52 protein-coding genes and 1 pseudogene (2 of these 53 running past the window's edge) are annotated in these 56,746 nt (G+C 61.2%); 28 read left to right on the top strand and 25 right to left on the bottom strand.

What is annotated here, in order from left to right:
• From ACQKEN_RS10725 to ACQKEN_RS10690, 8 genes are all read left to right on the top strand, one after another.
• Positions 1-752, top strand: the 3' portion of a protein-coding gene (locus tag ACQKEN_RS10725) for a helix-turn-helix domain-containing protein (protein ID WP_427685437.1). The gene continues 4 nt to the left of window position 1, outside the view; 752 of the gene's 756 nt are visible here — the last part of the coding sequence; the start codon falls outside the window, past its left edge; the stop codon is at positions 750-752.
• Between the two features lie 416 nt (positions 753-1,168).
• Positions 1,169-1,981, top strand: a complete 813-nt coding sequence (locus ACQKEN_RS10720; protein WP_192172921.1) for a transporter substrate-binding domain-containing protein — start codon at positions 1,169-1,171, stop codon at positions 1,979-1,981.
• Positions 1,982-2,321: 340 nt separating this feature from the next.
• The gene (locus ACQKEN_RS10715; protein WP_427685436.1) at positions 2,322-4,094 is read left to right on the top strand and encodes an aconitase X; all 1,773 of its coding nucleotides are present in this window, start codon (positions 2,322-2,324) and stop codon (positions 4,092-4,094) included.
• Positions 4,087-4,752, top strand: coding sequence for an amino acid ABC transporter permease (locus ACQKEN_RS10710; protein WP_065992814.1), 666 nt, complete (start codon positions 4,087-4,089; stop codon positions 4,750-4,752). Before ACQKEN_RS10715 ends, ACQKEN_RS10710 begins: the two co-directional genes overlap by 8 nt.
• Before the next feature lie 10 nt (positions 4,753-4,762).
• A complete protein-coding gene (locus ACQKEN_RS10705; protein WP_108120509.1) occupies positions 4,763-5,413 on the top strand; it encodes an amino acid ABC transporter permease in 651 nt (216 codons plus the stop codon).
• On the top strand, positions 5,406-6,128 hold the full coding sequence (locus ACQKEN_RS10700) for an amino acid ABC transporter ATP-binding protein (protein ID WP_074892335.1): 723 nt from the start codon (positions 5,406-5,408) through the stop codon (positions 6,126-6,128). Before ACQKEN_RS10705 ends, ACQKEN_RS10700 begins: the two co-directional genes overlap by 8 nt.
• Positions 6,129-6,326: 198 nt before the next feature.
• Positions 6,327-7,364: a trans-3-hydroxy-L-proline dehydratase gene (locus ACQKEN_RS10695; protein ID WP_427685435.1), complete on the top strand. Its 1,038-nt coding sequence runs from the start codon at positions 6,327-6,329 to the stop codon at positions 7,362-7,364.
• 251 nt (positions 7,365-7,615) lie between these two features.
• Complete coding sequence (locus tag ACQKEN_RS10690; RefSeq protein ID WP_427685434.1) at positions 7,616-8,533, top strand: dihydrodipicolinate synthase family protein; 918 nt, start codon at positions 7,616-7,618, stop codon at positions 8,531-8,533.
• A 214-nt stretch (positions 8,534-8,747) separates the two neighbouring features.
• Here ACQKEN_RS10690 and ttcA read toward each other — a convergent pair whose 3' ends face one another.
• Positions 8,748-9,572, bottom strand: a complete 825-nt coding sequence (gene ttcA / locus ACQKEN_RS10685) for a tRNA 2-thiocytidine(32) synthetase TtcA (protein WP_427685433.1) — start codon at positions 9,570-9,572, stop codon at positions 8,748-8,750.
• A gap of 430 nt (positions 9,573-10,002) precedes the next feature.
• Here ttcA and ACQKEN_RS10680 point away from each other — a divergent pair, with 430 nt between their 5' ends.
• Both ACQKEN_RS10680 and ACQKEN_RS10675 read left to right on the top strand, forming a co-directional pair.
• The gene (locus ACQKEN_RS10680; protein WP_427685432.1) at positions 10,003-10,605 is read left to right on the top strand and encodes a Yip1 family protein; all 603 of its coding nucleotides are present in this window, start codon (positions 10,003-10,005) and stop codon (positions 10,603-10,605) included.
• Between the two features lie 308 nt (positions 10,606-10,913).
• Positions 10,914-11,408 (top strand): SprT family zinc-dependent metalloprotease, encoded by a 495-nt coding sequence (locus ACQKEN_RS10675; RefSeq protein WP_265388771.1) that lies wholly within the window; start codon positions 10,914-10,916, stop codon positions 11,406-11,408.
• A 9-nt stretch (positions 11,409-11,417) separates the two neighbouring features.
• On the opposite strand, the gene ACQKEN_RS10670 is transcribed toward ACQKEN_RS10675, so the two are convergent.
• The 5 genes from ACQKEN_RS10670 to ACQKEN_RS10650 all read right to left on the bottom strand — a co-directional run bounded on the left by ACQKEN_RS10670 (position 11,418) and on the right by ACQKEN_RS10650 (position 17,107).
• Positions 11,418-12,599, bottom strand: coding sequence for a CaiB/BaiF CoA transferase family protein (locus tag ACQKEN_RS10670; RefSeq protein ID WP_427685431.1), 1,182 nt, complete (start codon positions 12,597-12,599; stop codon positions 11,418-11,420).
• Between the two features lie 253 nt (positions 12,600-12,852).
• Complete coding sequence (locus ACQKEN_RS10665; RefSeq protein WP_427685430.1) at positions 12,853-14,190, bottom strand: dicarboxylate/amino acid:cation symporter; 1,338 nt, start codon at positions 14,188-14,190, stop codon at positions 12,853-12,855.
• A gap of 298 nt (positions 14,191-14,488) precedes the next feature.
• Positions 14,489-15,832: an ATP-binding protein gene (locus ACQKEN_RS10660; RefSeq protein WP_427685429.1), complete on the bottom strand. Its 1,344-nt coding sequence runs from the start codon at positions 15,830-15,832 to the stop codon at positions 14,489-14,491.
• The gene (locus tag ACQKEN_RS10655; protein ID WP_133777011.1) at positions 15,829-16,506 is read right to left on the bottom strand and encodes a response regulator transcription factor; all 678 of its coding nucleotides are present in this window, start codon (positions 16,504-16,506) and stop codon (positions 15,829-15,831) included. Before ACQKEN_RS10655 ends, ACQKEN_RS10660 begins: the two co-directional genes overlap by 4 nt.
• A gap of 172 nt (positions 16,507-16,678) precedes the next feature.
• On the bottom strand, positions 16,679-17,107 hold the full coding sequence (locus ACQKEN_RS10650; RefSeq protein WP_427685428.1) for a hypothetical protein: 429 nt from the start codon (positions 17,105-17,107) through the stop codon (positions 16,679-16,681).
• A 1,282-nt stretch (positions 17,108-18,389) separates the two neighbouring features.
• Here ACQKEN_RS10650 and ACQKEN_RS10645 point away from each other — a divergent pair.
• Positions 18,390-19,115 (top strand): 4'-phosphopantetheinyl transferase family protein, encoded by a 726-nt coding sequence (locus tag ACQKEN_RS10645; protein ID WP_427685427.1) that lies wholly within the window; start codon positions 18,390-18,392, stop codon positions 19,113-19,115.
• Here the strand turns inward: ACQKEN_RS10645 and fhuF are convergent.
• The 3 genes from fhuF to ACQKEN_RS10630 are packed head-to-tail and all read right to left on the bottom strand — an operon-like array spanning position 19,066 to position 22,190.
• Positions 19,066-19,839 carry a siderophore-iron reductase FhuF gene (gene fhuF, locus ACQKEN_RS10640; RefSeq protein ID WP_427685426.1) on the bottom strand — a complete coding sequence of 258 codons (774 nt, stop codon included), beginning with the start codon at positions 19,837-19,839 and terminating at the stop codon, positions 19,066-19,068. The genes ACQKEN_RS10645 and fhuF overlap by 50 nt on opposite strands.
• Positions 19,797-21,449, bottom strand: coding sequence for an ATP-binding protein (locus ACQKEN_RS10635; RefSeq protein WP_427685425.1), 1,653 nt, complete (start codon positions 21,447-21,449; stop codon positions 19,797-19,799). Before ACQKEN_RS10635 ends, fhuF begins: the two co-directional genes overlap by 43 nt.
• A 3-nt stretch (positions 21,450-21,452) precedes the next feature.
• Entirely contained in the window at positions 21,453-22,190 is a 738-nt protein-coding gene (locus ACQKEN_RS10630; RefSeq protein WP_427685424.1) for a response regulator, read from the bottom strand.
• Positions 22,191-22,821: 631 nt separating this feature from the next.
• Here ACQKEN_RS10630 and ACQKEN_RS10625 point away from each other — a divergent pair.
• The 7 genes and pseudogenes from ACQKEN_RS10625 to ACQKEN_RS10595 all read left to right on the top strand — a co-directional run bounded on the left by ACQKEN_RS10625 (position 22,822) and on the right by ACQKEN_RS10595 (position 31,421).
• Positions 22,822-25,737, top strand: a complete 2,916-nt coding sequence (locus tag ACQKEN_RS10625; RefSeq protein ID WP_172609336.1) for a ribonucleoside-diphosphate reductase subunit alpha — start codon at positions 22,822-22,824, stop codon at positions 25,735-25,737.
• Positions 25,738-25,929: 192 nt separating this feature from the next.
• Positions 25,930-26,100, top strand: a complete 171-nt coding sequence (locus ACQKEN_RS10620; protein ID WP_139214569.1) for a YhfG family protein — start codon at positions 25,930-25,932, stop codon at positions 26,098-26,100.
• Positions 26,100-26,683 (top strand): annotated as a pseudogene (locus ACQKEN_RS10615) (Fic/DOC family protein). The gene ACQKEN_RS10620 and the pseudogene ACQKEN_RS10615 overlap by 1 nt, the downstream one beginning before the upstream one ends.
• A 640-nt stretch (positions 26,684-27,323) precedes the next feature.
• Positions 27,324-28,571, top strand: a complete 1,248-nt coding sequence (locus ACQKEN_RS10610; protein ID WP_037012114.1) for a ribonucleotide-diphosphate reductase subunit beta — start codon at positions 27,324-27,326, stop codon at positions 28,569-28,571.
• Positions 28,572-28,840: 269 nt separating this feature from the next.
• The gene (locus ACQKEN_RS10605) at positions 28,841-29,374 is read left to right on the top strand and encodes an REP-associated tyrosine transposase (protein WP_427685423.1); all 534 of its coding nucleotides are present in this window, start codon (positions 28,841-28,843) and stop codon (positions 29,372-29,374) included.
• A gap of 150 nt (positions 29,375-29,524) precedes the next feature.
• Positions 29,525-30,244: an HNH endonuclease gene (locus ACQKEN_RS10600; protein WP_427685422.1), complete on the top strand. Its 720-nt coding sequence runs from the start codon at positions 29,525-29,527 to the stop codon at positions 30,242-30,244.
• 202 nt (positions 30,245-30,446) lie between these two features.
• A complete protein-coding gene (locus ACQKEN_RS10595) occupies positions 30,447-31,421 on the top strand; it encodes a restriction endonuclease (RefSeq protein ID WP_427685421.1) in 975 nt (324 codons plus the stop codon).
• A 487-nt stretch (positions 31,422-31,908) separates the two neighbouring features.
• On the opposite strand, the gene ACQKEN_RS10590 is transcribed toward ACQKEN_RS10595, so the two are convergent.
• Both ACQKEN_RS10590 and ACQKEN_RS10585 read right to left on the bottom strand, forming a co-directional pair.
• Entirely contained in the window at positions 31,909-33,162 is a 1,254-nt protein-coding gene (locus tag ACQKEN_RS10590; protein ID WP_427685420.1) for a glycine hydroxymethyltransferase, read from the bottom strand.
• Between the two features lie 25 nt (positions 33,163-33,187).
• Positions 33,188-33,925 (bottom strand): GntR family transcriptional regulator, encoded by a 738-nt coding sequence (locus tag ACQKEN_RS10585; protein WP_427685419.1) that lies wholly within the window; start codon positions 33,923-33,925, stop codon positions 33,188-33,190.
• Between the two features lie 161 nt (positions 33,926-34,086).
• On the opposite strand from ACQKEN_RS10585, the gene ACQKEN_RS10580 reads away from it, so the two are divergent.
• The 5 genes from ACQKEN_RS10580 (at position 34,087) to ACQKEN_RS10560 (ending at position 37,555) form a co-directional block, all read left to right on the top strand.
• Positions 34,087-35,298 carry a pyridoxal-phosphate-dependent aminotransferase family protein gene (locus tag ACQKEN_RS10580; protein WP_427685418.1) on the top strand — a complete coding sequence of 404 codons (1,212 nt, stop codon included), beginning with the start codon at positions 34,087-34,089 and terminating at the stop codon, positions 35,296-35,298.
• A gap of 101 nt (positions 35,299-35,399) precedes the next feature.
• A complete protein-coding gene (locus tag ACQKEN_RS10575; RefSeq protein ID WP_427685417.1) occupies positions 35,400-35,945 on the top strand; it encodes an MFS transporter in 546 nt (181 codons plus the stop codon).
• Positions 35,946-36,116 carry a hypothetical protein gene (locus ACQKEN_RS10570; protein ID WP_427685416.1) on the top strand — a complete coding sequence of 57 codons (171 nt, stop codon included), beginning with the start codon at positions 35,946-35,948 and terminating at the stop codon, positions 36,114-36,116.
• A 21-nt stretch (positions 36,117-36,137) separates the two neighbouring features.
• On the top strand, positions 36,138-36,698 hold the full coding sequence (locus ACQKEN_RS10565) for an MFS transporter (protein ID WP_427685415.1): 561 nt from the start codon (positions 36,138-36,140) through the stop codon (positions 36,696-36,698).
• 92 nt (positions 36,699-36,790) lie between these two features.
• Positions 36,791-37,555, top strand: coding sequence for a 2-keto-4-pentenoate hydratase (locus ACQKEN_RS10560; RefSeq protein ID WP_427685414.1), 765 nt, complete (start codon positions 36,791-36,793; stop codon positions 37,553-37,555).
• A 77-nt stretch (positions 37,556-37,632) separates the two neighbouring features.
• On the opposite strand, the gene ACQKEN_RS10555 is transcribed toward ACQKEN_RS10560, so the two are convergent.
• The gene (locus tag ACQKEN_RS10555; RefSeq protein ID WP_427685413.1) at positions 37,633-39,309 is read right to left on the bottom strand and encodes an NAD-dependent malic enzyme; all 1,677 of its coding nucleotides are present in this window, start codon (positions 39,307-39,309) and stop codon (positions 37,633-37,635) included.
• Between the two features lie 394 nt (positions 39,310-39,703).
• On the opposite strand from ACQKEN_RS10555, the gene ACQKEN_RS10550 reads away from it, so the two are divergent.
• Positions 39,704-40,288 carry a polyribonucleotide nucleotidyltransferase gene (locus ACQKEN_RS10550; RefSeq protein WP_427685412.1) on the top strand — a complete coding sequence of 195 codons (585 nt, stop codon included), beginning with the start codon at positions 39,704-39,706 and terminating at the stop codon, positions 40,286-40,288.
• Positions 40,289-40,365: 77 nt separating this feature from the next.
• On the opposite strand, the gene ACQKEN_RS10545 is transcribed toward ACQKEN_RS10550, so the two are convergent.
• Both ACQKEN_RS10545 and ACQKEN_RS10540 read right to left on the bottom strand, forming a co-directional pair.
• Complete coding sequence (locus ACQKEN_RS10545) at positions 40,366-41,535, bottom strand: RsiV family protein (RefSeq protein WP_427685411.1); 1,170 nt, start codon at positions 41,533-41,535, stop codon at positions 40,366-40,368.
• Positions 41,536-41,640: 105 nt separating this feature from the next.
• Entirely contained in the window at positions 41,641-42,276 is a 636-nt protein-coding gene (locus ACQKEN_RS10540) for a LysE family translocator (RefSeq protein ID WP_427685410.1), read from the bottom strand.
• A 304-nt stretch (positions 42,277-42,580) separates the two neighbouring features.
• Here ACQKEN_RS10540 and ACQKEN_RS10535 point away from each other — a divergent pair, with 304 nt between their 5' ends.
• Positions 42,581-43,660 carry a diguanylate cyclase gene (locus ACQKEN_RS10535; protein WP_427685409.1) on the top strand — a complete coding sequence of 360 codons (1,080 nt, stop codon included), beginning with the start codon at positions 42,581-42,583 and terminating at the stop codon, positions 43,658-43,660.
• 32 nt (positions 43,661-43,692) lie between these two features.
• Here the strand turns inward: ACQKEN_RS10535 and ACQKEN_RS10530 are convergent, their stop codons facing one another.
• The 8 genes from ACQKEN_RS10530 to ACQKEN_RS10495 all read right to left on the bottom strand — a co-directional run bounded on the left by ACQKEN_RS10530 (position 43,693) and on the right by ACQKEN_RS10495 (position 52,357).
• Positions 43,693-44,412 carry a hypothetical protein gene (locus tag ACQKEN_RS10530; protein WP_427685408.1) on the bottom strand — a complete coding sequence of 240 codons (720 nt, stop codon included), beginning with the start codon at positions 44,410-44,412 and terminating at the stop codon, positions 43,693-43,695.
• Between the two features lie 175 nt (positions 44,413-44,587).
• On the bottom strand, positions 44,588-44,872 hold the full coding sequence (locus ACQKEN_RS10525; RefSeq protein WP_427685407.1) for a LuxR C-terminal-related transcriptional regulator: 285 nt from the start codon (positions 44,870-44,872) through the stop codon (positions 44,588-44,590).
• Positions 44,873-45,264: 392 nt separating this feature from the next.
• Positions 45,265-46,584, bottom strand: coding sequence for an MFS transporter (locus tag ACQKEN_RS10520; RefSeq protein WP_427685406.1), 1,320 nt, complete (start codon positions 46,582-46,584; stop codon positions 45,265-45,267).
• Positions 46,585-46,699: 115 nt separating this feature from the next.
• The gene (locus ACQKEN_RS10515; RefSeq protein ID WP_427685405.1) at positions 46,700-48,871 is read right to left on the bottom strand and encodes a TonB-dependent siderophore receptor; all 2,172 of its coding nucleotides are present in this window, start codon (positions 48,869-48,871) and stop codon (positions 46,700-46,702) included.
• Positions 48,872-49,023: 152 nt separating this feature from the next.
• Positions 49,024-50,289, bottom strand: coding sequence for a type II toxin-antitoxin system HipA family toxin (locus ACQKEN_RS10510; protein ID WP_427685404.1), 1,266 nt, complete (start codon positions 50,287-50,289; stop codon positions 49,024-49,026).
• Entirely contained in the window at positions 50,289-50,624 is a 336-nt protein-coding gene (locus tag ACQKEN_RS10505) for a helix-turn-helix transcriptional regulator (RefSeq protein WP_427685403.1), read from the bottom strand. The genes ACQKEN_RS10510 and ACQKEN_RS10505 overlap by 1 nt, the downstream gene beginning before the upstream one ends.
• A 168-nt stretch (positions 50,625-50,792) precedes the next feature.
• Positions 50,793-51,974, bottom strand: coding sequence for a PQQ-dependent sugar dehydrogenase (locus ACQKEN_RS10500; RefSeq protein WP_427685402.1), 1,182 nt, complete (start codon positions 51,972-51,974; stop codon positions 50,793-50,795).
• 41 nt (positions 51,975-52,015) lie between these two features.
• Complete coding sequence (locus tag ACQKEN_RS10495) at positions 52,016-52,357, bottom strand: hypothetical protein (RefSeq protein WP_427685468.1); 342 nt, start codon at positions 52,355-52,357, stop codon at positions 52,016-52,018.
• Between the two features lie 425 nt (positions 52,358-52,782).
• Here ACQKEN_RS10495 and ACQKEN_RS10490 point away from each other — a divergent pair, with 425 nt between their 5' ends.
• The 3 genes from ACQKEN_RS10490 to ACQKEN_RS10480 all read left to right on the top strand — a co-directional run bounded on the left by ACQKEN_RS10490 (position 52,783) and on the right by ACQKEN_RS10480 (position 55,344).
• Positions 52,783-53,619, top strand: coding sequence for an AraC family ligand binding domain-containing protein (locus tag ACQKEN_RS10490; RefSeq protein ID WP_427685401.1), 837 nt, complete (start codon positions 52,783-52,785; stop codon positions 53,617-53,619).
• Positions 53,620-53,673: 54 nt separating this feature from the next.
• The gene (locus tag ACQKEN_RS10485; RefSeq protein WP_427685400.1) at positions 53,674-54,276 is read left to right on the top strand and encodes a LysE family translocator; all 603 of its coding nucleotides are present in this window, start codon (positions 53,674-53,676) and stop codon (positions 54,274-54,276) included.
• 66 nt (positions 54,277-54,342) lie between these two features.
• Complete coding sequence (locus ACQKEN_RS10480; RefSeq protein WP_427685399.1) at positions 54,343-55,344, top strand: diaminopimelate epimerase; 1,002 nt, start codon at positions 54,343-54,345, stop codon at positions 55,342-55,344.
• A 6-nt stretch (positions 55,345-55,350) separates the two neighbouring features.
• On the opposite strand, the gene ACQKEN_RS10475 is transcribed toward ACQKEN_RS10480, so the two are convergent.
• From ACQKEN_RS10475 to ACQKEN_RS10465, 3 genes are all read right to left on the bottom strand, one after another.
• A complete protein-coding gene (locus ACQKEN_RS10475) occupies positions 55,351-55,788 on the bottom strand; it encodes a nucleoside deaminase (RefSeq protein ID WP_427685398.1) in 438 nt (145 codons plus the stop codon).
• Between the two features lie 62 nt (positions 55,789-55,850).
• Positions 55,851-56,369, bottom strand: coding sequence for a hypothetical protein (locus tag ACQKEN_RS10470; protein ID WP_427685397.1), 519 nt, complete (start codon positions 56,367-56,369; stop codon positions 55,851-55,853).
• A 264-nt stretch (positions 56,370-56,633) separates the two neighbouring features.
• Positions 56,634-56,746, bottom strand: the end of a protein-coding gene (locus ACQKEN_RS10465; RefSeq protein ID WP_427685396.1) for a GNAT family N-acetyltransferase. It continues 439 nt past the right edge of the window; the window shows 113 of its 552 coding nt (coding positions 440-552); the start codon falls outside the window, past its right edge; the stop codon is at positions 56,634-56,636.

Genomic DNA, 56,746 nt, shown 5'->3' with positions numbered 1-56,746 from the left:
TTGACCTCATCCCCACCGCCCCCTTGCACGACCTCGATCAACTGCTCGCCAGCCTGGAATTGGTCGCGCCGCTGTTCGATGCCATTCCCGGGGTGGTGTTTTTCGTCAAGGACGCCCAGGCCCGCTATGCGCTGGTCAACCAGACGCTGGTGCAGCGCTGCGGTTTCAAGGAGAAAAGCCAGATCGTCGGGCTGACCGCCGAAGAAGTCTTCCCCGCGCGCTTCGGCCCGTTGTACACCGCCCAGGACCGCCGGGTGCTGGCCGATGGCAGGCAACTCAGCGATCAGCTGGAGCTGCACCTGTATTACGGCAATCAGCCGATCTGGTGCCTGACCCACAAGATCGCCCTGCGCGACCGGCACGGCGCGATCATCGGGCTGGCGGGCATTTCCCGGGACCTGCAGATCCTGCAGACGACCCATCCGGCGTATCAGAAGCTGGTCGAGGTGGACGCGTACATTCGCGAGCACTTCGCGCGGCCCATCACCCTTGAGCAACTGACGGCCATTGCCGGGCTGTCCATCGCCCAGCTGGAGCGGCACTGCAAACGCATCTTCCAGTTGACCCCACGGCAGATGATTCACAAGGCGCGGCTGGGTGAAGCGTCGCGGTTGTTGCAGGAAGACCTGTCGATCACCGAGATCGCCCTGCGCTGCGGGTACACCGATCACAGCGCGTTCAGCCGCCAGTTCAAGGCGCTGACCGGGGCTTCGCCGAGTGAGTATCGGGGTTCGCGGAAAATAGCTGAGTGAACGCGGTTTCGTAGGACCGGCTTTATCCAATGCCACTGGATAATCGCGGTGCCTTTGCAGGACTGGCTTTAGCCGGGAAGAGGCCCTTGTGTGCACCGTTGATTTTGCAGTGTGCCGATTGACGCTTTCCCGGCTGAAGCCGGTCCTACGATGATTGCAGTCCCGCTGGATGATTGCGGTGCGGCGCAGTCTGCGTCTTTCCCGCACCGCAACGTGCATCAATGAAGCACGCCCCACATTCCTGCTCCTTTATGTAACACCCCTCTCCTCTCCCAAACCACGCCGCTCTCCACGAGCCCGCTGATCCAGAGCCCTGCACGGCGTACCGGCAAAACGGGCACGCTGCATGCATATCAAATATCGTATACGAAATTACTTATCCGACCGTTCTTCCATCTGCACGCACCGAGGCTTCTATGAAAAACCAAGCTGTCGCCGTCGCCCTCCTCGCCGTCATGAGCTCGTCTTTTATCAATACCGCGCTGGCCGACAAGCTCGATGACATCATCGATTCCGGCAAGCTGCGCTGCGCCGTCACCCTGGACTTCCCGCCCATGGGCTCCCGTGACGACAAGAACAACCCGGTCGGATTTGACGTTGATTACTGCAACGATCTGGCGAAGGTGCTGGGCGTCACCGCAGAGGTAGTGGAAACGCCGTTTCCGGACCGCATTCCTGCGCTGGTTTCAGGCCGCGCGGACGTGATCGTGGCGTCGACCTCGGACACTCTGGAGCGAGCAAAAACGGTGGCGATGACCATCCCGTATTTCGCCTTCCAGATGGTGGTGCTGACCCGCGACGACGCCGGCATCAACAGCTACGACGACCTCAAGGGCAAGGACGTCGGCAACACCAGCGGCACGTTCGAAGCGATCGCCCTGGAGAAGGATCAGAAGAAATGGGGCAGCGGCAGTTTCCGCGCCTACCAGACCCAGAACGACACCATCCTCGCCGTCGCCCAGGGCCACATCAAAGCGTCCGTGGTCACCAACACCGTTGCCGCCGCCTCGATCAAATCCGGTAAGTACAAAGGCCTGAAGATTGCCGGTAACGCGCCCTACACCATCGACTATGTTTCCCTTGCGGCCAAGCGTAACGAGTACGGGCTGATTCATTACCTGAACCTGTTCGTGAACCAGCAAGTGCGCTCGGGTCGCTATGCCGAGCTGTATGAAAAGTGGGTGGGCGGCAAGCCGGTCGACCTGACGGTGCCGGGCGTCTATTACTGAGGGGACCGATCAGAGGGAGCGGACCGCGTAGGAGCGTGGCTTGTCCCGCGATCGGCGGGGAACCCGTCGTGAAACCCGGCAACCGGCTGGATCTGACACACCGCGTTTTCCGGTCCGCTGCCGGTTCCCGGCAGATCGCGGGACAAGCCACGCTCCTACGAGGTGATCGTCCCGCGCCCTGCTGATCGTTCCCACGCTCTGCGTGGTAATGCAGGGCCTGACGCTCTGCGTCAGAAAAGCGCAACGCGGAGCGTTGAAAGCGGCATTACCACGCGGAGCGTGGGAGCGATCAAACAGGTTGCAGTGCAAATTGGTTCGGTTCATTACTCAGGAGCCCACGATGTCTGAAGCCTCGTTGAACGGGCGCTGTCTTGTCTCCGGCAGCGCCCAGGGCGAATTGCTGTATGCCGACGTGGGCCTGAGTTTCTGGGGCGGGGTCGAGCCGTTTACCGGTGAAGTCATTGATCGGCATCACCCCCTCAGCGGCCAGTTCATCAACGGCCGGGTGCTGGCGATTCCCAGCGGCCGCGGTTCGTGTACCGGCAGCAGCGTGTTGCTCGAACTGATCCTCAACGGCCACGCGCCGGCCGCACTGGTCTTCGAGCGCGTGGAAGACATCCTCACCCTCGGCGTGCTGATCGCCGAGCAGATGTTCGGCCATTCGATCCCGGTGATCAGCCTCGGCGAAGCGGGTTTTGCGGCGCTGCGGGACGTCGCGTTCGTGCGGGTCGAGGATGACCGTGTGAACGGCTTTGCTTCCCTGCCGCCGCCCCTGCCTCGCGATCAAACAAACCAGACAAGTCATCGCCCGATCAGTCAGATTTCTCTCACCGAAACAGACCAGGGTTTTCTCGACGGCGCCTACGGCAAAGCCGCGCAAGTGGCGATGGGCATCATCCTGCGCATGGCCGAACTGCAAGGCGCAACCGAACTGCTGGACATCACCCAGGCGCACATCGACGGCTGCATCTACACCGGGCCGGCCAGCCTGCGTTTCGCCCGGCAACTGGTGGCCTGGGGCGGCAAAGTCCGCGTGCCCACCACCCTCAATTCCATCTCCGTGGACAAGCGTCGCTGGCGCGACCTGGGTGTTGACCCTGCCCTCGGCGAGCCGGCCAGCCAACTGGGCGATGCCTATCTGGACATGGGCGCGCGGGTGAGTTTTACCTGCGCGCCGTACCTGCTGGACAGCGCACCGGAGCTGGGCGAGCAGATCGTCTGGGCCGAGTCCAATGCGGTGGTCTACGCCAACAGCGTGATCGGCGCGCGCAGCCTGAAGTACCCGGACTACCTCGACATCTGCATCGCCCTCACCGGCCGCGCGCCGAAGATCGGCTGCCACCTGACCCAACAACGGCTGGCGACCCTGCGCATCGACGTCCCGGCACTGGACGGCCTCGACGACAGTTTCTACCCGCTGCTCGGCTATCACGTCGGGCTGCTGTGCGGCGCCACGATCCCGGTGATCTGCGGGCTGGAAAACAAGGCGCCGACGCTGGATGACCTGAAAGCGTTCGGCGCTGCGTTCGCCACCACGTCCGCTGCGCCGATGTTTCATATCGCCGGCGTGACACCCGAAGCCACCACCGCCGAACTCGCATTGGGCGGGCACGCGCCGGAGAAAACCCTGAGCGTCAGCCCGGCGGGCTTGCTGCACAGCTGGCGCGAACTGAACAGCGCGCAGACGCCGGAAGTGGACGCGGTGACGTTGGGCAACCCGCATTTCTCCCTGAGCGAATGCGCGACCCTGGCGCACCTGTGTGGCAGCCAGCGCAAGCATGAAAATGTGGCGATCGTGATCACCTGCGGCCGCGCCACCCTGGAGCGCGCGCGACAGGCCGGCTATGTCGCCACGCTGGAAGGCTTCGGCGTGCAGTTCGTCACCGACACCTGCTGGTGCATGCTCGGCGAGCCGGTGATTCCGCCGACCGCGCGCAACCTGATGACCAACTCCGGCAAGTACGCCCACTACGCTCCGGGGCTGGTGGGGCGCCGCGTGCATTTCGCCAGCCTGGCCGAGTGCGTACACAGCGCGATCACCGGGGTTGCCAGCGGGCGCCTGCCGGTCTGGTTGATGGCGGCGCACCAAGCGGAGGTCAGCGCAGATGTTTGATTACAACTTCCACTGGCGCGCGGCGTTCAAGGCCCTGCCCGATATGCTCAACGGCGCCTGGGTGACCTTCGAAACCGCCGCGCTGTCGATGATCCTCGGCGTCACCATCGCGCTGTTTCTGGTGTTCATGCGCCAAGGCAAAAACCGCCTGTTCCGGGGCTTCGCCGCCACCTGGATTTCCATCGCGCGCAACACGCCGTCCCTGTTCCAGGTGTACATCCTGTATTTCGGCCTGGGCTCGTTCGGCCTGCACATCAGCTCGTGGGCCGCGTTGCTCGCCGGCATCACCATCAACAACGCGGGCTATCTGGCGGAGAACTTTCGCGGCGGTCTGAAGGCCGTGCCCGACACCCAGTTGCGCGCCGCCCGTTCGCTGGGCATGAGCGCGCCTCAGGCCTACCGGCTGATCGTCATTCCGCAGTTGCTGCGCATCGTTTTCTATCCGCTGACCAACCAGATGGTCTGGGCCGTGCTGATGACCTCGATGGGGGTGATCGTCGGCCTCAACAACGACCTCACCGGCGTGACCCAGGATTACAACGTCAAGACCTTCCGCACCTTCGAATTTTTCGCCATTGCGGCGGTGCTCTATTACCTGATCGCCAAGCTGATCGTGGCCGTTGCCCGGCTGCTGTCCTGGCGGCTGTTCCGGTACTGAGGAGATGGGCATGTTCGAGAGCACGTTCACCTGGAACGACCTGCAATTCATGCTTCAGGGCGCCTGGGTCACGATTTTGCTTACCGTGGTGTCGATGTTCATCGGCACGCTGGCCGGGGTGGTCTGCGGCATGGCCCGCGCCCTGCTGCCACGCAGCACGATTCCGCTGGCGTGGGTGCTGGACGTGTTTCGCAGCGTGCCATTGCTGATTCAGTTCGTGCTGTTCAACGCGCTGAAAAGCATTGTCGGCCTGAACTGGAGCGCCTTCGCCGTGGCCTGCGTGGTGTTGGGCCTGTACGTCACCGCGTATTGCACGGAGATTGTGCGCAGCGGCGTGTTGTCGGTGCCGCTCACGTTACGCCGCGCCAGCCGTTCGCTGGGCCTGACGTACTGGCAGGACCTGCGCCAGATCGTCATGCCGATGGCCACCCGCGTGGCGTTTCCCGGCTGGATCAACCTGCTGCTGGGGGTGATGAAAGACACGGCGCTGGTGATGTGGATCGGCATCGTCGAACTGCTGCGCGCCTCGCAAACCATCGTCACGCGCATTCAGGAGCCGCTGTTGGTGCTGTGCATCGCCGGCCTGATTTATTACGTCATGAGTCTGGTGGTCGCTCGCCTGGGCGCCCGGCTGGAAACGAGGTGGCAGGAAAATGATTGAGATCGACAACGTGCACAAGTCATTCGGCGAGCTTGAGGTCATCAAGGGCGTGAGCCTGCAGGTGAACAAGGGCGAAGTGGTGTCGATCATCGGCGGTTCGGGCTCGGGCAAGTCGACGCTGCTGATGTGCATCAACGGGCTGGAATCGATCAAGAGCGGCAGCATTCGCGTCGACGGCACCGAGGTTCACGCCCGGGGCACGGACATCAACAAGCTGCGGCAGAAGATCGGCATCGTCTTTCAGCAGTGGAACGCGTTCCCCCATCTGACGGTGCTGGAAAACGTGATGCTGGCCCCACGCACGGTGCTGGGCAAAAGCAAGGCCGAAGCCGAGGCGCTGGCGGTCAAGCAACTGACCCATGTCGGCCTGGGCGACAAGCTCAAGGTGTTTCCCGGCAAGCTCTCGGGCGGTCAGCAACAGCGCATGGCGATTGCCCGGGCGTTGGCGATGTCGCCCGATTACATGCTGTTTGACGAGGCGACCTCGGCCCTTGATCCGCAGCTGGTGGGCGAGGTGCTGGACACCATGCGCATGCTGGCCGAGGACGGCATGACGATGATTCTGGTGACCCATGAGATTCGCTTCGCCCGGGACGTCTCCGACCGCGTGGCGTTTTTCCGCAACGGGCTGGTGCACGAGATTGGCACGCCGGATCAGGTGATCGGCCACCCGCAGCGTCCGGAGACGGCGGATTTTTTGAGATCGATCAATTAAGTAAATGAGGATTCAGCAGGAGGTCAATCCACGTTGTGGTGTTTGACATAACACATTTGTAGGAGCCGGCTTGCTGGCGAAAGCGTCCGTTCAGTCACCAGGGCGGTGAATGACACCACGTGTTCGCCAGCAAGCCGGCTCCTACAGGTCGATCTCCTTTATCAGTTCAACCGTGTCCGACAGAAGGGCCTCAAGGTCATGCGCTCATCGAAAGTGATTCACGTGGTCAGTTGTCACGCCGAGGGTGAGGTGGGCGATGTGATTGTTGGCGGGGTTGCGCCGCCGCCGGGGGACACGATCTGGGAGCAGTCGCGCTGGATCGAGAAGGACAATGTGCTGCGCAATTTCATGCTCAACGAGCCCCGCGGCGGCGTCTTTCGCCACGTCAATCTGCTGGTGCCGCCCAAGCACCCGAAAGCGCAGATGGGCTGGATCATCATGGAACCGGCCGACGTGCCGCCGATGTCCGGCTCCAACTCCCTGTGCGTGGCGACAGTGCTGCTGGACAGCGGAGTCCTGCCGATGACCGAGCCGGAAACCCGCCTGATCCTGGAGGCGCCGGGCGGGTTGATCGAGGCGATCGCCCAGTGTCGTGACGGCAAGGTGACGAGCGTCGAGGTGCACAACCACCCGTCTTTCGCCGATCAGTTGGACGTATGGATCGAGGTGCCGGGGCTGGGTTCGATTCAGGTCGACACCGCCTATGGCGGCGACAGTTTCGCCATCGTCGATTCGGTGAAGCTGGGCTTTTCCCTGACCGCCGATGAAGCGAAGGATCTGGTGGAAACCGGCCTGAAAATCACCAAGGCCGCCAATGAGCAATTGGGTTTCAGCCATCCGTTGAACAAGGACTGGAATCACATTTCGTTTTGCCAGATCGCCGCGCCGGTCAGCTTTGACGGCGGTGTGGCCCATGCGGCGAACGCGGTGGTGATTCGCCCGGGCAAGATCGACCGCTCGCCGTGCGGCACCGGCTGTTCGGCGCGGCTGGCGGTGTTGCATGCGAAGGGCCAACTGAAGGTGGGCGACCGGTTTATCGGGCGTTCGATCATTGGCTCGGAGTTTCACTGCAAGATCCAGAGCGAGACCGAAGTGGCCGGGCGCAAGGCAATCATCCCGAGCCTGTCCGGGCGGGCGTGGATCACCGGGACGCACCAGCACATGCTCGACCCGAGCGACCCGTGGCCGGAGGGGTACAAGTTGAGTGATACGTGGCCGGTGGGGTTGAAGCTGTAAATGCTGCGGCTGCTTTCAATAAATGCGAAACCGATTTTTCTGAATGAATGCAAAACCCTGTAGGAGTGAGCTTGCTCGCGATGCGTTGTGTCAGTCACCGCATCCGTCGCAGACACACCGCATCGCGAGCAAGCTCACTCCTACAGGGTATCGGGGCGGCCTGAAGTACTGATTAAACGCAGCAATCGTTGGGCGTGATTCGTCCGAAATTAAACGTATACGAAATACCTTTACTCAATCAGGAGTCAATCATGAGCCAGTCTGTATCCTGGAGCGGGGTCTTCCCTGCCGTTACCACGCAATTCAACGACGATTTCTCCCTCAATCTGGAGGCGACCCACAAGGTCATTTCCAACCTGGTGCGCGATGGCGTGTCGGGCCTGGTGATCTGCGGGACGGTGGGCGAGAACACCTCGCTGAGCGTCGCTGAAAAGATCAGCCTGGTGGAAGCGGCCAAAGATGCCTCGGCCGGGCGCGTGCCGGTGATTTCCGGCATTGCCGAGTTCACCAGCGCCAACGCCAGCGCTGTCGCCAAGGAAGTGCAGAAAGCCGGCGCTGACGGGATCATGCTGATGCCGGCGCTGGTGTACTCGGCCAAGCCCTTCGAAACCGCCACGCACTTCCGCACCGTGGCCGCCGCCACCGACCTGCCGATGATGGTTTACAACAACCCGCCGATCTACAAGAACGACGTGACGCCGGACATCCTCATCTCCCTGGCGGACTGCGACACCATCGTGTGTTTCAAGGATTCGTCGGGCAACACCAACCGCTTTATCGACGTGCGCAACGAAGTCGGTGATCGCTTCGTGCTGTTTGCCGGGCTGGATGATGTGTTGGTGGAAAGCGTCGCGGTGGGCGCGGTGGGCTGGGTGTCGGGGATGTCCAACGCCTTCCCGAAAGAGGGCGAGACGTTGTTCCGTCTGGCCAAGGCCGGGCGTTTTGCCGAGGCGATGGCGCTGTATGAGTGGTTCATGCCGCTGCTGCACCTGGATGCGCGTCCTGACCTGGTGCAGTGCATCAAGCTGTGCGAAGCGATCATGGAACGCGGCAGCGCCCTCACCCGCCCACCGCGCCTGGCGCTGCCGGACAGTGATCGGGAATATGTCGAGAAACTGATGAAGACCGCGTTGGCGAACAAGCCGGTGTTGCCGGATGTGGCGTTGTAACACGCGCTTTGATGGGGTGAACGAATACGTGAGCCCCGCACCATCTACGGTAGGAGCGTGGCTTGTCCCGCGATCTGGCGCGAAGCGGCAGCAAACTGACAACTGCGGGGAGTCAGGTGCCCCGCGTTTGCAGGTTTCACGACGACTGCGTCGCCGATCGCGGGACAAGCCACGCTCCTACGGTTTTGCGGCGGATGAGCCGGCGCATTCGCCCTTACACATTCACCACATTCACAAACCGCGAGGCGGCGGTTTCGTCGATGCGCAGGTGGGTGAAGTCGAACAGGTTGCGGTCCGCCAGTTGCGACGGCTGGACGTTCTGCAGGCTGCGGAAAATCATGTCGGAGCGGCCCGGGGTTTTGCGGTCCCAGTCCTGCAGCATGTCCTTGACCACCTGACGCTGCAGGTTTTCCTGGGAACCGCACAGGTTGCACGGGATGATCGGGAACTGCTTGAAGTCCGAATACGCCTGAATGTCCTTCTCGGCGCAATACGCCAGCGGACGGATCACCACGTTGCGGCCATCGTCGGCGCGCAGCTTGGGCGGCATGGCCTTGATGCTGCCCTGGAAGAACATGTTCAGGAAAAACGTCTCGACGATGTCGTCTCGGTGGTGCCCCAAAGCCATCTTGGTCGCGCCGATTTCATCGGCAAACGTGTACAGCGTGCCGCGACGCAAACGCGAACAGAGGGAGCAGGTGGTCCGACCCTCCGGGATCAATTCCTTGACCACCGAATAGGTGTCTTTCTCGACGATGTGGTACTCGACGCCCAATTGCTCCAGGTACGCCGGCAGGACGTGCTCGGGGAAACCCGGCTGCTTCTGATCCATGTTCACCGCGACGATGTCGAAGTGGATCGGCGCGACTTTCTGCAAATGCAGCAGCACGTCCAGCAGCGTGTAGCTGTCTTTGCCGCCGGACAGGCAGACCATCACCTTGTCGCCCTCTTCAATCATGTTGTAGTCCGCCACCGCTTCGCCCGCGAGGCGACGCAGACGTTTCTGCAGTTTGTTCTGATTGACTGAAAGGGTGCCCATGGCGCTGGTATCCGCTCGCTGTGGTGGGAAGAGACGTGGGGAAAGGGTCGGCATTTTACGCAAAAAGCCCCGGTTGGGTAATGCACAGCCATCGTGAAGCTCCCCCTGCTGTGGGAGCCGGCTTGCTGGCGAATTCCCGCGTCCAGTCGACAACGAAGTGTCCGCCGTGCCAGGTTCGCCAGCAAGCGGGCTCCTCCAAAAGCCCTACTCGTGCATCGGTTTGAATGGGCGGCTGATTACCACCCGGTATTAGCAGAGCCCTTGAACACCTCAATCGCTCTAAGCCCGCCGGTTTTCGGGTGCTCAGGTTTCTATACTGACCTGAGAGGTCGCAGCCATTTCCCTTGATCGATTGTGGCCTTGTCCTGACGGCATCTGGCGGTCGGGCGCTTCGTCGCAAGCGCTGGCATACATCACGGGAGTAACGGACATGATCCATCACGTCTTGGGGCTGTTCACCCACCCCGATCAGGAATGGCAACAGATACGTGGCGAAGATGAAGAAAGCATCGGCCATATGTACCTCACCCATACGCTGATCCTCGCGGCGATCCCGGCGGTGTCGGCGTACATCGGCACGACGCAGGTGGGCTGGCAGATCGGCGACCGGGCGCCGGTCATGCTGACCAGCGGCAGCGCAGTATGGATGGCGTTGATGTCGTACGCCGCCATGCTCGCCGGGGTGGGCGTCATGGGCGGTTTCATCCACTGGATGGCCCGCACCTACGACGCCACGCCCAGCCTGGCGCGCTGCGTGGCGTTCGCCACCTACACGGCGACGCCGCTGTTCCTCGGCGGGCTGGCCGCGCTGTACCCGCACATGTGGCTGGGGATGATGGTCGGGTTCGCGGCGGTCTGCTACACGGTGTATCTGCTGTACGTCGGTTTGCCGGTGTTCATGGGCGTACACCCGGACGAAGGCTTCATGTTCTCAAGCTCGGTGCTTGCGGTCGGGCTGGTGGTGTTGGTGGCGATCATGGCGTTTACGGTGGTGCTGTGGGGCGTCGGGCTCGGGCCGGAGTATACGAACTGATCAGGCCCCGATCCGCCGGAACACTGCATCATGTCGGCAATACCCCGCCCCGGTAGGAGTGAGCTTGCTCGCGATAGCGGTTCGACGGTTACGTGGTTTTACCTGACAGATCGCTATCGCGAGCAAGCTCACTCCTACAGAGGGTGCGCGGTGCCAGGCCAGGCCAGGTTGTCTCGTGCCGGATCATGTCGGGCCGGACGTTTTCGGTGCGAGCGCGCGCCTTCCATTCCAGCAGACCATTCGGCGCTTTGGGTTTTGGCGGTGCAGAAGCTTGCGGCATACTCGCCTCCTCTGGAGACCGATGAAGCATGCTCGAACCACTCAACACCCGCGTCGAATCCTGCTACCAACAAGCCGAAGACTTCTTCAAACGCCCCTTCAAGCGGCCGGTCGTGAGCGTCAAACTGCGCGGCCAGAAAGCTGGTGTGGCGCACCTGCACGAGAACATGCTGCGCTTCAATCCGCAGCTGTACCTCGAAAACAGCGAAGACTTTCTGCGCCAGACCGTCCCCCACGAGGTGGCGCATCTGGTCGCTCATCAATTGTTCGGCGACACCATCCAGCCCCATGGCGAGGAATGGCAGCTGATCATGCGCGGCGTCTACGAGCTGCCGCCGAACCGCTGCCACACCTACGAAATCCAGCGCCGCAGCGTGACCCGCTACATCTACCGCTGCCCGTGTCCGGAAAGCGATTTCCCATTCACCGCCCAGCGCCACAAGCTGGTGCGCAAGGGCCGCCGCTATCTGTGCAAACGCTGCCGGGAGATTCTGGTGTTCAGCGGCGAGACGCGGGTGGAGTGATTGCCCGCTTCAACCAAACACCCCCGCCTCCCCCATCGATTCAATCTCCTGCGCGGAGAACCCCGCTTCGGCCAGCACCTCGGCGGATTGCGCGCCGGCGGCCACGCCGATGTGCCGGGGCGCGGGCAGTCCTTCTGAAAACTTCACCGGGCAGGCCATCTGCACTTGAGTGCTGCCATCGCCCAGGGGCACCTGCGTCAGCATATCTCGCGCCTGAATGTGCGGGTGCAGGGTCGCTTCGGAGAAGCTGAGCACCGGCTCGACACAGGCATCGATCCCGGCGAACAGCGCTTCTAGCTCATCAGAACTGCGGCGCTCGAACTCGATTTCCAGCTCTCGCTTGAGGGAGGCCTGTTCGTCGGGCACCCACGACAGACCCAGCCGCGCCAGCTCCGGTCGCCCCAGCGCGGCGCACATCCCGTGGAGAAACGCCGGTTCCAGGCCTCCCACCGAAAACCATCGGCCGTCGCGGCTGCGGTAGTAATCGTAGAAACTGCCGCCGTTGAGCATCTGCGCCTCCCGCTCGGGCTCGACGCCGGCCGCCAGATACCCCGCGCCGGCCAGGGCGTTCAAGCTGAACGCGCAATCGGTCATGCTGACGTCGACGTACTGACCCTGCCCGGTCTGATGACGGGCGACCACCGCCGCGAGCAAACCGATCACCCCATGCAGCGAACCACCGGCGACGTCCGCGACCTGCACGCCCAAGGGCAACGGCCCGCTGTCCCTGCGCCCGGTGTGGCTGGCCAGCCCGGCCACGGCCATGTAGTTTATGTCGTGGCCGGCGCGATTGCGATACGGCCCGGTCTGGCCGTAACCGGTGATCGCGACGTAGATCAGCCGCGAATTGATCGCCTTCAACGCCTCATACCCGATCCCCAGCCGGTCCATTACGCCCGGCCGAAACTGCTCCAGGACGATGTCGTAATCCGCCACCAGTCGCTTGACCACCTCAAGGGCCTGGGCCTGCTTGAGGTCCAGGGCCAAGCTGCGTTTGTTGCGGTTGAGGTAGGCGTGACTGGCGGAGACGCCGTGGTCATGGGGCGGCAATTCCCGCAGCAGGTCCGGCCGGGTGGGTGATTCGATGCGCAACACTTCGGCGCCCATGTCCGCCAGCAACAGCGAAGCGAATGGCCCGGGCAGCAATGTCGAGAAATCGAGGACTTTGAGCGATGACAGCGGACCGTGCATGGGGCGTTCTCGGATAGCCAACGGGTGGCTCAGAGTAGGTGCACGCACGGCGAGGGGCAATACGCTGGATGAACCGAAGTACCCACTGTGGGAGCCGGCTTGCTGGCGAATGCAGTGTGTCAGCCAACATCCGAGGCTCTGACCCACCGCTTCCGACAGCAAGCCGGCTCCCACAAAGAATCGCATCGCGTTAACCCATAAAAAAGCCTGTCCGAAGACAGGCTTTTTCAACAACGTTTACCGCTAGTGCAGCTTACGAACGTACAACAGGGGTTGGCGCGGTTTCGGCCACACCCAGGTCGTCGGTCGGCGCGGTGTTGTCGATGGCACGACCACCAGACGCCAGCTCAGCCTGCATTTGCGGAACGTCCAGCTCGCCGACCCACTTGGCGACAACCAGGGTTGCCACGGCGTTACCGCACAGGTTGGTCAGGGCGCGGGCTTCGGACATGAAGCGGTCGATGCCCAGAATCAGCGCCAGACCGGCCACCGGCAGATGGCCCACGGCGGACAGCGTCGCGGCCAGTACGATGAAGCCCGAACCGGTCACGCCTGCCGCACCTTTGGACGACAGCAGCAGCACCAGCAACAGGGTGACCTGATGGGTGATGTCCATGTGGGTGTTGGTGGCCTGAGCGATGAACACTGCGGCCATGGTCAGGTAGATCGAGGTACCGTCGAGGTTGAACGAGTAACCAGTCGGGATCACCAGACCGACGACGGATTTCTTCGCGCCCAGACGCTCCATCTTGATCAGCATGCGTGGCAGCGCCGACTCGGACGACGAGGTACCCAGCACGATCAACAGCTCTTCACGGATGTACTTGATCAGCTTGAGGATGCTGAAGCCGTGAGCTTTTGCGATGGAGCCCAGCACCAGCAGCACGAACAGCAGACAAGTGATGTAGAAGCACAGCATCAGCTGACCCAGTTGCACCAGCGAGCTGACGCCGTAGGCACCGATGGTGAACGCCATGGCACCCAGCGCGCCCAGCGGGGCGAGCTTCATGATCATGTTGATGATGTTGAACATGATGTGGGCGAAGCGATCGATGAAATCCAGGATCGGCTTGCCGTACGCGCCCAGGCGATGCAGGGCGAAACCGAAGATCACCGAGAACATCAGCACTTGCAGGATGTCGCCGTTGGCGAATGCGCCGACGATGGTGTTCGGGATGACGTTGAGGATGAAGCCGACGATGCTCTGGTCTTTACCGGCGGTCACGTAGGCCGCGACTTTGGACGCGTCGAGGGTGGACACGTCGATGTTCATGCCGGCGCCCGGCTGGACGACGTTGACCACGATCAGGCCGATGATCAGCGAGATGGTCGAGACGATTTCGAAGTAGAGCAGCGCGTAGCCGCCGGTCTTGCCCACGGATTTCATGCTCTGCATGCCAGCGATGCCGCTGACGACGGTGCAGAAGATGATCGGTGCGATGACCATTTTGATCAGTTTGATGAACCCGTCACCCAGCGGTTTGAGCGTTACGGCAGTTTCGGGGTACCAGTGGCCAAGGGCGATACCGACGATGATCGCGACGATCACCTGGGCGTACAGGGATTTATAGATGGGCTGACGAGTCGTCATTGCAGTTTCCTCAAGAGCATCGGTCTGCAGCATTCCTGTTGCAGAGACGCCTAAAGTGCGAACCCTCCTGCTCGGAGGGATTTGTTTTTGTCGAGCTGCGCGCGGCAGACCTCTGCCCAGTGCATCGCAAGCACCGTGCCATAGTTGTTAAATCGTGTGACAGGCCCGGATTCCGTAAACCGCGTGGTTAACAGTAGACCTACTGGAGGGAAGGCAGTGGCGGTTTTCCGCCGTTTGCCGGCAAATCACCCGCCACACTGGCGGGTATCCGCCTCGAACGCAGTGCTCTTGGTGAGGATTAGATCGCGAACTGAATGCGGAAGGCCGCGCCGCCGAGTTCCGAATCGCCGAGGGTCAGCTGCGCGCCGTAGCTTTCGATGATGTCCTTGACCACCGCCAGACCAATGCCCTGCCCCGGGTTTTGCGTGTCCAGCCGCTCGCCGCGTTCGAGAATCCGTGCGCGCTGGCTTTCCGGAACACCCGGCCCGTCGTCTTCGATGCACAGCTCGTCGCCCATCATCGAAGACCGCCAGCTCACGCGCACCTCGCCGAGACACAGGCGGTAGGCGTTTTCCAGCAGGTTGCCGAGCATCTCCAGCAAAGCGCCCTCTTCCATCTGCACCTGGCCGTTGTCCGGCAGGTCGAGCACGACGTTGACGCGCTTGTCGCGGTAGACCTTTTCCAGCGTGTTGCACAGGCTTTGCACCACGGGTTTCAGCGCAACGTGATAACGCACCAGCCCGCTTTTGCGCAGGCTGGCGCGCTGCAATTGGTAGCTGATTTGCTGGCTCATGCGCTCGATCTGCGATTGCAGAATCCGCGCTTGCTCCAGGTCTTCCGGCCGTTTGGCAAACTGTTCGCTGACGCCCTGCAACACCGCGAGCGGGGTTTTCAGGCTGTGGGCAAGATCGTCGAGGGAGTCGCGGTAACGAATACGTTGCTCACGTTCGCTGCGCAACAGGCGGTTGAGGGAATCGGTCAGGCGCAGCAGTTCGCTGGGGTGTTCTTCGCTGAGGCTTTCCCGCGAGCCGGCCTCGACCTGATCCAGTTCCTGACTCATGCCGCGCAGCGCGCGCAACCCCCAGGTCAGCCCGCCCCACAGCAGAATCAGCAGGACCAGCAGCGCGCCGCCGAAACCCAGATAGAGTTTTTCGCGCAGGCCGGAGATGGTTTCCTGGTATTCACGCACCGGTTGCAGGGCGACGATGCTGAAGGCGGCATTGCGCCCGCCGAGCAGTTTGATTTCGACGTCGTAGACGAAGAACTCTTCGCCGTTGGGTTGGCGGATCTTGGCGAATTCATTGCCGCGGCCGTCGTAACGGGGCTGGTAGTCGATGGCTTCGTCTTCGGTGGCCCGGGAGCGCCACACCAGTTTGCCGGCGCGGTTATAGATATAACCGAGCAAGCGGCTGTCGGGCAGGCTGAATTGTTCGCCGGGCAGTAACGACGGCATCAGCAGGTGGTCGTCTTCGACGCGGGCTGCGGAGATCAGCGTGGTGACGTCCGACGCCAGACGCTTTTCGATGGAGCTTTCCAGCGCCAGGCTGAAAGCACTCTGCAGCGCCGGCAGCATGAGGAGCATGAAGATGACGGCCAAGGTCGCGGCGCCCAGCATCAGACGCAGGCGCAGCGAACGAATCATGTACAGCGCTCGGTGAACAGGTAGCCCAGGCCACGCACGGTGTCGATCGGTTTGAAGCCGGCAGGCCCTTCGAGCTTGCGCCGCAGTCGCCCGACCAGCACTTCGATCACATTCGGATCGCGCTCGTCGTCATCGGGGTACAGCTGTTCCATCAGGCGTTCCTTGGGCACCACTTGCTGGTGATGACGCATGAGGTATTCGAGAATCCGGTATTCATAAGCGGTCAGCGCCAGCGGCTGTTCGTCCAGAGAAGCCTGCTTGCGGTTGAGGTCCAGGCTCAGCGGGCCGGCAACGATGGTCGAGTGGGTGAAACCGCTGGAGCGGCGCAGCAGGGCGTTGAGGCGCGCTTCGAGCTCTTCGAACTGGAACGGTTTGACCACGTAGTCGTCGGCGCCGGCAGCCAGGCCTTCGACCTTGTCCTGCCAGTTGCCGCGCGCGGTCAGGATGAGGATTGGGAAGGCCTTGTTCTGCACGCGCAGTTGACGGATCAGATCGAGACCGCCCACACCCGGCAGGCCCAGGTCGATGACCGCCAGGTCGTGGTTGAACTGACCTGCCTGATACAACGCTTCCTCGGCGTTGCCCACCGCTTCGACGACGTGACCGCTTTCGGTCAGGCGGGTCTGCAGGTGGTGACGCAGCAGGGCTTCATCTTCGACAACCAGCAATTTCATGACGCTCTCCCAGGCAAAGGCATACCCCTTGTTTCATGATTCTCTTGCTTAAAGAGTCTCTCGTTTCAAGAGTTCTCAACGACGCTGCCGAGCGCGTGCAGTGTGACGAGCCCGGCAGCGATTGTGCAATCAAGACACCGCGAAAAACAGGCTGGCGGCTTATAAAACCGGCTTATAAAACGTAGTGGACGGGTAAATAGGTGTGCTGACTCTCGCTCAGGCTCAGCGAGGGCGGCTGCTGCACGGTGCGGACCGGTAAGCGGGTGTCGAACAGTCTAGTCGTACTCGGCACGGGGATTTGCGCGACGTAAGCGGTCGGAAGATTGCCCGTTGGCAGGCTCACGCCGTTGACGCGGGCGGTGAGATTTCCGTAGCCGGCGGCGTAGGGATGATCCACAGGCTGCTGGGCGAAGGTCTGGCTCCAACTGCCGACTTGAGTGCTGCTGGCAAGGCTGCGGCGCAGGCCATTGAGGCGGTCGGCGCGTTCGGTGTTCTTGCCGAAATCGGTGCGAGACAGGTCCGCGTTGCCATCAGCCGCTTGCGCCGCCGCGCTGCTGCCAAGAAACGCCAGCGCCAGAAAGAGCTTGTTGAACGTCAGCATGAGCAGGTCCTCCGGCGCCAGGCGCCTTGTTGGGTACGGTGTGGAGCATACCCAGCCAGCGCTGAACCCCTCCTGAACATGTACTGAACCACCGCATTCGTCAGCGAGCTGACTCCCACAGGTTTTGCGCAGGCCGTTGGATTTTGCGGTCGCCGCCCATCGATTTGCCCGCAACCGCGATTTCCTGATCCGACGCCGATCCACTGTAGGAGCGTGGCTTGTCCCGCGATCTGGCGCGCAGCGGCAGCAACACAATGAATGCGGTGTGTCAGCAGGCATGGCGTCGTGAGGTTTACAACTGCTTCGCAGCCGATCGCGGGACAAGCCACGCTCCTACAGGTTTGCGTGTGCCTGCGCCTTGCGTTCGCCGCAAACCGGTGTTGCGGATGCCCACGATCTCGCGGTCGACGCAGCTCTACTGTAGGAGCGCGCTCGCTCGCGAAGGCGGTCTGCCTGTGCCATCAATGTCGCCTGACCCACCGCATTCGCCAGCAAGCCGGCTCCCACAGGTTCTGCCCAGCCGTTGGATTTTGCGTTCGCCACCAATCGATTTGCCCGCAACCGCGATTTCCTGATCCGACGCCGATCCACTGTAGGAGCGTGGCTTGCCCCGCGAATGCAATTTGCCTGTGCCATCAATGTCGCCTGACCCACCGCATTCGCCAGCAAGCCGGCTCCCGCAGGTTCTGCCCAGCCGTTGGCTTTTGCGTTCGCCGCCAATCGATTTGCCCGCAACCGCGATTTCCTGATCCGACGCAGATCCACTGTAGGAGCGTGGCTTGCCCCGCGAATGCAATTTGCCTGTGCCATCAATGTCGCCTGACCCGCCGCATTCGCCAGCAAGCCGGCTCCCACAGGTTCTGCCCAGCCGTTGGATTTTGCGTTCGCCACCAATCGATTTGCCCGCAACCGCGATTTCCTGATCCGACGCAGATCCACTGTAGGAGCGTGGCTTGTCCCGCGAATGCAATTTTCCTGTGCCATCAATGTCGCCTGACCCACCGCGTTCGCCAGCAAGCCGGCTCCCACAGGTTCTGTGCATGACGCCGAAATCCCGGCCAACACCGATCTACTGTAGGAGTGAGCTTGCTCGCGAAGGCGGTGGGTCTGCCACATGGATTTCGTCTGACACACCGCGTTCGCGGGCAAGCGCGCTCTTACAGGTTGTGCGCTGGCCGTGGATTAGCGTTCGCCACAAACCGGTGTTGCGGGTCCTACGCCTTTGCGTTCGGCGGCAAACCGGTTTTGCGCACGATGCCGCGGTTCCGGCAGAATGCCGGGCATGACCCGATCCCCGACACTCCCCGACTGTTGCCCTGCCCTGACCGCTCACTGGCCGCTGCCCCACGGGCTGGCGGATGTGGTGTTGGTGAGCAGTCGGTTCGATCCGCAAAAGCTCGTCGACGGCGATTTTCAGCGCTGTCTCATCGAGCCGCCCGCCTCCATTCAGCGGTCGGTCGCCAAGCGGCAGACGGAGTTTCTCGCCGGTCGTTTGTGCGCCCGTGAGGCGATGCGACAGTTGGACGGCCGCTCCCACGTCCCCCTGATCGGTGAAGATCGCGCGCCTATCTGGCCCGCGGACGTCACCGGTTCGATCACCCACAGCACCGGCTGGGCCGCCGCGATCGTCGCGCGCAAAACGGACTGGCGCGGACTGGGCCTGGACGTGGAACAGCTGATGAGCAACGAGCGCGCCGTGCGTCTGGCCGGAGAGATTCTGACACCGGCGGAAATGCAGCGCCTGAACGCCGGGCCCGAGCATGAAGCGGCCAAGGTCGTCACCCTTACCTTTTCCCTGAAAGAAAGCCTGTTCAAGGCGCTCTACCCCATCGTGCTCAAGCGCTTCTATTTCGAAGACGCCGAACTGCTGGAATGGTCAGACGAAGGCACCGCGCGGCTGCGGCTGAACATCGATCTGTCGGAGGAATGGCACAACGGCAAGGCGCTGGACGCGCAGTTCAGCGTGCAGGAAGGACAGCTGTTGAGTCTGGTGGCGATTCGGGGTTGACGGCCGCGCCCAGAGGACAATGCTCACACCGCCCCACCCATTCCACCCGATAACTCAAGCAGCACGTTCGCCTCTGCCGAACCGTCTGCCCGTCCCTCTCTATATAGCGAACGGATTGGAACAGCGGATTGCGCCGCCCATCCGGCCTCAGCCTTTCACGCAACAAGCCATACCCCGCAACAACGGAAACGTCACTCGCCGCAGACAACTGCCGCAAGCAGGTTTCCAGATAATCCCCGGCGTTGCCCCACAGCACGGCCGCCGGCACATCACCGTAGGCACTCAAGCGGTCGATCACCTTCTGGAGATTCTCCAGCAGCGGCGCAAACCGCTCGAACGGCTCATCTGAAACCGGCACCTGCGTAACGGCCCCCTCAAACCGCACCCCGTCCAGATAGCCACGTTCGTGCAGGGCGAAACTCAGCCGGCCCAAGCTCAGCGGCCACCCCATGCCATGGGCCAGACTCGCCACCACCACCGGCGGAATCAGCTGCATCGCGTAGTACTTCATCCACTGCGAGACCAGCACCGGCAACTGCTCCCTCAGCAACTCCGGCCCATACACCTTCAGCAGCAAGCGATCCAGAACCTCATCCCGCAACAGCTCGGTCAACCGCAACACAGGCCGCGTTTGATCGAACACCACCGTGCGGGCAAACCCGACCAGCGCGCCGTCGAGCATCACGCCTCCCCCTGCTGGCGGGGCCAGGCCAGGCTGAAACACGCGCCGCCGAGGATCTGGCTGCGCCCGATCAGCGCGCGCCCGCCGTGCCAATGGATGATGCGGCGCACAATCGACAACCCCAAACCGTGGCCGCCCGACGCCCGGGTGCGGCTGTCGTCCAGGCGCATGAACGGTGTGAAGATCCGCTCCCAGGCACTTTCCGGTACGCCGGGGCCGTCATCTTCAACGTCGATGCGACAGCGCTCCTCACTCAACTGATAGCCAATGCGCACCTCCGACTCGGCGTGGCGCATGGCGTTGCTCACCAGATTCTGCAGCGCACGGTGCAAGTAACGCGGCTCGGCCTCCACCCAGTGCTCTTCGCCCGATCCGACACGATGCAGCGCATCAACACACTCCCCGCGCCTGACGCTGATATTCGGCCGCAGCGGCGCCAGTTCGGCAATCACTTGCTCGATCAGGGCGTCGAGGTCGATGCGCTGGAAATTCAGGGTCGGCGCACCCTGCTCCAGGCGCGCGTAGGTGAGCATCTCGTCGACCAGCTTGTCGAGGTCCTGAATATCGCTGTCCATGCCGACCATGTATTTATGTCGCGCTTCCGGGGTCGTGGCGTCGTTGATCATTTCCAGCCCGAAACGCAACCGCGCCACCGGCGTGCGCAGCTCGTGGGACACCGCACGCACCAATTCGCGCTGGATCATCAACGACCGCTGCAAGTGCTCGGCCATGCCGTTGAACGCCGACGCCAGCCGCCCGACCGAATCCGCGCCCGCCCCCGCACTTGCTACAGGAACGCGGGTTTCCAGGCTGCCTTGGGCGATCTGCGTGGCCGCCGCTTCCAGCCCGCGCAGCCGGTGCTCGAGCCGACGCACCAGCAGGTACACCACCAGGCCGATCAGGCACAGACCGAGAAACGCGATGAGGATCAGCAGCTCCGGCGGATAGGGGTTCATCTGGAACAGCGGGCCGATCTCCAGGACCCACGGGGTTTCGCCGACGCCGGACAGCACGCGGATCGAGTCGCCGCCCTTGCCCAGCGCCATCACCGTGTCGCCCTCGTCGATGCGCCGACGCTGGTCATCGTCGACGTCGAGCTTCTCCAGCCGGATCAGCTGCATGTCGAAGCCGAACCCCTTGCTCTGGCGCAACGTTTCCAGCCGCGCCGGCTGCTCATCGACCGGCAGCCGCACCAGTTCGTCGAGCAACAGAAAGATCGTCGCGCGGGCCAGTTGCTCGCTGATCTGCCGCACCTCGCCGGTCAGGAGCAAACCGCTGGACGGATTGCCCGACACCGCTGGCTCGACCTCCCGAAACACCTGCGCGGCATGGGGTCCGGTCTGCTCGACCACCACCTGCCCGCGACTTAGCCGACTGCGGGCGCGGCCGTCCAGATGGGCGTGCTCGGCGGTTTCCAGCGTCAGCGGAATGCCCAGCAGGCGCTCCCACACGGCAAGGGCGCGGGTGCGTTCAATGTCATTCATGCCGCGCAGATTGTCGGCCATCAGCGTGAAAGTGCCGTGGGCCAGTTGCTCGCGGTACTGATCGGCGCGCACGGCGTTGACCAGGTGCAGGGTCAGCACGCCGAGCAAGGCCACCAGCACCAGAACGCCGAGCATGCCGCCATAAATGCGCAGGAAGATGGAATTCATCGGTCAGCCATCGCGCTTGAGGGAGGGCAGTTGCGCGCCGGCGTGGGGCACGAACAGGTAACCCTTGTTGCGCACGGTCTTGATCAGGCGCGGGTGATCGGGGTCGTCGCCGATGCGCGGGCGGATTTTCGAGATGCGCACATCAATGGAGCGGTCCTGGCCGTCATAGCCGACGCCGCGCAGGGCCGTGAAGATCTCTTCGCGAGAGAGAATGCGCCCGGCGTTGGCGACCAACAGCCACAACAGGTCGAATTCGGCGCTGGTCAGTTCGACGCTCTGGTCGTTGAGCCAGGCTTCGCGCAGGGCGTTGTCCACCACCAGCGCGCCGAATTCCAGACGGTGCTGTGCCTGGACGGGACTTTCGAGGGTTTCGCTGCGCCGTAACAGCGCATGGATGCGCGCGAGCAGCACACGGGGGTGCACCGGTTTGCCGACGTAATCGTCGGCGCCCATGTCCAGCCCCTGAATCTGGTCGCTGTCGTCGGTGCGCGCGGTGAGCATCAGGATCGGGCCGTCGTAGTGGCTGCGCACAGTGCGGCAGATGCTCAGGCCGTCTTCGCCGGGGAGCATGAGGTCGAGGATCACCAGATCCGGCTGCTCGTCGATGATGCGCCGGGCCGCCCGCGCGCCGTCCCCTTCCAGGCTCACGCGCAGGCCGTTGTTTTCGAGGTAATCGCGAGTGAGTTCGGCCAGCCGCTGGTCATCTTCGACGATCAGCACCTGCCAGGGTTGTGGCTGCACGGTGAGGCTCCTTGTTTTTTCTTATTAAAAGTGCTTGCCCGACGGGCTTTTGCGATGGCGTTCACGCCCGCAAAATTCCCGAAAAAATGATTTAGGCCGCCGACAAAGCGCTCATCCCAGACGCCATGCGGCCTACACGGGTTTTACCTGTTTCACACACAAATTACACACAGCTTTATCCACAGGTCATGCGTTGCAATTAGTGTCACAAACGCATTATCTTGTAGCCCTTCGACGGTGGAGCCCCTACATGTAGGGTTTTCGCCTAAATCTCAAACACAAGTCAGGGCGCAATTTCAAGGTTTTTTTCGCGCCCATTGCCTGTGTATGAAGGGCTGAATAACCCCCGAATCTACCGCTCTACCCCGCCAGCGCGAATGGCAGACCACCCAGCCTTGGGATCTGCGCGCAGCGGCACACGTGTTGCAACATCACACGCGCATTCTGCAACAGTTTTTCGGGTGACGGGCTCAAGTCCGGCACCCTTTTCGACTTCAACGCCAGGGAGGGTAAATCCACCTTCCCATTCGTCTTGAAGTCATGGCCTGACATTTGTCAGTCCACTGCCGCAAGACGAAACGGTGGGCGTGCATTTTGCGCCCAAACAAACTTAGAGAACGTGGAGACACCCATGCAAACCGACACAACTCGCGAGAATCCGCAGGCCACCGCGCCGCAGACAGGTGCGACCCAGCAGGACCTGTCCGCCACCGCACCGGGTCAGCTGCGTGTGATCAAGCGTAACGGCACCGTCGTTGCGTACACCGATGACAAGATCACCGTCGCCATCACCAAGGCCTTTCTCGCAGTTGAAGGCGGCACCGCTGCCGCTTCGTCGCGTATCCACGACACCGTTGCGCGCCTGACCGAACAGGTCTCCGCGACCTTCAAGCGCCGCATGCCGTCGGGTGGCACCATCCACATCGAAGAAATCCAGGATCAGGTCGAACTGGCGCTGATGCGCGCCGGCGAGCAGAAAGTTGCCCGCGACTACGTGATCTACCGCAACGAGCGCTCCAAGGAGCGTGCCGGTCGCACCGCTGGCGAAACCCCAGTGCAGGCGCACCCGTCGATTCGCATCACCGCCAAAGACGGCAGCCTCGCGCCGCTGGACATGGGCCGCCTGAACACCATCGTCACCGAAGCGTGCGAAGGCCTGGCCGAGGTCGATGCCGACCTGATCCAGAGCGAAACCCTGAAAAACCTGTACGACGGCGTTGCGCTGACCGACGTCAACACCGCACTGGTGATGACCGCGCGTACTCTGGTTGAGCGTGAGCCGAACTACTCGTTCGTCACCGCCCGCCTGCTGATGGACACCCTGCGTGCCGAAGGTCTGGGCTTCCTCGGTGTCGCCGAAAGCGCCACCCACCACGAAATGGTCGACCTGTACGCCAAGGCGCTGCCGGCTTACGTCGAGAAAGGCATCCAGTTCGAACTGCTGAACCCTGTGCTGGCCGAATTCGACCTGGAAAAACTGGGTAAGGCGATCAACCACGAGCGCGATCAGCAGTTCACCTACCTGGGCCTGCAAACCCTGTACGACCGTTACTTCATCCATAAAGACGGCATCCGTTTCGAACTGCCGCAGATTTTCTTCATGCGTGTGGCCATGGGCCTGGCGATCGAAGAGAAAGCCCGCGAAGACCGTGCCATCGAGTTCTACAACCTGTTGTCATCCTTCGACTACATGGCCTCGACCCCGACACTGTTCAACGCCGGTACCCTGCGTCCACAGCTGTCGAGCTGCTACCTGACCACCGTTCCGGATGACCTGTCGGGCATTTACCACGCCATCCACGACAACGCCATGCTGTCCAAATTCGCAGGGGGTCTGGGCAACGACTGGACCCCGGTTCGCGCGCTGGGCTCTTACATCAAGGGCACCAACGGCAAATCCCAGGGCGTCGTGCCCTTCCTGAAAGTGGTCAACGACACGGCCGTGGCCGTGAACCAGGGCGGCAAGCGCAAAGGCGCTGTCTGTGCGTACCTGGAAACCTGGCACATGGACATCGAAGAGTTCATCGAGCTGCGCAAGAACACCGGTGATGATCGTCGTCGTACCCACGACATGAACACCGCCAACTGGATCCCTGACCTGTTCATGAAGCGTGTCTTCGACGACGGCAAATGGACCCTGTTCTCGCCGTCCGAAGTGCCGGATCTGCACGACCTGACCGGTAAAGCCTTCGAAGAGCGCTACGAGTACTACGAAGCGCTGACCGAGTACCCGGGCAAGGTCAAGCTGTTCAAAACCATCCAGGCCAAAGACCTGTGGCGCAAAATGCTGTCCATGCTGTTCGAAACCGGCCACCCATGGCTGACCTTCAAGGACCCGTGCAACCTGCGTTCGCCGCAGCAGCACGTCGGCGTGGTTCACAGCTCGAACCTGTGCACCGAGATCACCCTGAACACCAACAAGGACGAGATCGCGGTCTGCAACCTGGGCTCGATCAACCTGCCGAACCACATCGTCGACGGCAAGCTGGACACCGACAAGCTCAAGCGCACCATCGACGTTGCCGTGCGCATGCTCGATAACGTGATCGACATCAACTACTACTCGGTGCCGCAAGCGAAGAACTCCAACTTCCGTCACCGTCCGGTTGGTCTGGGCATCATGGGCTTCCAGGACGCGCTGTACCTGCAGCACATTCCTTATGGTTCCGATGCGGCCGTGGAATTTGCCGACCGTTCGATGGAAGCCGTCAGCTACTACGCGATCCAGGCTTCCTGCGATCTGGCGGACGAGCGCGGTGCCTACGAGACGTTCCAGGGCTCCCTGTGGTCCAAAGGCATCCTGCCGCTGGATTCGCAACAGATCCTGATCGAACAGCGTGGCCAGAAGTACATCGACGTCGACCTGGAAGAGAGCCTGGACTGGGCGCCTGTGCGTGCCCGCGTTCAGAAAGGCATTCGTAACTCGAACATCATGGCCATCGCACCGACCGCGACCATCGCCAACATCACCGGCGTGTCGCAGTCGATCGAACCGACTTACCAGAACCTGTACGTGAAATCGAACCTCTCGGGCGAATTCACCGTGATCAACCCGTACCTGGTTCGCGACCTGAAAGCCCGCGACCTGTGGGACTCGGTCATGATCAATGACCTGAAGTACTACGACGGTTCGGTGCAGCAGATCGAACGCATCCCGCAGGAGTTGAAAGACCTCTACGCGACCGCCTTCGAAGTGGACACCAAGTGGATCGTTGACGCGGCCAGCCGTCGTCAGAAGTGGATCGACCAGGCCCAGTCGCTGAACCTGTACATCGCCGGCGCATCGGGCAAGAAGCTGGACGTGACCTACCGCATGGCCTGGTACCGTGGTCTGAAAACCACTTACTACCTCCGTGCCCTGGCCGCGACCAGCACCGAGAAATCGACCATCAACACCGGCAAGCTGAACGCCGTTTCCAGCGGTGGCCACGGCCCTGACGACTCGGCGATCACCGCCCCGCGTCCAGCCGAAGCGGCACCTGCCGGTCCAGCGCCAGTGCCTAAAGCCTGCGCGATCGACGAGCCGGACTGCGAAGCCTGCCAGTAAAACCCGCTGGCAAGCGCCTCCACCTGTAGGAGCGCGCTTGCCCGCGAACAGCTCGCTCTAATTGTAGGAGTGAGCTTGCTCGCGAAGCGGTTCACGCAACACCGCGACCCGGGAGCCTAAACGCTCCCGGCCCTCGCTCCCCTTCCCCCCTTTCCGCTACACTCACCTCTTGCCAAGCCAGGAGATCGCCCCATGCCAGCTGCCTCGCTAGAGTCCAAAAAAGCCTATTGCGCCAAAACGCGCCGCTCCAACTACGCCGCCAGCCTGCGTCTGGAAGGTTTCGAGAGCTCGCCCGCCGACTCCGAACGCCGCCTGCCCTCCCGGGAAGAGCTGCTCACCAGCTACCGCAAAAAACAGGCCTGATGGTCGACAAATACGGCGTCGGACAAGACCCTTACTGTCCGCCCGGCAGCACCGTGCTGCGCAACCGCCTCGACCTCACCGACGCAAAAACCCTGGCGCAAGCCGAGCGCGACCTTTCCGAAGTCGCCGCTGAAGCCATCGACTTCTCCCCTCCTCCGTACGACCTGCCCTACCTGCAAGTCATCCACCGCCAGCTGTTCGCCGATCTCTATGACTGGGCGGGCGAACTGCGCACCGTCGACATCTCCAAAGACCAGACCCACTTCTGCGTGACCCACCGCATCGAGCCCGAGGCCAACAAGCTGTTCAAGGTGTTGGCCGACGCGAACTGGTTTCAGGCGCTGGATCGCGGGCAACTGATTGCGGCGAGTGCGGAGCTGTTTGGGGATTTGAACGTGATTCATCCGTTTCGCGAAGGGAACGGACGTGCGCAGCGGATTCTGTTCGAGCACATCATTGTGAATGCGGGAAAGCGGAGGAATGGATACGGGCGAATGTGGATGCGGTGGGGTGTGATTACGAGGGGATGGTGCGGGTGTTTGAGCGGTGTGTGGGGGGGGCAATTGGGGCGGCAGTTGAGTGATGACGCAGGCGCCTGCCGCTTGGAGCGCCGACACCATTTGTCAGGTCAGCCGTCCTCGAATTTCAGAGCGGGATGCGTCGCTTTTTCGCGAACCTCACGTATCACGGGGCTCTGCCAGCATGAGGTCGTTTGTCGCACATTGATCCGGATCACAAACCCAGTCACATATTGAAATAGCCGGTTTCGCAAACACCATATCGTGTGTATTCTTACGCCTGCCACCACAACATAGGCGATTCGCAATCAGTGAATCGTTGGTAGGTCAAGAAGAATTCAGCCCGCGTTCGTGATGTCGGACAACGACTGAAAGGGATGGATAGAAGGGCCTTCAGCAGAGACGTGCGGAGCAAATTTCCGTATACTCGCGCCCCCCAATCAAGGACAACGCCATGACCCACTGCGCAGCCAAAACCGACCGGATTTCTACGGTCATTCCGCATGTGCCGTGTCAGTGCTCTCCTTCTCTCCCGGGTGATGGCCCTAGCGCCTGACAGCCTCCACCGGAACCCCGAACACACAAGTTTCAAGAGAGCCTTCTCTCGACCGCTGTATGGCGTGACCCGTGTCACAACAGCAGCAAACCGATTACTCAAATCCACAGGCCGCGTAAAACCGGTCCTCTAGCAGGAGCCTCCTCACCATGCTGAGCTGGGACGAATTCGACAAAGAAGACGCCGCTGAACCCGCCAAAGGCGCCAACGCCGGCCATGCTTCGGAAGCTGCGATGGACAAACTCGACAGCGCCGGTGGTGCTGCTGCGCTTGAAGCCCGCGCCGTCAGCGCAAACGACTCCGACGCCATTGCCCGCGCTAAAGCCGCGCTGGACAAACTGGACGTAGCCGAAGGTCTTGCCGAACTCGAAGGCTCCGCCGCCCGCGTCGCGGTCGACGAAAAACGCATGATCAACTGCCGCGCCGATCTCAACCAGCTCGTGCCTTTCAAGTACGACTGGGCCTGGCAGAAGTATCTGGACGGCTGCGCCAACCACTGGATGCCGCAAGAGGTCAACATGACCACGGACATCGCCCTCTGGAAAGACCCGGAAGGCCTGACCGACGACGAGCGCCGCATCGTCCTGCGCAACCTGGGCTTCTTCTCCACCGCCGACTCCCTGGTTGCCAACAACCTCGTGCTGGCCGTGTATCGCCTCATCACCAACCCTGAATGCCGCCAGTACATCCTGCGCCAGGCCTTCGAGGAAGCGATCCACACCCACGCCTACCAGTACTGCATCGAATCGCTGGGCATGGACGAAGGCGAGATCTTCAACATGTACCACGAGATCCCGTCGGTCGCCAAAAAGGCAGCTTGGGGCTTGAAGTACACACGTTCGATCTCCGATCCGAAGTTCGAAACCGGCACCGTCGAGACCGACAAAGAACTGCTGCGCAACCTGATCGCCTACTACTGCGTTCTGGAAGGCATCTTCTTCTACTGCGGCTTCACCCAGATCCTCTCCATGGGTCGCCGCAACAAAATGACCGGCGTCGCAGAACAGTTCCAGTACATCCTGCGTGACGAGTCCATGCACCTGAACTTCGGCATCGACGTGATCAACCAGATCAAAATCGAAAACCCACACCTGTGGGATGCCGAAATGAAAGAAGAAGCAACCCAGATGATCCTGCAAGGGACCCAACTGGAAATCGAATACGCCCGCGACACCATGCCCCGCGGCGTACTGGGCATGAACGCAGCGATGATGGAGGACTACCTTAAGTTCATCGCGAACCGTCGTTTGAGCCAGATTGGGTTGAAGGAAGAGTATCCAGGGACGACCAACCCGTTCCCATGGATGAGCGAGATCATGGACTTGAAGAAAGAGAAGAACTTCTTTGAGACGCGGGTTATTGAGTATCAGACCGGTGGGGCGTTGAGCTGGGATTGATTTGATCTCGATTCAGTAAGCTGCACACGAAAGGGCTGCCAGGAATGGCGGCCTTTTTTATTATGAAAAAGTGCTCGCCGTATCCTTTATCAAGACGCTGATCGTTCCCACGCTCCGCGTGGGAATGCAGCCCTCGACGCTCCGCGTCCATCGCGCCGGAGCTAACTAACCAACCTGAAGCACCCAGCAACACCAACCCGGTTCTACCAAACGCCCGCTTCCACTAGCCTCCGACGCTCCGCCCCCATCTCAGATTAAAGGACGAATCCATGGGCCGAAGCCGTTACACGATTACGGAAATCGACAAACCCCACTTCCTCACCTGCACCATCGTTGAATGGCTGCCGCTCTTCACCCGACCGGCCTTGGTCGACATCGTGCTCAACGCGTGGCGCTTTCAACAAGCGAATCAAGGTCTACAGCTCTATGGTTATGTCGTTTTAGAAAATCACCTTCACTATCTCGCTCAGTCTCCAGACATTGCAAAATCCGTGGCTGGCTTCAAGTCCTACACGGCGCGAAACATCATCGACTACCTCCAACTCGCGCATGCTGAAAGCACTCTTCAGAGACTTCGATTCGCTAAGCGTGCGCATAAGGTGGACCGCGTTTATCAGGTCTGGCAGGAAGGCGTGCACGCGGAGATGGTCTACACCGACAGTGTCATGCAGCAGAAGCTCGACTACATACATCAGAATCCTGTAAAGCGAGGGTATGTGGACTTCGGGGAGCAGTGGCGATATTCGAGTGCGCGGGATTATCACGGTGAGTCGGGGTTGATCGAGGTGCAGCGTTGGTGCTGAAGGACGCGGAGCGTCCTGGGCTGCATTCCCACGCAGAGCGTGGGAACGATCACTAGCGCAGGAAAAACAGCTGTCTTATGTAGGAAATTTCCTAGACGAAGATAATGGCCATTCAGTATCGTTCGGGGGTCTAGAGCCTTCGGCGGTTGCATGGAAATTAAGAAAGGCAGTCTCAGATGGACTGATGTCGAGATAAGAGCATCCGTCGATGCTTATCTCGACATGCTGGAACGCGAGCAGAATGGCCAAAAAATTAACAAAGCTCACGAGAATCGCACCCTGCGCGCGGGGCCTCTAGCGGGGCGCAATGCCAGCGCCGTCGAGTACAGAATGCAAAACATCTCAGCGGTTTTGAGTCAGATGGGCCGTCCCAGCATCGTTGGCTACAAGCCCGCAGGCCACGCTGGCGCTAATGTCGAAAAGATCATTCGCGAGAGGCTTACCGAGTGGGACAACAAACCCAATCCTGAAGACTTAGAACCTACAGCTGATGACGCGACGCTTGAACGACGAGCTACTCAGCTTGAAAAGTGCCCGATTAAGAATCCTCCGGAAGGTATCGCGAAGCCTCAACAATCAGCCTCATCTAGATCGATGTTTGTTCGCGATCCGGCGGTAAGAGCGTGGGTACGTCAGCAAGCCCGAGGCATCTGCGAAGGATGTGGTGAGTCAGCTCCGTTTCTTATGAACGGGGTCCCATTCCTCGAAGTTCATCATGTGAAGCATCTAGCAGACCAAGGTTCGGATCGCATAAGCAACGCAGTCGCGCTTTGCCCTAACTGTCATCGCCGTTGCCATCATTCAAGCGACAGGGAAGCGTTCACCGCGTCGTTGTATGAAAAGGTGCCTAGATTGACGCGAGAAGATTAGGTCGGCTGACCCACTATTTACGAACTGAATCGGACCGCGGTTCACTTGAGTCTTCATGCGAGCGAAGGTAGGCCTATCGCAGCGGTGCAACCCGCCGATATATCGATATCCGCCTCACCGCATCGCGAGCAAGCTCACTCCTACAGGTCGTGCAGCGCTCACGAAATCTCCACCCCCACGGACTAAAGAAAAGACCAAGGACATGGCCAAGAAAACCTCGCTCTTCGAAGACCTGTTTAAGATCGCCAGCAAACTACCCTGGTGGCTCAGCGCACTGATCGCGATCAGCTCCGGCGTTTACTTGCACTCGGTAGCGACCGCGCCGATGCCCGTCTACTCCGACCCTCAACATTTGCAGTCAGTGGTCTTCAGCACCATGGCGCACACCGGCGCTTTGTTTGGGCAATACCTGCTGCCATTGATCTTCACCGCAGGCGCCATCGCCTCAGTCATCGGCCGCCGCAAACGCCGCAATCTCCTCGAATCCGCCGCCACCACCAAAGGCAACCCTCTGCTGAGCATCACCTGGCATGAGTTCGAATTGCTGGTGGGCGAAGCCCTACGCCGGCGTGGCTTCTCAGTTCGAGAAACAGGCAAGAACGGCCCGGACGGCGGGATCGATTTGATCGCGCGCAAGGACGGTGAGACGTACGTGGTGCAGTGCAAACAATGGCGTTCAGTGCAGGTTGGCGTGCCGGTGGTGCGGGAGTTGTATGGCGCGATGGCGGCCGAGGGCGCTGTCGGTGGCTTCGTGGTCACCAGTGGGACGTTTACCAAACCGGCGAGAGATTTTGCAGCAGGGCGCAACGTGCAACTGGTCGACGGCACGCTGCTGAAGCAGTGGATCGCCGAGGCGAAGAAGACTGGTCCACGGCCAACTGTCGAGGTGGCGCCAGAGCGTGTCGAGCCAGCCATCGTTGAGCCGGAGGTGGTCGTCACGCCAAGTGCCGCTCCAGCTCCGATTCCCGTTCAAGCGCCCGCTCCAACCGCGACGCAACCCGTCATACGCGAAGCCGAGCCTGAACCTGCTGCACCCCTCTGCCCGCACTGCCGCAAAATCATGGTGATACGTGTCGCCAGAACAGGCGCCAACGCTGGAGGGGATTTCTGGGGCTGTGTGGCTTATCCGAAATGCCGCGGAATCCGGGCGATTTTCGCGCCGATGACGGCGAAATAACGCCGCCAGACCAAATGAGCACGTCAGCCAACCCCTGACGTGCTCCACGCGAATCTCGCACCAACAAGCCCCCGCGCGAACACGCTAGCGACGTTATCAGACGGCGGTGTGTCAGTGACGAATCAGGTGCTGACACGATTTTCGCGGGCAAGCGCGCTCCTACAGTGGATGTGTGCCTGGCAGGAACTATCTGGCGGCCCTCATACAAAGCGCCGTGCCGCGAAGCACCACGAAGCCCTGAAAGTTCCCGCCCAAGCCCCCTTCCCCACATAACATTTTCGCTAACAAATAGTTACCCGGGTTTCATTTGCCCCTGCGTTCGATGCTTCGTAAGCTGGCTTCACCCCATCGAACCCGCCCAGCGCAGGAACGGTGAACCTCCACACCCAAGCCGGAGAACGCCAAACGCCCGATCAGCTTTTAGCATTTTGTTTCTGTCGTTTCGCTGCGTCGTTGCTCCCGACGTGGTGCCTCCAAGCTCCAAACTTCAGCCGCTCCCCAGCGGCTTTTTTTTGCTCAGCATTTGCTGAATCCGACCTGCCATCTGCGCGGTATCAGCGACCGGGCGCGCATGAAGCCGACCGCAAACACCCACATGCAAAACATCGCCCAGTAATCGCGCAACCTCTGCCATGTCCAAGACCTCCATCCCCTGCCGCGTGATGAATTGCGTCCCCAACCGCAGCGCCTGGTGCCCGGACCGTGAAGGATCAACACAGGTCCCGATGAGAATCCCCTGCGCCTGCAGCGCATGCATCACCGCGCGCGGATCAGCATCCAGTGACAGCGGCAGCAACAGTTGATGGGTATGCACCTCGCCGTCATTCGCCCCGATGACAGGCAACCCGGCATCGACCAGCGCGCGATGCAGCGCCGCGCTGTTGCCGACAATGCGGGCGGCGTATTCACGGCCGCTGGTCTGGGCTTCGGTGAGGGTGACCGCCAGGGAGGGCAGCCGGCCGGCGTCGTAGTTGGCGAGCATCCGGGTGTCGAGCAGGTTGCGCAGCGCGGGGGCGTCGTCAGGGTCGCGGCCGAGCACCAGCCCTTGGGGGCGGCCGGGCAGGGTTTTGTAGGTAGAGCTGCTGATGAGGTCGACGCCGGCGTCAAACGGATTGGGGTACGTGCCGCCAGCAATCAGGCCGAGCACGTGGGAGGCGTCGAACAGTGTTCGGGCACCGACCGCGCGGGCGGCGCTGACCACCGGGGCGATGTCGTCGGCCTTGATCATGACGCTGCGTCCGAGCACGACGAGCCGGGGGCGGGTTTGGGTGATCATTTCCGCCGCGCGCGCTGCGTCGAGCTGGCAGTTGCGGCGGTCGAACGGCAGGTCTTCAACCACCAGACCCGCTAATTCTGCGGTGCCGCCCCGGCGCTGGCTCAGGTGCCCGCCGTGCTCGGCAGCGGGTGCCAGCACGTTGTCGCCCGGTCGGCAGTAGGCGTGGAAGATGGCCAGGTTGGCGAGGGTGCAACTGGCCAGGCGGACTTCCGCCCATGCCGCGCCGAACAGGGTCATGGCCGCTTGGCTGGTGAAGGTTTCAAGCTCGCTGACCAGTTCGGTGTCCGGCTGTTCTTTGTGACCGGTCGGGCCCATCGCCGGGTAGGCGCTGAACGCGGGATTGTAGGCAGCCATGGCGCGGTCGCTGGGGAGATTGGCGCCGGCATAGAGCATCAGGCGCCGGGTCTCCAGTTGCGGCAATCGGTCGGCACAAGCGGCCAGCAAGGCATCGAGATCACGGGGCATGGTCGGCAGCTCCCTTAATGACGAATCAACGACGAATGGAATCCGGGTGCTCGGATTCATCCCTGACGAGGAGCATCAGCGCATCGCGTTTCTCCAGCAGGTGGTGGCGCAGGATGCTGCTCAAGCGCTTGCCGTCCCGGGCTTGCAGGGCCTCGATCATTTCTTCGTGGTCGTGCAGCGCGCGGTCCCATTTCGGGGCCTGGTGGTTGGAGAGAAAGCGTAATGCGTGGATGCGCCGGTTCAGCGACAGGTAGACCTGACGCAGCGCCGAGTTGCGCGCGGCCAGGTTGATCAGGTCGTGGATGGCGCGGTTGCGCTGGTAGTAACCCGGCAAGTCGTTCTGGTTTTTGCTGACCACCATGGCGTAGTGCAGCGCTTTGATGTCGTCGATTTCCTGCGCGGTGATGCGCTCACAGGCCAGCTCTCCGGCGAAGGCTTCGATGCCGCTCATCAGTTCGAAGGTTTCGCGGATCTCCAGCTCCGACATGCGCGCGACGCTGGCGCCACGGTTCGGGCTGATTTCGATCAGACCCTCCATCGCCAACACCTTCAGCGCTTCACGCAAGGGCGTGCGGGAGATGCCAAGGGTTTCGCACAGCTCGCGTTCGTTGAGCTTGGTGCCCGGGGCGAGCACGCCTTCGGTAATAAAGCCGCGCAGGTGATCGATGACAATGTCGTGCAGACGCTGGCGTTCAACCTTGGGAATCAGTCGTGCAGCCGGTTGATCGCGCGGTTGGTCGGTTATTTCGTCAAAATTTTGCATACAAAATCCTTATCGGACCCGCTCTGGCACCGAGCCCTTATTCGAAAATGCTCCAGTTCGCTGGGAAGATTAGCGTAATTAGGCCGTTTGACACAGCATTGCCCTGTGCTAAGTTAATTTTGAATTCAAAATACAAAATTATAAAAAACGAGGAGACACCGATGCTGAAGCTCGATTTCCACCCTGCCGGTCGCCACTTCCTTCAGATCCCGGGGCCTAGCCCGGTGCCGGATCGCATCCTGCGCGCGATGAGTTACCCCACCATTGACCACCGTGGCCCGGAGTTCGGCGAGTTGGGGCTCAAGGTGCTGGAAGGCATCAAGCAGATCTTCAAGACCGTGCATCCGGTGGTGATCTATCCGGCGTCGGGCACCGGTGCCTGGGAAGCGGCGCTGTGCAACACCCTGAGTTCGGGTGACGAAGTGCTGATGTTCGAGACCGGCCACTTCGCGACCTTGTGGCAGAAGATGGCGCTGAGCCTCGGCCTCAAGCCGCAGTTCATCGGTCGGCCCGGTATTGAAGGCTGGCGCGGCGGCGTCGATGCGCAAATGATCGAAGACCACCTGCGCGCTGACGGCGGGCATCGCATCAAGGCCGTCTGCGTCGTACACAACGAGACCAGCACCGGCGTGACGTCGGACATCGCTTCCGTGCGCAAGGCCATTGATGCGGCGGGCCACCCTGCCCTGCTGCTGGTCGACACCATCTCCGGTCTGGCGTCCGCCGACTATCGTCATGACGAATGGGGCGTAGACGTGACGGTTTCCGGCTCGCAGAAAGGCTTGATGTTGCCGCCGGGCATCAGCTTCAACGCCCTGTCGCCCAAAGCCATCGAGGCCAGCAAGCGCGCCGGTTTGCCCCGCAGCTTCTGGGCGTGGGACGAGATCATCGAGATGAACAAGACCGGTTACTGGCCGTACACGCCGAACACCAACTTGCTGTACGGCTTGTCCGAAGCGCTGGACATGATCCTCGGCGAAGGCCTGGACAACGTGTTCATTCGTCACAACCGCCTGGCGAAGGCCTGCCGCACCGCCGTAACGGCCTGGGGCCTGGAAATCCAGTGCGCCGACCCGAGCGTTTACAGCCCCGTGCTCACCGGCGTGATGACGCCCGAAGGCATCGACGCCGATCAGGTGCGCAAGACCATTTACGAGCGCTTCGACATGTCCCTGGGCACCGGCCTGGGCAAGATGAAAGGCCGCATGTTCCGCATTGGCCATCTGGGCGACTGCAACGACCTGATGCTAATGGCCACCCTCACCGGCTGCGAAATGGGCCTGCAAATGGCCGGCGTAAAACTGCAGTCCAGCGGCGTGCTGGCGGCCATGGATTACCTGGGAGGCCAATCGGTGCCGCTGCGACGCGACTGACGCTACACCCGGCTGCGGCACGCCCGCAGCTTTTTTGACACATCTCACTATCCCGAATCATCGCGTTGTCAGCGAACACAATAAGAAACTGGAGATAGCACATGAAGTTTTTACGTCTGCGCCCCACCACGGTGGTGCTGTTCATGCTGTGCGCCATGTATTTCATTACCTACCTGGATCGCGTCAATGTCAGCACCGCCGCCGTCGGTTTCGGTAAAGAGTTCAACCTGAGCAAAACCGAGATCGGCATCGTCTTCTCGGCCTTTGCGTACCCTTACCTGATCTTCCAAATCATCGGCGGCTGGGTCAGCGACCGATTCGGCGCCAAGCGAACGCTGGTGGTGTGCGGGCTGATCTGGGCCAGCGCCACGGTGCTGACCGGTCTGGCCGGCGGCTTTGTTTCGCTGATTGTCGCGCGGATCCTCCTCGGTCTGGGTGAAGGCGCGACGTTCCCCGCAGCAACGGCGGCAATGTCACGCTGGATCCCCAAGGAAAAACGCGGCTTCGCCCAGGGCATCACCCACGCCTTCGCCCGCCTCGGCAACGCATTGGCGCCGGCAGCGATGATCGCGGTGATGGCCACCTACGGCTGGCGCGAATCGTTTTATGTCTGCGCGGCCACCAGCTTTGTGTGGGTTATTCTGTAGATGTTTTTATTTACCGAGCACCCGAAAGACCACCCGCGCATCTCGAAACAGGAACTGGACACCCTGCCGCCGCCGAAAGTGAAGTCCACCGTCGTGCTGCCGTGGGGCCGCCTGTTCAAGCGCATGGCCCCGGTCACGATCGTTTACTTCTGCTACGGCTGGACGTTGTAGCTGCTGCTCAGTTGGGTGCCGATGTACTTCATGAACATGGGCCTGGATTTGAAGGGCACGGCGATTTTCGCATCGACGGTGTTCTTCGGCGGCGTGGTCGGCGACACCCTGGGCGGCATCGTCAGTGACCGCATTTATGCGCGCACCAAGGACCTGAACAAGGCGCGCAGCCTGATGGTTGCGGTGTGTCTGGGCCTGACGCTGCTGTCGCTGGTGCCGTTGATGTTCACCAAGGACATGCATATTTCCCTGGCCTGCCTGGCCATCGGGTTTTTCTTCTCCGAGATGACCATCGGCCCGATGTGGGCGATTCCGATGGACATCGCGCCCGACCATTGCGGCACCGCGAGCGGCATGATGAATACCGGATCGGCCATGGCCGCCATCGTCAGCCCGGTGGCCGCTGGTCTGTTGATCGACAAGTCTGGCAACTGGCAGCTGCCGTTTCTGGTCAGCATTATTCTGCTGGCGATTGGCGTGGTGCTGTCGTTCCGCATGAAACCGCAGAACAAGTTTGACTACGGGCAGCCGGCTGCGCCTCTGACACCGGGTGCGGAAACGGCGCCGGTGGTCAGTAAATAAAACGACAACGTGAGCCGCCTTCGGGCGGCGTTCCGATCCATAAAGCTTCAGCCCCGCACGCTTCAATCAAGCCACTTCAACGGAGCACCCTTTTGGACACTGACACCCAACCTTCGCGCCTGGCGCAGCTGATCGTCGATGCGCAGAACAAGCACAATCTGATAGGCGAGCTGGATTTTGACCTGAACCCGACAGACCGCGACGCGGCGTACCTCACGCAACAGAAAATCCTGCGCTTGCGTGGCGTTGAAGCCGGCGGCTGGAAGATTGGTTCGAAGTCCACGGACGGGCCGATCCAGGGTTCGCCTCTGCCCCGCGACTGCCTGTTCCCGTCCACCGGCACGCTGGACCGCAGCGTCTATCCGCCGGTGGGTCTGGAGCTGGAAATCGCCTTCCGTTTCAACCGCACGTTCAGCCCTCGGGATGAGGCGTACAGCGACGAGGAAGTCATGGCGGGCATCGGCGAAATGGCGGCGTCCATTGAAGTGGTCTCCAGCCGTTTTGCGGCGTGGCCGAAGATTGAGCCGCTGACGCAACTGGCCGATCTGCTTAATCACGGCGCCTTGGTGGTGGGCGATTTCGTACCCTACGACGCGTCCTTTCCCTTCGTTGAGCCGACGCTGACCTTCACGGTGAATGGCGAGAGCATTGTGCCGTCCAAAGTCGCCAATCCGGCAGGCGATCCCCGCCGGCTGTTGCCGTGGCTGGTCAACCATCACACCCTTAATGGACTGCCGTTGCCCAAGGACTTCGTGATCACCACGGGTTCTTACACCGGCATGCACTTCGCCCAGGGCATGGCTGAGGTGCTGGGGCAGATCAATGGGCTGCCACCTGTATCTCTCACGCTGGCATAACGTTTTACCTCGCTGTCATAAAAAAACCCGCCGGTGTGGCGGGTTCTTTTTTGGCTGTAAAGCTTTTAGTCATCTGCTTAGTCAGGGCGGCGAACATACGACCGGTAAACAGGCTGCCAGAAGTCTTTCTCGATGGCCGCTGACAGTTCAGCTTCCGATTGCGGCGGCGCCACACTGTCGCGCTGGGCCGCCATGCCGACGGCGAACGCGATGCGCTTGCTGACCGACTGAACGTCCCGCAACGGCGGCAACATTTGCCCCGCCGCAGCACACTCTGCCAGCGCCTGGGCCGACGCCATCAGCATGCCGTCTGTGACGCGGGTCGCCTTGCTGGCGATGGCGCCGAGGCCAATGCCGGGGAAGATGTAGGAATTGTTGCACTGGGCAATGGGAAAGGTTTTGCCCAGCACCTCGATGGGCAGAAACGGACTGCCCGTCGCCACCAGCGCCTGCCCGTCGGTCCATTGCAGAATGTCTTTGGGGTGCGCTTCGATCTGCGAGGTCGGGTTGGACAGCGGCATGATGATCGGCTGCGGGCAGTGGCTGTGCATGGTCTCGACGATCTGCTGGGTGAACAGTCCGGCCTTGCCCGACACGCCGATCAGCACCGTGGGCTTGGCATTGCTGACCACCTCATGCAGCGACGGCCAGTGGGCGCTGAACGCCCAGTCGTTGAGTGAATCGCTGGAATGGGCCAGGCGCTGTTGGAAATCGTAGAGGCCCGGCTGGCGATCGGTCAGCAGACCTTTGCTGTTGAGCAGAAACACCTGGCTGCGCGCCTGGGCTTCGCTCAACCCTTCAAGCTGCATGGCGGCGATGATCTGCTCGGCGATCCCACAACCCGCCGAGCCGGCGCCGACAAAGGCGACGGTCTGATCGGACAAGCGCTGCCCCTTCATCTTGCACGCGGCCAGCAGTGTGCCGACGGTGACTGCGGCGGTGCCTTGGATGTCATCGTTGAAGCAGCAGAGTTGATCGCGGAAACGCGCCAGCAACGGCATGGCGTTGGTCAGCGCAAAATCTTCGAACTGCAGAATGGCTTCGGGCCAGCGGCGCTGCACGCCCTCGACGAATGCCTGAACGAACGCATCATATTCGGCGCCGCGAACACGCTCCTGGCCACGGCCGAAGTACAGCGGATCCGCCAGCAGCGCCGGATTGTTGGTGCCCACGTCGAGCACCACCGGGAGTGTGTACGCCGGGCTGATGCCGCCGCACGCCGTGTACAACGACAACTTGCCGATGGGAATGCCCATGCCGCCAACGCCCTGATCACCGAGACCGAGAATGCGCTCGCAGTCGCTGACGACGATGACTTTGACGTTGTCCTTGGTGACGTTGTTCAGGATTTCGTCGATTCGGTCCTTGTCGGCAATGCTGATGAACAGGCCGCGATGGCTGCGGTAGATGCGGGAAAATTCCTGGCAGACCTTGCCGACGGTAGGGGTGTAGATGATAGGGAGCATCTCGTCGAGATGGTCGTCGACGACGCGGTAGAAGAGTGTTTCGTTGGAGTCCTGGATCGAGCGCAGGAGGATATGTTTGTCCAGATCGGTCGCGCAGGCCTGGTACTGGTGATAGGCGCGGCTCGCCTGTTGTTCGATGGTTTCGACGCGTTCGGGGAGCAGGCCCTGCAGGGCCAGGGCTTCACGCTCTTCGAGGCTGAACGCCGTGCCTTTGTTGAGAAGCGGAGTGCCCAACAACGTGGGCCCGGCGAAAGGGACTTGCAAGGTGCGATCAGTGGCATGGGTCATGTCTGTCTCCTGTGCTTATTGTATTTTGAATTCAATGTACACCTTTGGCCTGGAAAGCCAATGCTCGAATGGAAATCTGCGGTGCTTGAACTGGCCTCTTCCCGGCTGAAGCCGGTCCCACTAAACATCGCGTACACCCATTGAATTGGCTCATGCCGCATACCCTGTGGGACCGGGTTTAGCCAGGAAAGCGTCGGGTGTCTCGCTGCATATCATGTGTTGTACATACCGGCCTCTTCCCGGCTGAAGCCGGTCTCTACAGGTACACCGCGATCAACGCGTAGGTGGCATTAGCGAGTCCCGCTGACACCATCACCCTAACGACTATCAACCTGCCATCACCCTCAGGCAAAATGCCGGACCTATGTAGGAATCATCCCCAGGAGTGGTCGGAATGCGCTTGTTCAGTTTAAGAACCCTGCTGGTCTGCACCGCGCTAGTCTCGTGCCTGGGCATGGTCGGCGCGCAGGCGGCGACCAAAGCCAAACCTGCGCCGAAATCTTCCGGGCAAAAAGTCGCGATGCTCGGCGGCAAGTTCGCTTTCACCCTGCCGAAGGATTACGTCAAAGGCCCGATGGAAGAGATCGATGCCAAGGCCAGGGCCGCCGGCGTCACCGGCTCGCTGTACATGAACAAGCCGGCCAAGCGCGTGGTGATCATCACCGAAGCGCCGCTGCCCAATGACCAGAAGGTCGGCGCCAACGACAAGCAAACCCTAGACGGCATCATCGCCGACACGCTGCAACAGCAGCAGTCCAGCTACAAGGACTTCAAGAAGCTGGGCGAGAAGAAGATCGTACGAAAAGGCCTCGGGATGCGTCAGCTGGATATCTCGGGCAGCGTAGAGGGCGGCCGTGTGCTGAGTACGACGATTACCGCTGCCTACGGCAAGCGCACGGCGATGGTGAACGTGATCTCCCTGGCGAAGGATGCCAAGGCCCATGCCGAGGTGGTGAAGGGTGTGACCGGCGGAAAATGAGGATTGCTGCTTTTTCGGCAGCGATTGCAGCCGGAAAAGCAGCGATGTCAGATCATCAAACGATCACGTGGGCATGATTACTCGGGCAACGTCAGTTTGGCCCCGCCCGGATGCGCCTTGATGACGCTGTACGGCAGGACCGACCATTCGGGACTCTCGCACGCGCGCATCACCCGGGCGAAGGACGGGCCGAAGACGATGCCTTTTTCAGTGAAATACCACGACGGAAATTCCCACACTGACGGGTCGGTATAGTCGCAGTCGTCTTCGGTAGCAGGCTTCACCATGTCTGCCGGGTGCGCCGCTTTTAACTGGTCAACGAGCCAGGGGGCGAAGACTTTGCCGCGGTAGTCAGAATACGTGTCGAAACTCGTGCCACCTTCTTCATCACGTTCGTAATGAAACGGCGCGCCCTTGCCGACCCACACCACATCTTCCAGCGCCAAGGCCTTCCCCGTGCTGGCATCCAGATTAAGCGGCGAGTCGCCGAAGTCCGGGTGCGCACCGCCGCAATCGTAATCGGTGAAGACGCTTAAGCTCACGATGCCGGGCGTCAGCAAGCGCGGCGTGACCGTCTGCGCAAAATCACCGCCGTTGCGACTGGCGTTGAGCATGCACTGGTGGTGGCTGACAACCTCCTGCCACAAGCGCGAGCGCAGTTGCTGATTGATACGGGTGGCCTGCTCCGGCGAGTAACCTGAGGTGATTTCAAACATCGAAACGCCCGACTCCGGCTCGACCCACCATTGCAGTCCATGGCCCATGAACGTAGCGTTTTTATCCGCCTTGAGCTTCAGGTGCGTGAGCCGCAGGTAGTCGTACGCCGACTGTTTATAGATGTCCTGCCAACCCGGTTCGGCGGAAGCATCCGGCGCGGTGATGGCCTCTTCGGCCAGTTGCACCTTGTAGGACTTGCCCTTGCTGCTCCAGTCTCCGGTCCAGGTCGCGTCCGAATTCTTGTGAAGCACCAGCTTCGGCAACTTGGCTTCGTCGTCGTAGCTCAGGCCCTCGGTCAGCGTCAGATCACTTCCTTTCGAAGTACCGGAAAGCGGCAGGTCCTTGTGGTACTTCTCGTAGAAATACCGGCCCGACACATCTTCAGCGCTGGTGAGGTCCAGCTCGACGACGATGGGCGATTTACCCAGGGTGCCTGTCAGGACATGGACCGCATTCTCGGCGTGCAGGGTGAATGGGGCCATCAGCGCAGCTAGGCAGGTGATACGCAAAACAGAGAGGGAAACAGGCATCAGACGTCCCTTGTGATGATGCTAACGAGTCGGGGTGGTAATCTCGCGAATCGCGGAGCGTCTGGCAAGGGCCAGCCGTGTTTTCTTCACAGCGTGACCGCGTACTCACCGCCTGCCTTCAACCGCCATGCGCACCGCAAACCCGAACAACACCGTGCCCATCAGCCAGCGCTGCACCAACGCCCAACCGGGCTTCTGTGTCAGAAACACGGCGATGGAACCCGCCGCCATAGCGACCATGGCGTTGACGCTCAGGCTGACCACAATCTGCGCGCTGCCCAGGATCAGCGACTGGCTGAGCACGCGGGTGCCGTCGCCGACGGTGATGAACTGCGGCAACAGCGACAGGTAAAGAATCGCGACTTTGGGATTGAACAGGTTGGTCATCAGGCCCATCAGAAACAGCTGCCGGTTGCTGTCCTGGGGCAAGTCCTTTAATTGAAACGGCGACTGCCCGCCCGGTTTCACGGCCTGCCAGGCCAGGTACAGCAAATACACGGCACCGGCCATGCGCAGCGTGTCGTAGGCATAGGGAACCGCCATCACCAGGCCGGTGATGCCGAAGGCCGCGCACAGCATGTAGAAGACAAAGCCGACTGCCACGCCACCGAGAGAGATCAGACCGGCCTTGCGTCCTTGTGAGATGGATCGCGAAATGACGTAGATCATGTTCGGCCCTGGCGTCAGCACCATGCCGAGGGCAATAAGGGAAAAAGCGATGAGGTTTGAGAGTTCGGGCATCAGAGGCTCCTGCCGGGGTGACGGAATGCACATCCGGACAGCGCCGAATGGCCGCCATATTTCAGCCACCCTGCGTAGAACGGTCTATACACAGATGGCCGGAAAACACGCCATGACAGACGGCACCCGTCACTTATCCAAACGGCACCTGCGCCCACGCACCCTCCAATGGCGACCGGCGTGAATTATTTCTCCAATAGTGGCTAAATGCTCTTCCCAGTACCCCGTCGGCGGAGGACACTCGCAGCGTTGGTCGTGACCGATGTAGCCGTCGGGATGCTGCGTTATTACCCAGTAGAGCGCTATGAACACTTCGGTCCAAAAAGGTCTCTCCTTCGCCAAACGCATGCACTTGCCCCGCAGCATCGGCCTGGGCATTGGTTTCTTCGCGGTGGCTGCAGCGCTGTACCCTTCCCATCCGCCGGCCTGGGTGTGGATCGCCATGATCGCTCACGGTTACGGCTGGCCGCACATGGCTTACCTGCTCGCCAAGCGTTCACGTCAGCCTTATGCCGCCGAGCGCCGCAACCTGATCTACGACTCGCTGGGCGGCGGCTTCTGGGCGGGAGCAATGGGTATCAGCCCGCTACCCACCGTGACGGTGCTGTCGATGATGGCGATGAATAACATCGCGGCCGGTGGTTTACGTCTCTTCGTGTTGGGTTCGCTGGCGCAGATCGCCGGCGCACTGGTGGCGTACAGGATTTTCCTGCCGGCGCTATTCCCCCACGTCACTCAGCTGCAGCTGTTCGCCTGCCTGCCCATGCTGGTGATCTACCCGATGGCCATCGGTCTGGTCTGTTATCAGGTCGCGGTGCAACTCTCCAGAAGCAAGAAAGCACTGGAAAAACTCAGCGCCACCGACAGCCTCACCGGTCTTATGAACCACGGCGCGTGGAAGGATCGACTGGCGCTGGAGTTCGATAAGTGCCAGAAGCTCCACCGCCAACACAGCGTCGCGCTGATCGACATCGACCACTTCAAGACCATCAACGACACCTACGGCCACATCAGCGGCGATAACGTTCTCAAGCAACTGAGCAACGCGCTGTCCGCCAGCCTGCGGCAGACCGATCTGGCCGGGCGTTATGGCGGCGACGAATTCTGCGTCATCCTCCCCGACACCACCCTGGCCCAGGCCACCGAAATACTCGAACGCCTGCGCCGTACGGTTCATGACCACGCCCACTCGGCCCTTCCCGATCTCAAGCTGAGCCTGAGCATCGGCGTCGCGGCGTATGGCGCGCACCAGACCGACGCCGGCCTGTGGCTGCACGAAGCCGACATGGCCCTGTACGACGCAAAAAGCGCCGGGCGCAATCGGGTCACGCCGGCGCAGCCATCCAGCAAGGTGTGTGCGCGTGAAGGCGCGGCGTTGGAATGAGTCGGCATCGTTGTCGATCTCTCGAAGATTCGCTATTCGCTGCACGCCATGGCGTCGGTCGGTGCCTTAATCTGCTTGAGCAGCTCAAGAGGCGTCATTCGCGTCAGTAGGTTCTGCAGGCTGTCACCCAATATCAGCGGCCCATACAACCCTTCTTCCCTATCCAGATGCGTTTGCTGCACGTCGCGGTAGGCCTCGGGGTAGATGCTTTTCTCAATGGGCAACAGCCGGTCGTAATGTTCCAGCAAACCGTGGAACACGATGCGCCGCTCGGTGACGCCGCGGGTGGTGGCGATCAGTTTGATGAAGAAATCCGAGTCGCTCTGGCGCATGGCTTCGTACGCGGCGTAACGCTCCGCCAGGGTGTACGCGCAGGACTCGTCGAACACCACGCAGCACAGGTCCTGACGCGAGCGTGAGCCGAAGGGATTGTTGGTCGCGCGGCGGCGATTGCTCTGCGCCAGCGCAAAGGCCACCGCCCGTTCGGCCTCGTTCACACGCTCCGCGCTGCCCAGGCTGGAGAGATCATCCAGCGCGGGAGCCTGACGCCCCAATCGCTCGACCTCCGCGCTGAAGGTCGCAAACACGCCATGGGGCCCGAGCCATTGCTTGTGCAGCTCGCTCAACTGATCTCTGGACAGTCGGCTTTGCTCATCGACCAACTGCTGAAACGCGGTTGAAGTGTCCACATTAAAGTCTGCATCGATGCACGGGTGCTTCAAGGGCTCAGACGTTACGATTTGAAGGGTCATCGATTCCATCCTTATTATTGATCGTTATTGTGGGTGCATCATCGCGAACACGTTGACAGGCCACATCAACGTGCTGAAACAGGGTCATGATTTCAAAGACCGCTAATTACGACGCAAGCATCTTCAAAGCAAACAGGGCCGACGACGGCTTTGAAAGTTCAGCAATTAAATCGGGTTAATTATGCACTTGCTGCCCAACGGAACAATCCGTCAGATGTAGGGGTGCTGCCAGTTTTTTCTTGCGCACTGGCGAAATGTGCAGAGCAATGAGCTGCGCACGGTTTTCGACTTCGCTCTTCCTCAGCAACGACGAGACATGGTCGCGGGCCGTGTAATCACTGATCCCCAGACGCTGGGCGATCGCCTTGTTGGTGAGCCCCTGGAGCACAAGATGAAGAACTTCCTGCTCCCTGGGGGTGGTCTTTTTCAATGATTTACGCTTGCGTTGTTCTTCCGTCATTGGCTCTCAATAGTCTCCGCGACTTGCCGGCCCTGTCGTTAAATTAGCCAGGGCCATAACAGTGTTCTTATTGATTTTTAAGTCTCTAACCATCAGAGAATTTGCACAGTCAAGCCCGGTTAATAACCGAACCGTGATAAGTAAAGTTTCCTACAAATATTAGCGAAGCGTCCCCACTGACCCAGTAGACAAGCTACACAGGCACGACCCCGTGCAAAGCCATGGGGATATATAACAGCGGGTCAGTTGTATAGACGGGGACAATAAACGCTGCAAATGATAATTACAATCATCTGTTACAAATCAGCGGATCAATCGTTTCAAATGCTGCGGATTGCGAACCCGCAGCATTGAGTCATAAGAAGGGACGCCGTTGCGACGCCCCTCCCCCTTCAGTTTCCAGCCTGTACCACTCGCGGATCATCGACCTGCATGCCTTTGCGCAGGCCAAAGAACATGGCCGTCACCAGACCGACCGCGCCCATGATCACGCAATAACCGACGCACACCCACGGGCTCCACGGCATCAAGGCGATCAGCGCCAGCGGCGTGGTGCTTGCCCACAGGGCGTAGCTGATGTTGTAGGTCAACGAGATGCCGGAAACGCGAATGTTCGCCGGGAACAGTCCGACCATGACCGAAGGCACGACGCCGACGATGCCACAGGCCAGGCCGGCCACCGCATAAGCGAGGCTCAACGGCAACCAATGACTCACCAGGCTGGCGTAGAGCACGCCGACACCGACGGGCAGCAACAGGCTGTAGAGCACCACCCCGCGCCAGGCGCCGATGCGATCGACCAGCATGCCGGCCAACACGCAGCCGATGTTCAGGAAAACGATACCGACGCTGCTCAGGGCGAACGTGTCGCTGGGGCTCATGCCGAAGCGCTGCTGCATCACCGTAGGCGTAATGACCACCAGCGTCACGACGGCGGACGTCAGCACGCAGGTCAGTAACGCAGCCGGCAACAGAGATTGCCGATGCTGGCGCAGGACAGCGCGCAGCGGCAGCTCAGTCATGCCCTCGCGCTGGGCATGCATCGCCATGAACACCGGGGTTTCACTGAGCCAGCGTCGCAACCAAACACCGATGACGCCGAACACCCCGCCCAGCAGAAACGGGATGCGCCAGGCGTAATCGAGGATTTCCGCGTGGCTGAACACTTTCGCCAGCCAGGTCGCGGTCAGTGCACCGATGAGGTAGCCGAAGGTCAGCCCGGCTTGCAGAACACCCAGTGCATAACCGCGATGGCCCTTCGGCGCGTGCTCGGCGACGAACACCCAGGCGCTCGGCACTTCGCCGCCGACGGCCGCACCCTGAAGGATGCGCAGCGCCAGCAGGATCAGCGGTGCCCAGTAGCCGATTTCGGCATACGTTGGCATCACGCCGATCAGCAGACAGGGCAGCGCCATCATGAGAATGCTGAGGCTGAACACGCGCTTGCGACCCAGTTTGTCGGCGAAGTGCGCCATCAGAATCCCGCCCAGCGGGCGCGCCAGGTAGCCGGTGACGAAGATGCCGAAACTCTGCAGCAAACGCAGCCACTCGGGCATTTCCGGCGGGAAGAACAACTGACTGAGGGTCAGGGCGAAAAAGACGAAGATGATGAAATCGTAGATTTCCAGCGCCCCGCCCAGTGCCGCCAGGCCAAGGGTTTTGTAGTCTCCCCGGCTGATGGGTTGTGGGCGCGGTCGAAGAATGGCTGTCATGAAAGACCCCAAATCACAGGTTGAAACGCACGCGGGTGCGACAAAGGCGCGCAGGATAACAAAGCTGACGGCTCGCGGGCGGATCGCTGGCGGCTGACGCGTTTCAGCGGCTGATTTAAAAATTCACCGTGGCCGAAACCCGCGCTGTACGCGGTGCGCCGAGGAACAGGTAATCGTCCCCCAGGTATTCGCCCGCGTCGCGCCAGTAGCGCTTGTCGAACAGGTTGTCGACGGTCAGGCGCAAGACCGTGTCGTAGCCCTCGATTTTTGTGCGGTAGCGACTGCCCGCGTTGAACACCGCGTAGTCATCGACTTTCACTGAGCCTTCGCGGTTGGCGAACTTGCTGGCGCTGTATTGCACGCCGCCCAATAGCGCCAGCCCTTGAATCGGCAGCGCATAGTCGGCTGACAGGCTGCCGCGGAATTTGGGCACGTTGATCGCCTGATGATCTTCGTAAGCCGCGGTGCCGCTGTCTTCAACCCGCGCGCGAATGGCCGCGACACTGGCCGACATCTGCAACTGCGAAGTCACGTAGCCATTGGCGCTCAGCTCGACGCCAGTGTTTTTCTGCTGGCCCTGCTGAACGAAGGTCAGGCTGCCGTCGCCCTGGGGTTTCGAATACTGATACGCCTGACGGGTCTGGAATACCGCCGCAGTAAAACTCATGCGCTGCCAGTCGTATTTGACCCCGGCTTCCAGTTGGCGAGAGACCGTCGGTGCAAGGATTTCCCCGACATTGCTGTCAAACACCGACGCCGTGCCGCCCAGGGACAGGCCTTTGCTGTAGCTGGTGTACAGCGAAACGTTGTCGATCGGTTTATAGATCAGCGCAGCCTGGGGCAGGAAGATCGACCGCTCGGTGTGACGGTTATCGCTGCCGTCCTCGTTGTAGGCTTTTTCATCGAGCTTCACTTCACGCCCGCCGATCACCGTCTGCCAATGCTCGTTGAAACGGATGCGGTCGGTGGCGAAGAGCCCGTACTGGCGGCTGTCCAGTCGCCGCTCGGTGTGGCCCACGGAAAGGTCCGAAGGGGCGAAGCTGTCCGGCGTCTCGTGGATATTGCCGGAGCCGACGTATTCGCTGAAATACGGCCGGGTGTCGACCGTGCGCCGGAACGCGCTGCTGCCGAAGGTCAGCTCATGCTTGAGCGAGCCGGTGTCGAGCAGACCGGTCATCGACGCTTCGACTTCATCGTTGCGCCGCGTGTCGTCGGGGCTGCGGAAATCGTAGATGTCGTAGCCGCCACTGGGCGTGAAATGCCCGGTCAGCGGCTGGGCCGGGCAGTCGCTCTGGTAATAGCAGCCGTAGGCGAAAGCGCTGTAGTCGTCGATGACCACGCGGCTGCGCGACGCGCTGAGGCTGGCTTTCCAGTCGTCGCTGAGGCGGTATTCGTAACGGCCGTTCATGTTCAGCGAGTCGATGCCCACCGGGTTCGAGCCGTTTTGATAGCCCAGCAGTTTGCGCGGCGAGGCGTCATGGGGCAGCTCGGTGCCGCCCAGCAGCTGATAGCCCGGCACCGAGCGCTGTTCTTTGGTCTGGTATTCGACGTCGAGCTGCAGGGTGGACTGGTCGTTGATGTTCCAGTCGAACGCCAGCGAAGCGAAATCCCGCTGACCGTTGGCGTGCTCGACGTAAGCGCGAATGTCCTCGTGGGCAACGTTGGCGCGCAGGCCGAATTGCTTCTCGCTGCCGAACCAGCCGCCGACGTCCGTGGCGATGTAGCGCTCACCGTGCTCGTTGGTCGAGACCGTCACCGAGCGCACGTCTTCCGGGCGTTTGGTCTTGTAATTGATCACGCCCGCAGGCTCCGACACACCGCTCTGCAGGCCCGACAGTCCCTTAAGCAACTCGACCTGTTCCTTGTTTTCCAGCGCCACGTTCTGCTCGCCGGTGATGCTGCGGCCATTGATGCGGTAGCTGTTGGCCGCGTTGAGCGAGAAACCGCGCACGACGAAATTCTCGTAATAGCCCACCGGCGCATAACTGTCGCCCACCGACGCGTCGTTGCGCAGGACATCGCTGAGCAGCTTGGCCTGCTGGTCCTTCAGTCGCTCGGCGGTGAACACCGATATCGACGCCGGTGTGTCGCGCAGCGGCGCTTCGCTGAAACCGCCCACCGACGCGCCACTCGCCTGATAGATCGACTCCTGCTCCCCGGTCACCCGCAGCGCGTCCAGCGTCACCGGCTCGGCTTCCTGAGCCGCCAGCCATGGCGAAGCGAAAGCGATACTCAGCGGCAACAGCCGACGGGTGAAGCCGGCAGCGGGACGGGATGAGGTGATCATCGGCGGGTGAATTCCTGGTGATGGGCAGTCGGGCAGCGAGAAACGCAGGCCAGTTCGGCGGCGCCTCTTTTACGTTCTGCGCGGCATTTTTACAACCGGGATTGGTGTGGAATTCGGTGTGCAGGGATAAACGTGAAGTAGATCGCGAAGGTTCATCCGATACGGAAGTCTGGATGCAGATCTTTCCAGTGCGCCCGCAACGCGTCCTTCTGCGTGTCTGGCATGGGGCTATTTTCCAGCGCATCGGGCCACAAGGTGCGCGCGCTGTCGATCGTCGCTTTCAAGTTATAGAGCACTGGTCGCCAAGGAATGTCGCCGTATTCAGCCCACATCTTGAAGTGCTCGATTGACATGCCATACCAGTTTCTGGCCTTGGCCATGTTCAAGGCAGGCTTGGTTTCGTCGGCGATGTAGGCTTTGGTCGTGACAATGTCATAGGCCGGTGAAAGTTCGGCGTTTCGACCGTCGCGATAAATCATGCTCCAGTTCTTCAGATGCGCATCGCCATTGGCGAGCAGCACATTCACCAGCAGCCGCCTCGCCATCTGTATTGCATCACGCTGCGCGTGGAGCGAGCTGCGATATACCAGTTTCCCAATCTGGTCAGAGCTTGCATTGCGGTATTTATCATGTGCGTACGCGAAGAATATCTGCGCGAAATCTTCGGCATGCACCCGCACGTTTCCTGGCAGACGGTCGAAACGACGTATGCCGTAAGCAAGCGTTTCATTCGGCAGGTTTATATTTGGCAGCGCTTCGATGTCAGCCATCGGGATCAGTCTGATCTCCGGAATATCGACGCCGGCGAGCGCTGCCAGCGTCATTGCCGTGTATTCATTGAGCGGCACAAACGGGTGGATCGTCGAAGGCGTCTTGATAATCCAGTCGCCAGGCGCATCAGGATCACCGGTGATGTAACGCCCATCTCTGTCGCGCATGGAAAATTTCATCTGCACGCCGGCCAGTGAAAAATGCGCCTGGCTATCAGGAATGTCGATGACAGTCGGATCGATTTTCCCTCGGTGCTGCAGCGCAAGGCCGGGGATATCTGTAGCGTCCATTCGCTCTGCTACCAATGCGCCTGGCAAGTCACGACCCAGCCAGCTAAGCAGTGGAAATTCGTTGTCGCGGTGGACCTTCATCGCTTGCGAGAGGAAATCCCGCAATGCACCTTCTGGCAGGAGGTTGCTCAACACCGGATGCAGCTTATGGGCAGTGACATAGGGATGCCGTTTTGCCAATTGCTGTGCAAATGCCATAGGGTCAGTGTGCGACAGCGTCAGCGGAAGTCGGGCTTGATTCTCGATGTACTCGGGCGCCAGCGTGAATACGTTTTTGCCATTGGAGTACCCCGCAACGTAGCCCACGCGCTCCCCCTGAAGGGTCAGCTGCAAAGCCGCAACTGTTTCATCAGCCATCAGAGATCACCCCACGGACTCTCGTCAGTCTCATGGATCAAATGCTCTGGGCCTGAAGACTCATTCGCATGCGCCGCGTAAGGGCGATCACTGTCGTGTGCTGCTTCGCTGTCGAGGATTCGCTGCACCGCGGCAAGCTTTGCCTTGGGGACGAGAAGCAGAGCCGCATCGAGTCCTTCTGCAATCTGGTCGAGGGTTGTCAACCGCGGATTCCCACCCGCTTCTATCTTGCCGTACTGCTGACGTGTCAGGCCCGCACGCAGAGGCATCTGCTGAATTTGCAGGCCTAGCGCCAAGCGCCGCTTTCTAATTTGGTCCAGCAGGGTGGTTTTCATGGGAGCCTCACTGTCGAGCAGCGAGTATGTAATGTATATGGCTCAGGTCAAGCTATAAGAGCTTTATACGGCTCATTCCTCACAAATGAGCCTTATAGGTTACATTTGGGAAATGATGAACCATATTAGGCTCGCCCATTCAAAATGGGCCATATACGTTACAAGAGTCTATTGCTCCACCTTCAACCCGACCTTCAACAGCTTCCCGTTATCCTCGTCCGTCAGCACATACACATACCCATCCGGCCCCTGTCGCACGTCGCGGATGCGGGACTTGAGCTCGCCGAGCAAACGCTCTTCGTGCACAACCCTGTCGTCCTTGAGCTCCAGGCGGATCAGCTCTTCCGACGCCAGCGCGCCGATGAAGACGTTGTGATCCCACGCCTTGAACGTGCTTGAGTCGTAGAACGCCATGCCGCTGACGCCCGGGGATTTCTCCCACACATGGAACGGGTTTTTCACGCCCTCGACTATCTTGCCCTTTGACTCGGAAATGGGCTCGCCGCTGTAGTCGATGCCGAAGGTCGAGATCGGCCAGCCATAGTTGGCGGCGCGCTCGATGATGTTGATTTCGTCCCCGCCACGCGGACCGTGCTCGTTGGTCCACAGCGTGCCGGTCCAGGGGTTGAGCGCGGCGCCCTGTTGATTGCGGTGACCGTAGCTCCAGATTTCCGGGCGCACGTTTTGCTGGCCGACAAAGGGGTTGTCCTTGGGCACGGTGCCGTCGGGGTACAGGCGCACGACCTTGCCCTGCAGTTTGTCGAGGTCTTGAGCCGTGGCCCGGTCGTTGTTTTCACCCAACGCGATGAACATGTAACCGTCGCGATCAAAGACGATGCGCGAGCCGAAGTGGTTGCCCACCGACAGTTTTGGCTGCTGCTGGAAGATGCGGGTGAAGCCTTCCAGCTTTGTCATGTCTTCCGAAAGCCTTGCGCGCCCCGCCGCCGTGCCCCCGGTTTTGCCATCGCTGGCCGCCTCGGAGTAGGTCAGGTAAACCATGCGGTCCTTGGCGAAATCCGGCGACAGCTCGACGTCCAGCAAACCGCCCTGCCCTTGCACCCAGACCTTCGGCACGCCGGAGATCGGCGCCGACAGCTTGCCGTCAGGCGTCACCCGGCGCAGGTTGCCGGTGCGCTCGGTGACCAACATCCCCTGGGAGTCCGGCAGAAACGCCACGGCCCATGGATGCTGCAGCCCGCCGACGACTTCATCGACTGTCAGCGTGCCGGTCTCGCTTTGGTAAGTCGCGGCAGTTGCTTGCACGGAGAAGCCCAGTAATGCGGAGGCGCATAAGGTCGCCAGCAACGTTTTGCGTAGGGCGAGCGTGTGAAAAGGGGTGGCGCGCAACATAGGCAATTCCTTCTGAAATGGAAGAGAGGCTGGCAGTCGTTTCAATTGCTGCGGCGTTCGGCATCGCCGGCAGGCCGAGCGGGTTGCTGCCGGGTTGGATACCCGTTGCCGATGCCACCGTTTTCCAGGGTGGGCGGACGGGGTTGGGAGGGCCCCAGATTGGGGCCACCGACACGCGGCGCAATGGACTCGGTGCCCTGTCGACTATTGGGATTGGCGCGGCGCACGGCGCCATTGTCGGGAACGTTGATGGAGCGACTCGGGTAGCCGGCCGCCGCCAGAAGCGGCAGCGAGTGCGTGGTGTGATCATCAGCCTGTGCCAAGCCGGCCGACAGGAGACCGCCGAGCAAGACGACGGCGAGGCGTCGCGGAAAAGGGTTCATCATTTACCTTCTGTGGGATGGGTAACGATTCCGGTCTTTGATGGCGATCGAGCGTGTAGGTTCGCGCTGTCAGGGTGGATGAGCAACGTGTAGGACCTTTCGCTTTGTAACAAGAGTAGTCGGCAGGCCTGTCGAACAGACGCCCTGGGCAGCCGACGCAATGGTGTGGGTTCACACTATCCCCTGTAGGAGCGCGCTTGCCCGCGAAGGCGTTGGGTCAGATTGCATCTTCGTCACAGACACACTGCATTCGCGGGCAAGCGCGCTCCTACAAATGCGTGGCAAGGCGACATGCGGAGGCAGGACTCGACACCTCGTCGCCTGCTGCACGATTCTTCCAGACCTGCCGTGAGCTGCGCGGTAACGTGTTGAAGATTGACTGATCACCCCAGCCACCTAAACCAGCCCCCTTCCGAGGCCCCGTGATGTCCGACCACAACTGGATCGAGCTCAAGCAGGACGCCACGTCCGGCATCGAGACAGTGCGCGCGCATTTCGAGGGCCATGCCTACGATCCGCACTGGCACGACAGCTATCTGGTGGGCATCACCGAACAGGGTCTGCAGCAATTCAACTGCCGTCGACAGCAGCACAACAGCACGCCGGGCAAGGTATTCCTGCTCGAGCCAGGCGACATCCACGACGGCACGGCCCCGGAAGCGGGCGGCTTCACTTACCGCACCTTGTACCTGGACCCGCGCTGGCTGGACCGGGAACTGCGCGCACAGTTTGAAGAAGCGCCGGACAACGCCCAGCTCAGCTTCGCAGCGACGCTGGCAGAAGACCCGCGCCTCGCCATCGCGACGGCCAACGCCTTCGAAGCGATGCACCACGACGAGCTGCGCATCGTGCGCCAGACCGCGCTGGATCACCTGCTCGCCAACCTGACCAGCCACTTGCGCTGGCGCACCCTGATCGACCCCGACCCGCGTCTGCCACTGGTGGCCCAGCGAGCGCGGGATTACCTGCACAGCCATTTGCATCAGAACATCGGCCTGGACGATTTGGCGCAGGTGACCGGTGTTGACCGTTTCCGCCTGAGTCGAGCGTTCAAGGCAGCCTTTGGCCTGGCGCCCCATGCCTACCTTATCCAACTGCGCCTGACCCGCGCCCGGCATCTGCTGGCCCGGGGCGAGGCGCCGGTCAGCGTCGCGGCTGCCCTGGGTTTCGCGGATCAGAGCCATCTGGGCCGCTGGTTCCAGCGCGCCTATCGCATGACCCCGGCGGACTATCGCCGACGCTGCTCAAACGTTCCAGACTGACCGCCCACGGCGCGCCGATCATTGCTCCACGATCAATGACCGCCGAGTGGCCTTATGCAAACCCTCCTGCCCTTTCTGCTGTTCGCCTTTGTCGCGTCCATCACGCCCGGCCCGACGAACATTCTGGTACTGACCAATAGCTCGCGCTACGGCCTGCTCCGCACGTTGCCGATTGTCCTCGGGGCCTGCGCCGGGGCGGCATTGCTGGTACTGATGGTCGGTACCGGACTGGGCGATGTGCTGGCGCGGCATCGACAGGTGCAAACCCTGATGGCATGGGTCGGGATCGCCTGGCTGACCTGGCTGGCGTGGCAGATTTTCAGCGCGTCCGCCGAAGCGATAGACCCGACGCAACAGCGCAGCGGTCCGACACTGGGCCTGTGGGGCGCGGCGAGCCTGCAACTGGTCAACCCGAAAACCTGGATGATGGCGCTGGCCGTGGTCAGCGTCTTTGCGGGCACCGACGCCGACCGCATGCTGCGGGTGATGTGGCTGTCCCTGGCGTTCTTCCTGGTCTCGATCCCGTGCATGAGCGCCTGGGCCTACCTGGGCGTCAGCGCCGCGAAATTCTGCCGCTCGGCGCAGGGTATGAAGCGCTTCAATCAGGTGATGGCGGTGCTGTTGCTGGTGTCGGCGTGGTTGACGTTGGTGGTGTGAAGCCCTGGCGGCGACGCGTGGGTCGGCGTGATTTAATGCGCGCTGATTCCCTGATCCGGACTGACCATGGCTCGCTTCTACGACGCTCGCGGCAATATCTACGCAGTGATTACCCCCGATGCCCTGCGCACCCTTGGCGTTCCCCTGCCCCAGTTGCCGACGGAAGCCGCGATTCACCGCCAAGCCTGGACGGCTCGCGCCATTGCGGCGATCTGTGACTGGCCCGCTGGCCAGCGTCCATCCGGCAGCAAATCTCATCGCTCGGACGGTCTTCTGGTGGGACCCTTTCAGGACACCGCGCCGTTCGACCTGTTGATCGTCAACACCGACGGCACCCTGGCTGAACGCAGCGGCAACGGCCTGACCATCTTCGCCCAGTCACTGACCGACTCAGCCCTTATCACCGGCAGCGCGCCGTTCGCCCTGCGCGTTCATCACGACAATGCTGATTCGCTCAGCCCCGTCGCAACGCAGGCGGTCGCGGCGACAGTCGAGGACGTGAACGGCTTTTGGCTGGACATTGGCGCGCCTGGTTTCGGCCCGCAGGCAGTAGCCGCAACAGGAGACGGAGTCGGCACAGCGATGCTCAATGGGCGGGAGGTTAACCGGATCGAACCCATAGCAGCCTTGCACCCGGGATGGCAGACCAGCGTGTTCGTCAGGGTGGGCAATCCGCACTGCGTCACGCTGGTGACGGATGTCGATGATCTGCCAAGCTTCGAAGACCTTCACGAGCCCGAGTTGAACGCTGCCCTGACCCGTATCGCCTTCGTCGCCGGCGAATCAGGAAGCGGCGACCCCTGCCCTGGCGGGGTCAATCTGCAATGGGCTGCGCGCCTGGGACCGAACCGCATCGCAGCGCGCGTGTTCGAACGCGGCGAAGGCCCGACGGCGTCATCCGGGACCAGCGCCAGCGCGGTGGCGTCGGCGGCGTGGTTCTGCGGATGGGTCGAAGCGGGGCTGGTGGAAGTGGTGATGCCCGGCGGCACCGCGCCGTTGCGCCTGATTGAGCGCGACGGGCAGTTGCAGCAGGTGCAGTTGTTCGGGACGGCGCGAGTCAAGGCCTGACGCTGACTACTCGCCAATATCCTCATTCCACAGCTCAGGCTTGTCGGCGATGAACTGCTTCATCAGGCCCACGCACGTCTCGTTGTGCAGCACCTCTACCTGCACGCCATGGGACTTGAGCAATTCTTCCTCGCCCATGAACGTCTCGTGTTCGCCGACGATGATTTTGCGGATGCCGTAGAGCAGGATCGCGCCGCTGCACATCGCGCAGGGCGACAGGGTCGTGTAGAGCGTGGCTTCGCGGTAGACGCGGGCGGGTTGGCGGCCAGCGTTTTCGAAGGCGTCCATTTCGCCGTGCTTGATGGCGCTGCCTTCCTGGACGCGACGGTTGTGGCCACGGCCGATGATCTTGCCGTCGTGGACGATGACCGAGCCGATCGGAATACCGCCTTCATCGAGGCCCTTCTGCGCCTCATCAATGGCCGCTTGCATGAACGGGTCCATGGTCTCTCCTTTCCTTCGTGACAGGGGATAATCGAAAAAAACGCATCAGATAAAGTGTGCGCTCAAGGCTTGGCTTTTTTCAGCGCATTGTCCAGCGCGGTTGAGACGTAAACCTTGAGCAGCTCGCTGGAGCGGTCCTTCATGTCAGCGCCGACATCGCGCTGCTTGTTGCGGAATTTGTTGGCCACGTCCGGCGCCGGGTCTGCGGCGTCCAGTGCCTTCAGCTCTTCAGGGCTGAAGGATGCGGCGTAGGCGGCGGCGAGGTTGCGGTCCCATTCCTGCTGATACTGCGGCTGCAGGCTTTGCAGTTCGTCCTGCACGATTTCCTGCGCCTTGGTGCGGCCGACGGTCTCGACGATCGTGGCGAAGGTCACCGTGTGGGAAGCGACCTGATAACCCAGCCAGCCCAGACTCTCGCCCAGATGCCGATCCTGCACGAAGGTCAGCGCGGAATCTGCAGCCACGGGCGCGGGCGCGGTTTCACCGGCCAGTGTCACATTCTGCAGGGCCATCACGCCCATCAGCGTCAGGCCGAGTGACGCCTTCATCATCGTCAACGCTGTCGATCTGCAATATCCCATGTCCTCTCCCGGCGACTTTTTATCGGTGATCAACGCTTTGATTGTCTGCTGGACGCTAACAGTTGAGGGGCGACATATCCATCCCGGCTGCGCAGGGAAACTTGTAGGACTGGCTTTAGCCGAGAAGGCGTCGGATGTCACGCCACACAATAAAGAGTGCCTGCGCTGGCCTCTTCCCGGCTAAAGCCGGTCCTACAGGATCTTGAAAAAGCCGGTCCCACTGGGATCGCGTACTTTGTGGGACCGGCTTTAGCCGGGAAGGTCTCAAGCCAATTCCTCTGAGCCACCCAGCGCCCATTGCTGCGCGGTCATGCGGTAAATCCTCACGCCCTGGCGATGATACTGGCTGTGGACGAACCCGCCGAACCCAAGTTTCT

Origin of the sequence: Pseudomonas sp. NPDC078416 (assembly GCF_050268485.1) — a bacterium.
Taxonomy (GTDB): Bacteria; Pseudomonadota; Gammaproteobacteria; order Pseudomonadales; family Pseudomonadaceae; genus Aquipseudomonas.
The sequence above is the reverse complement of the archived record's forward strand: the minus strand, read 5'-3'. Positions and strand labels throughout refer to the sequence as shown.

Bases quoted from the DNA above. Each gene is read 5' to 3' on its own strand.
- ACQKEN_RS10720 (WP_192172921.1), top strand. From the start codon at position 1,169: ATGAAAAACCAAGCTGTCGCCGTCGCCCTCCTCGCCGTCATGAGCTCG.
- ACQKEN_RS10715 (WP_427685436.1), top strand. From the start codon at position 2,322: ATGTCTGAAGCCTCGTTGAACGGGCGCTGTCTTGTCTCCGGCAGCGCC.
- ACQKEN_RS10710 (WP_065992814.1), top strand. From the start codon at position 4,087: ATGTTTGATTACAACTTCCACTGGCGCGCGGCGTTCAAGGCCCTGCCC.
- ACQKEN_RS10705 (WP_108120509.1), top strand. From the start codon at position 4,763: ATGTTCGAGAGCACGTTCACCTGGAACGACCTGCAATTCATGCTTCAG.
- ACQKEN_RS10700 (WP_074892335.1), top strand. From the start codon at position 5,406: ATGATTGAGATCGACAACGTGCACAAGTCATTCGGCGAGCTTGAGGTC.
- ACQKEN_RS10695 (WP_427685435.1), top strand. From the start codon at position 6,327: ATGCGCTCATCGAAAGTGATTCACGTGGTCAGTTGTCACGCCGAGGGT.
- ACQKEN_RS10690 (WP_427685434.1), top strand. From the start codon at position 7,616: ATGAGCCAGTCTGTATCCTGGAGCGGGGTCTTCCCTGCCGTTACCACG.
- ttcA (WP_427685433.1), bottom strand. From the start codon at position 9,572: ATGGGCACCCTTTCAGTCAATCAGAACAAACTGCAGAAACGTCTGCGT.
- ACQKEN_RS10680 (WP_427685432.1), top strand. From the start codon at position 10,003: ATGATCCATCACGTCTTGGGGCTGTTCACCCACCCCGATCAGGAATGG.
- ACQKEN_RS10675 (WP_265388771.1), top strand. From the start codon at position 10,914: ATGCTCGAACCACTCAACACCCGCGTCGAATCCTGCTACCAACAAGCC.
- ACQKEN_RS10670 (WP_427685431.1), bottom strand. From the start codon at position 12,599: ATGCACGGTCCGCTGTCATCGCTCAAAGTCCTCGATTTCTCGACATTG.
- ACQKEN_RS10665 (WP_427685430.1), bottom strand. From the start codon at position 14,190: ATGACGACTCGTCAGCCCATCTATAAATCCCTGTACGCCCAGGTGATC.
- ACQKEN_RS10660 (WP_427685429.1), bottom strand. From the start codon at position 15,832: ATGATTCGTTCGCTGCGCCTGCGTCTGATGCTGGGCGCCGCGACCTTG.
- ACQKEN_RS10655 (WP_133777011.1), bottom strand. From the start codon at position 16,506: ATGAAATTGCTGGTTGTCGAAGATGAAGCCCTGCTGCGTCACCACCTG.
- ACQKEN_RS10650 (WP_427685428.1), bottom strand. From the start codon at position 17,107: ATGCTGACGTTCAACAAGCTCTTTCTGGCGCTGGCGTTTCTTGGCAGC.
- ACQKEN_RS10645 (WP_427685427.1), top strand. From the start codon at position 18,390: ATGACCCGATCCCCGACACTCCCCGACTGTTGCCCTGCCCTGACCGCT.
- ACQKEN_RS10635 (WP_427685425.1), bottom strand. From the start codon at position 21,449: ATGAATTCCATCTTCCTGCGCATTTATGGCGGCATGCTCGGCGTTCTG.
- ACQKEN_RS10625 (WP_172609336.1), top strand. From the start codon at position 22,822: ATGCAAACCGACACAACTCGCGAGAATCCGCAGGCCACCGCGCCGCAG.
- ACQKEN_RS10620 (WP_139214569.1), top strand. From the start codon at position 25,930: ATGCCAGCTGCCTCGCTAGAGTCCAAAAAAGCCTATTGCGCCAAAACG.
- ACQKEN_RS10610 (WP_037012114.1), top strand. From the start codon at position 27,324: ATGCTGAGCTGGGACGAATTCGACAAAGAAGACGCCGCTGAACCCGCC.
- ACQKEN_RS10605 (WP_427685423.1), top strand. From the start codon at position 28,841: ATGGGCCGAAGCCGTTACACGATTACGGAAATCGACAAACCCCACTTC.
- ACQKEN_RS10600 (WP_427685422.1), top strand. From the start codon at position 29,525: ATGGAAATTAAGAAAGGCAGTCTCAGATGGACTGATGTCGAGATAAGA.
- ACQKEN_RS10595 (WP_427685421.1), top strand. From the start codon at position 30,447: ATGGCCAAGAAAACCTCGCTCTTCGAAGACCTGTTTAAGATCGCCAGC.
- ACQKEN_RS10590 (WP_427685420.1), bottom strand. From the start codon at position 33,162: ATGCCCCGTGATCTCGATGCCTTGCTGGCCGCTTGTGCCGACCGATTG.
- ACQKEN_RS10585 (WP_427685419.1), bottom strand. From the start codon at position 33,925: ATGCAAAATTTTGACGAAATAACCGACCAACCGCGCGATCAACCGGCT.
- ACQKEN_RS10580 (WP_427685418.1), top strand. From the start codon at position 34,087: ATGCTGAAGCTCGATTTCCACCCTGCCGGTCGCCACTTCCTTCAGATC.
- ACQKEN_RS10575 (WP_427685417.1), top strand. From the start codon at position 35,400: ATGAAGTTTTTACGTCTGCGCCCCACCACGGTGGTGCTGTTCATGCTG.
- ACQKEN_RS10570 (WP_427685416.1), top strand. From the start codon at position 35,946: ATGTTTTTATTTACCGAGCACCCGAAAGACCACCCGCGCATCTCGAAA.
- ACQKEN_RS10565 (WP_427685415.1), top strand. From the start codon at position 36,138: ATGTACTTCATGAACATGGGCCTGGATTTGAAGGGCACGGCGATTTTC.
- ACQKEN_RS10555 (WP_427685413.1), bottom strand. From the start codon at position 39,309: ATGACCCATGCCACTGATCGCACCTTGCAAGTCCCTTTCGCCGGGCCC.
- ACQKEN_RS10550 (WP_427685412.1), top strand. From the start codon at position 39,704: ATGCGCTTGTTCAGTTTAAGAACCCTGCTGGTCTGCACCGCGCTAGTC.
- ACQKEN_RS10545 (WP_427685411.1), bottom strand. From the start codon at position 41,535: ATGCCTGTTTCCCTCTCTGTTTTGCGTATCACCTGCCTAGCTGCGCTG.
- ACQKEN_RS10540 (WP_427685410.1), bottom strand. From the start codon at position 42,276: ATGCCCGAACTCTCAAACCTCATCGCTTTTTCCCTTATTGCCCTCGGC.
- ACQKEN_RS10535 (WP_427685409.1), top strand. From the start codon at position 42,581: ATGAACACTTCGGTCCAAAAAGGTCTCTCCTTCGCCAAACGCATGCAC.
- ACQKEN_RS10530 (WP_427685408.1), bottom strand. From the start codon at position 44,412: ATGACCCTTCAAATCGTAACGTCTGAGCCCTTGAAGCACCCGTGCATC.
- ACQKEN_RS10525 (WP_427685407.1), bottom strand. From the start codon at position 44,872: ATGACGGAAGAACAACGCAAGCGTAAATCATTGAAAAAGACCACCCCC.
- ACQKEN_RS10520 (WP_427685406.1), bottom strand. From the start codon at position 46,584: ATGACAGCCATTCTTCGACCGCGCCCACAACCCATCAGCCGGGGAGAC.
- ACQKEN_RS10515 (WP_427685405.1), bottom strand. From the start codon at position 48,871: ATGATCACCTCATCCCGTCCCGCTGCCGGCTTCACCCGTCGGCTGTTG.
- ACQKEN_RS10510 (WP_427685404.1), bottom strand. From the start codon at position 50,289: ATGGCTGATGAAACAGTTGCGGCTTTGCAGCTGACCCTTCAGGGGGAG.
- ACQKEN_RS10505 (WP_427685403.1), bottom strand. From the start codon at position 50,624: ATGAAAACCACCCTGCTGGACCAAATTAGAAAGCGGCGCTTGGCGCTA.
- ACQKEN_RS10500 (WP_427685402.1), bottom strand. From the start codon at position 51,974: ATGTTGCGCGCCACCCCTTTTCACACGCTCGCCCTACGCAAAACGTTG.
- ACQKEN_RS10495 (WP_427685468.1), bottom strand. From the start codon at position 52,357: ATGAACCCTTTTCCGCGACGCCTCGCCGTCGTCTTGCTCGGCGGTCTC.
- ACQKEN_RS10490 (WP_427685401.1), top strand. From the start codon at position 52,783: ATGTCCGACCACAACTGGATCGAGCTCAAGCAGGACGCCACGTCCGGC.
- ACQKEN_RS10485 (WP_427685400.1), top strand. From the start codon at position 53,674: ATGCAAACCCTCCTGCCCTTTCTGCTGTTCGCCTTTGTCGCGTCCATC.
- ACQKEN_RS10480 (WP_427685399.1), top strand. From the start codon at position 54,343: ATGGCTCGCTTCTACGACGCTCGCGGCAATATCTACGCAGTGATTACC.
- ACQKEN_RS10475 (WP_427685398.1), bottom strand. From the start codon at position 55,788: ATGGACCCGTTCATGCAAGCGGCCATTGATGAGGCGCAGAAGGGCCTC.
- ACQKEN_RS10470 (WP_427685397.1), bottom strand. From the start codon at position 56,369: ATGGGATATTGCAGATCGACAGCGTTGACGATGATGAAGGCGTCACTC.